The organism is Streptosporangiales bacterium, assembly GCA_009379825.1.
Lineage (GTDB): Bacteria > Actinomycetota > Actinomycetes > Streptosporangiales > WHST01 > WHST01.
On the sequence record WHTA01000045.1, the window covers coordinates 1 to 46,637 of the forward strand.

Consider the following 46,637-nt stretch of genomic DNA (forward strand, 5'->3'; position numbering starts at 1 on the left):
CGCATCGGCTCGCCGGGCATCTTCGGGTAGTCGGGGGGATAGGGGAGGTCGCCGAGATCCTCGTCGCGTTCGTCCCTGGCGGACCACTCGAGCAGGGTGTCGAGGTCGTACGCGTGCTCGTCCAGGTCCGCGTGCAGGTGGCCGACGTCGGCGAACCGCTGCGGCATGGTGGCGATGTCGAAGTCGTCGGGAGCGACGTCGCCGAGCTCCTCCCAGCGCAGCGGCGCCGAGACGCGGACCTGCGGGTTCGGCCGCACGGAGTACGCGGACGCGATCGTGCGGTCGCGGGCCATCTGGTTGTAGTCGATGAAGATGCGCTCGCCGCGCTCTTCCTTCCACCAGTTGACGGTGACCTGGTCCGGCATCCGCCGGGCGAGCTCGCGGCCGAGCGCGATGAGCGCGCGGCGGGCCTCCACGAACGTCCACCGCGGCTGGATCGGCACGTAGACGTGCAGGCCGCGGCCGCCGGACGTCTTCGGCCAGCCGGCCATGCCGAGCTCGGCGAGCAGCCCGCGCAGCTCGCCGGCGACCCGTACGGCGTCGGCGAAGTCGGTGCCGGGCTGCGGGTCGAGGTCGATGCGGAGCTGGTCCGGGTGGTCGACGTTCGGCTTGCGCACGGGCCAGGGGTGGAAGGTCAGCGTGCCGAGGTTGGCGGCCCAGGCGACCACGGCCAGCTCGGTAGGGCAGACCTCGTCGGCGGTGCGGCCGCTGGGGAAGCTGATCGTCGCCGTCTCGACGTACGGTGGCGCGCCCTTCGGCACCCGCTTCTGGTAGAACGCGTCGCCGCGGTTGTCCTGCCGGGTGGACAGCTTCGCGCCGGGGAAGACGCCGGACGGCCAGCGTTCCAACGTGGTCGGCCGGTCACGTAGTGCGGCGAGAATGCCGTCGCCGACCGCGAGGAAGTAGTCGACCACGTCGCTCTTGGTGAATCCGCGGTCCGGAAAGTACACCTTGTCGGGGTTCGAGATCCGGACCTGTTGCTCGCCGACCGCGACTTCCATTGCCTGCGCCATGCAGCCAACGGTAGCGGCCTGACCTGTCATTTCGGCCGATTCGCCGCACCTGGTATGAGCGTGCACACCACTGACACGGAGAGGGTAGGGTTGCGCCTGCGTGGGATCGCGTTGTGCGCCTGCACGCGCGCTACGGGGCGGAAGGCAACGGAGGTCATGGTCGAGGAACAGGCGGAAGTGCCTGAGAACGAGGATGCCTCGACGGAGGTCGATCCTGCCGAGGAGGCGTGGCGCGACGCCATCGAGGGGCACTGCGACCGCTACCTCGGGCCGTGCCCGAACGTCGTGGCGGAGACCTCGTCCGACCTGGTCCGCATCGACCTCGACCCGTACCTCCCGGCACACAACAGGGACCGCACCACCCTCCTCACCGTCGGCGTGAGCACGAAGGCGACGGCCGCGCCGGACGCGATGGCGCAGTACCGCCACATCGAGCTGTTCACCTACTTGCCGTCCAACTGGTCCTACGGCACCGACGAGGCGCACTGGTGGCCGTGCCGGATGCTGAAGGACGTCGGCCGGCTCGTGCACCGGCTGGAGACCTGGTACGCGCCCGGCCAGCTGCTCGGTGGTGACCCGGACGAGACGCTGACCGACGAGTCGCTGCTGACCGGTGTGGTGCTGCTGCCGCCGGTGTACGAGGACCCGGCGTTCGACCAGCTGGAGATCGAAGGCAGGAGCTGCCGGTTCCTCTGGGCGTTCCCGCTGACCACACCGGAGATCGAGTTCGCGCAGGACCGCGGCGTCTCCCGGCTGCTCGAGCTGATGGCCGAGCGCGACGTACAGCTGCCGCTGGACAGCCGCCGGGCCTGCATGATCACCGGCAAGAAGTACGGCGACTCGGACCCGTCGCCCAGCGCCGTGCCGGAGAGCAGCGCCCTGCACTCGTCGCACCCGTCCGTGCCACCCACCTCGGTGAGCCCGCAGCCACCGCCGGCGCCCGCGCAGCCGGCGCAGCACCAGTCGGGTCCGCCGCAGCACCAGCCCGGTCCGCCGCAGCACCAGTCGGGTCCGCGGCCGCAGCAGCCGCCGCCCGCGCAGCGCCCGTCCGCGCCGCCGCCTTCCGGGCCGTACGGCGGCCCGCCGCAACAGCCCCAGCAGCGCCCGCCGCAGTACGGGCCGCCGGGCTACGGTCCGCCACCGCAGCAGCGCCCGCCAGGACCCCAGTACGGCCCGCCACCGGGCTACGGTCCGCCACCGCAGCAGCGCCCGCCAGGACCCCAGTACGGCCCGCCACCCGGTTACGGTCCGCCGCCGCAGCAGCGCCCGCCGCAGTACGGGCCGCCGCCGGGCGCGCCCTACGGCGGTCCGCCGCCGCAGCAGCGCCCGCCGATGCCGCAGCAGCCGCCCGGCCCGCAGCAGGGTCCGCCTGGGCAGTCGCCCGAGCTGTGGAACAAGATCATGGCCGGCGTCGAGCAGCGGCTGAACCGGCTGCTGCAGACCGACGGCTTCCTGGTGGTGGAGGAGGCCAGCAGCGGCTACTACGTCATGCTGGCGAGCAACCGGCAGCGCGGCACGCTCGTGTGCGAGGCGGTCAGCAACCAGTTCCTGCCTTCCGGGCGCAGGCTGGCACCGGACCAGGAGCAGCGGATGCGCGGTCTTGGCTGGTCGCCGCCAGGGCAGGGCGAGGCGAGCGGCACCTGGAACTACGCCCGTACGCTGCACGTGCCGATCAAGGTGCCTGGCGTGGCGCGGGTGGCCGTGGCGACGTTGCGCGACATCTACCGGTGCGACCCCCGGAAGCTCAGCTACACCGGCAACCCGACCTCGGTCGCGGACATCAACGAGCCGCTCGACCCGAGCTAGCCGATGTACGTCCCCGCCGCGTTCCGCCCGGACGACGACGCGGTGCGTGCGCTGCTCGGCCACCTGGCCCGCAACAACGAGCACTGGCAGCAGGAGGTGCTCGGCGAGGCGCTGGTGATCGTGCGCGGGCCGGACGCGTACGTCACGCCGTCGTGGTACGCGAGCAAGCGGGAGCACGGCCGGGTGGTGCCGACGTGGAACTACGTCACCGCCCACGCTACGGCGAGCTCGTCGTGCACGACGACCCGGACTGGTGCGACGGCCTCGTACGGAGGCTGACCGAGCACCACGAGACGCAGCGGCCGCAGCCGTGGTCCGTGGACGACGCCCCGCCGAAGTTCGTGCACGGGCAGCTGCGCGCCATCGCCGGGGTGGGGGTGCGGATCAGCCGGATCGAGGCCAAGTTCAAGCTCAGCCAGAACCGGCCGGATGCGGATTTCGACGGCGTGGTCGCCGGGCTCGCCGACACCGGCGACGAGGCGACCGCGGAGGCGATGCGCGACCTCGGCCGTGGCTGAGCGCGGCTACTGCCGCAGCACCTCGGCCAGGTCGAAGTTCACCGGTTCCTCCAGCTGCGCGTAGGTGCACGACTGCGGGTCGCGGTCAGGGCGCCAGCGCACGAACTGCGCCGTGTGGCGGAACCTGATGCCTTCCATGTGGTCGTAGCGCACCTCGACGACGCGTTCCGGCCGCAGCGGCGTGAACGACAGGTCCTTGCCGCCGCTCCACCTGCTGCCCTCGGCGTTGCGCGGGGTGCGGCTGCCCTCCTCCTGCCGCTCCCATGCCCACGGGTGGTCGTCGAAGGTGGTGACAAGCGGCTGCAGCTCGGTGAACAGCTCCTTGCGGCGCGCCAGCGGGAACGCGCCGATGACGCCGACGCTGGCCAGCTCGCCCTCGTCGTTGTACAGGCCCGAGCAGCAGCGAGCCGATCGCGTCCGGGCCGCTCTTGTGCACCCGGTAGCCGGCCACCACGCAGTCGGCGGTGCGCTCGTGCTTGATCTTGAACATGGTGCGCTTGTCCGGCTGGTACGTGCCGCCGAGCGGCTTGGCGATCACGCCGTCCAGGCCGGCGCCCTCGAACTGCTCGAACCACTGCGCTGCAACGTCGAAGTCGGTCGTGGCCTTGGTCAGGTGCACGGGCGCGCCCGCCGGGGCGAGCGCCTCCACCAGGTCGGCCCGGCGCCGTTCGAACGGCTGGTCCAGGTAGCTGGTGTCGCCGAGCGCGAGCAGGTCGTACGCGACGAAGCTGGCGGGGGTCTGCTCCGCGAGCATCCGTACCCGGCTGTCCGCGGGGTGGATGCGCTGCTGTAGCGCGTCGAAGTCCAGCCGCACGCCTTCGGCGTCGGGCAGCACCAGCTCGCCGTCGACCACACAGCGCTCCGGCAGGTTCGCCTTGACGGCCTCGACGACCTCGGGGAAGTAGCGGGTCATCGGCCGTTCGTTCCTGCTGCCGACCTCCACCTCGTCACCGTCGCGGAAGATGATGGCGCGGAACCCGTCCCACTTCGGCTCGTAGCAGTAGTCCCCGCGGGGGATCTCCTTCACCGACTTCGCCAGCATCGGCTTGATCGGTGGCATGACCGGCAGTTTCATGCCTCATCTTCCCTGACCACTATGCCCTCGTGTAGTGCAGGTAGAGATAGTCGTCGTGCTCGAGCACGTGGGCGAGGTCGAGCGAGCGCGGCGGCTGCACCGCAGGGCCGCTCGTCACCCGGGTCTCGCCGCCCGCGACGAGCAGCGGCGCGACGGTGAGGCAGAGGTCGTCGATCCGGTCGGCGGCGGCGAACGTGCCGAGCAGCGCCGGGCCGCCCTCGCACAGCAGCCGGGAGAGGCCGCGGGCGGCGAGCGCGTCGATCAGCGCGTGTACGTCGACCTGCTGCTTGCCGGCGACGACGATGTCCGCGACCTGCTCGACCTGCTTGCGCCTGGCGTGGTCCGCGGCGGCGTGCGTGACGACGACCGTCGGCAGCTCCGCCTCGGTGAACGCGGACGCCGAGACGTCGAGGTCCAGCGACCCGGAGACGATGACCAGCCGCGGCACCGGGGTGAGGCCGGCGGCCAGCCGCCGCTGCCTGCGCTCCTGCTTCGGCCGCAGCGGACCGTACTTCTCCGCCCGCGCCGTGCCCGCGCCCACGATCACCGCGTCGGCAAGCCCGCGCAGGTGGCCGATCAGCTTCCTGTCGGTCGCGCTGCCGAGCGCCCTGGAGCCGCCGTCGAGCACTGCGGCGCCGTCCACGCTGGCGATCATGTTGGCGCGCAGCCACGGGCTCGCGGCCGGGTACGCGTAGACCGCGTCGAGGTCCGGCTCGTCCTGGCGCCCGAGCGGTGTGGCCGGGGCGGCGGGGTACAGCATGCGCATGGTGGTCACTCGGCTTTGCAGATCGCGACGGTTTCGCCCGGCAGTTCGAGACGTCCGTCGCGAAAGGCGTAGTCGTCGGTGGAGGCCAGGAGCACCTGCCCTGGCCTGGTGGGCAACGGGAGCAGCCGGGGCTGCAGGGCCAGGTTAGCGGCCACCACGACGCCGGCGCGCTCGACGACCAGCCAGCGCTCGTCGGCGGCGTACGTCACGTGGCTGTCGCCGAGCGGGCCGCTGGCCAGTGCGGGGAACTCGTTGCGGAGCGCGATCAGGCGCCGGTGCCAGTCGAGCAGGTCGCGGTGCGGCTCGCGCTCTCGTTCGGCCCAGTCGAGCACCGAGCGGCGGAACGTCGCGGGGGCCTGCGGGTCGGGCACTTCGTCGGCGCGCCAACCGAAGCTGGCGAACTCGGCGCGCCGGCCTGTACGAACGTTGTCGGCGAGCCGTTCGTCGCGGTGGTCGCTGAAGAACAGCCACGGCGTGGCGGCGCCCCATTCCTCGCCCATGAACAGCATGGGGGTGAACGGAGAGGTGAGGACGAGCGCCGCGGCGACCTGCAGCAGGCCGGGGGAGAGCAGGTGCGAGCTGCGCTCACCGCCGGCCCGGTTGCCCACCTGGTCGTGCGTCTGCAGGTAGCCGAGCAGCTGCCAGCCGGCGACGCCCACCGGCGGCCGCCCGTGCCGCCGGCCGCGCACCCGCGAGTGCTGCCCGGTGTAGACGTAGCCCTGCTCTATAGCGGTGGCCAGGTCGGGCAGGCCGCTGAAGTCGGCGTAGTACCCGTCGGTCTCCCCGGTGAGCGTCACGTGCAGCGCGTGGTGGAAGTCGTCGTTCCACTGCGCGTGGATCCCGTAACCGCCGCCGGCCGTGGGGGTGACGATGCGCGGGTCGCCGAGGTCGGACTCCGCGACGAGGAACGTGGTGCGGCCGGCGGCGACGCCGAACTCCCGCACCGCGGCGGCGAGCTCCTCGAGCAGGTGCGTCGCCGACGAGTCGCGGAACGCGTGCACGGCGTCGATGCGCAACCCGTCGACGTGGAAGTCGCGCAACCACATCAGCGCGTTCTCGACGATGTACTCGCGCACGTCGTCGCTGCCCGGGTCGTCCAGGTTCACCGCGGGTCCCCAGGGCGTGCGGTAGCTGTCGGTGAGGTACGGCCCGAAGGTAGCGAGGTACGCCCCGTCCGGCCCGAGGTGGTTGTAGACGACGTCGAGCGCCACCGCCAGGCCGCGGGCGTGGCAGGCGTCCACGAACGCCTTGAGGCCGTCCGGCCCGCCGTACGGCTCGTGCACGGCGAACGGGGCCGCGACGTCGTAGCCCCAGCCGTGCCTACCGGGGAACGCGTGCACGGGCAGCAGCTCCACGACGTCGATGCCGAGGTCGACGAGATGGTCCAGCTTTTCCGCGGCGCCGGCGAACGTGCCCGCCGGGGTGAACGTGCCGACGTGCAGCTCGTAGACGACCCGACCGGGCAGGGCGATGCCGCGCCAGCCGGTGTCGTGCCAGCGGTAGTCGGCATGCCGGTAGTGCCGGCCGGGCACGTGTACACCGTCGGGCAGCCACACGCCGCGCGGGTCGGGCACCGGATCGCCGCCGTCGACGGCGAACCCGTAGCGGGCGCCGGCGGGTAGGTCGGGCACGTCGACCGTCCACCAGCCGGGACGGTCCGCCGGCACCATCGGGTGCCGGCCGTCGTCGAGGACGGTGTCGACGGCGGACGCGGCCGGCGCCCATACCCGGAGCTCGGTCACGCGGAGACCTCCCGCGTGAGCACGGCCACGGGGAGGTCGGTGAGCAGCTGCTCGACGCGCACGGTGCCCGCGTGCGTGGTGCCGCTGAACAGGCTAGTCCAGCTGCCGGACGGCAGCGCCACGGTGGTGTCGCGGAAGCCGCCGGCCCCGGCCAGCGTGACCGGCAGCCGGGGTACGACGGCGACGACACCGCCACGGCTGAACGCCAGCACGTGCCGCGCGGCCACCCCCTGCGCGGGCAGCGGCTGGTACCTGGTGAAGAGGTCCTGCCGGTCGCGGCGCAGCCGCAGCAGCCGGCTTGTCAGGTGCACCTTGAGCCGTTGTGGGTCGTCGGTGCGAACCGAGGGTGGCCGCTGCCCGCGGTCGGCGTCGGCGAGCACCGCGCCGAGCGCGCCGTAGTCGACGGGACGCCTGTTGTCCGGGTCGACAAGGGCCAGGTGTATCCCCTCCGCGCCCTGGTAGACGTCCGGCACGCCGGGCATGGTCAGCTGCACCGCCTTCTGCGCCAGCAGGTTGCTGATCCAGCCGAGGCGCAGCTCGCCGGCGAACGCATCGATGCGCGCGTCGGCGGCGAGGGCGCGAGCGTAGTGCTCGACGGCCGCCTCATAGCCGGGGTCGGGAGCGGTCCACGAGGTGGCGAGCTTCGCCTCCCGGCACGCCTTGCGCAGGTACGCCGTCAGCCGCTCCTCGTCGATCGGCGCGGCGCCGAGCCGGGTCTGCCAGGCCAGGTACCTGGTGGGCAGGTCCACGGCGGCGTCGACCGCCTGCAGCTCGTCGACCAGCGCCGCCCGCGCGGCCGGCACCTCGGTGAGCGTCGCCAGCCGGGCGCGGACGTCCTCGCCGCGCTTCGTGTCGTGCGTGGACAGCGTGGTCATGCCCGCGGCGGCCATCCGGCCGGCGTGCTCGTGGAACTCCGCGACGGGGTCGTCGCTGCGGCGCCCGGGGTCGCCACCGACCTCGCAGCTCGACACCAGCGCGTGCCAGCGGTAACCGGCGGTGTCCTCCACCCCCTTCGCGGTGAGTGCGCTGCTGAGCTGTTGGAACCGGACGACGAGCTCGGTGGTCGCCGGGTCGAGCAGCGAGGCGGTGAACTCGCCTATCGCAGCAGCGGCAGCCGGCCGCTGCTCGGCCGCGGCGCGCCGTGCCCGCTCGAGCACCTCGCAGTCGCGGGCGTCGGGCTTACGTCCCGGCTCCAGGTACGTGCGGTACACGGGCATCGCGACCAGCAGCTCGTCGAGAGCCTCGCCGAGCAGGGTGCGGTCGACCGCAGGCAGCTGCCCGGACGCCAGGGCGAGCAACCGGTCGCGCTCGGCGGTGAACAACTGCGCGAGCACCGTTCGCTTGGCTTCCCGCTCCACGTCCGGGTACGTACGGTCCTCGCCGGTGAAGCGCCGGTACACGGCGGCCAGCTCGGCCAGGCCCGCCGGGTCCTGCCAGACGGTGTCGAGCACCCGGAGCGCGTCGTAGCCGGTCGTGCCGGCGCACGGCCACTCCGCGGGCAGCGTCTCGCCGGGGGCGAGGATCTTCTCCACCACCAGCCAGGTGTCGCCGGCCGCCTCCGCCAGCCGGTCGACGTACCCGGCCGGGTCGGCGAGCCCGTCCACGTGGTCGACGCGCAGGCCCTGGATGTCGCCGCGGTGCACGAGCTCGAGCACCAGCCGGTGCGTCTGCTGGAAGACGTCGGCGTCCTCCACCCGCAGGGCGATCAGGTCGTCGATGTCGAAGAACCGCCGGTAGTTCAGCGGCTGCGCCGGGTTCGACCAGTGGGTGAGCACGTAGTGCTGTGCGTGCACGACCTCGGGCCAGCCGAGGTGCTCGGTGCCGGGCGCTACCGGGAACTCGTGCTCGTGGTACCTGAGGCGGTCGCCGTCGCGGCTCAGCTGCTGCGTACCGATGGCCTCGTCCAGACCGCAGCCGAGCACCGCGAGCACGAGCTTGCCACCGCCGGCGTCCCAGTCGATGTCGAACCAGTGCGCGGTCGCCGCGTCCCTGCCGTCGCGCAGCACCGACCACAGCGCGGCGTTGCGCGACTGCGGGACGGGGACGGCCATGTGGTTCGGCACGATGTCGACGACGCAGCCGAGCCCGTGCTCGCGCAGCGCGCTCTGCAGCACCTGCCAGCCCTCGTACCCACCCCGCTCGGCGGAGAGCAGGCCGTGGTCGACCACGTCGTACCCGTGGTTGGAGCCCGGCGTGCACTCCAGGATCGGCGAGAGGTACACGTGCGAGACGCCGAGACCGGCCAGGTAAGGCACGACCGCTGCTGCGTCCCGGAACCCGAACGTCGGGGTGAGCTGCAACCGGTACGTGGCTGTCGGCGCCATCGGCTGACCTTCCAACCCCATCGGCGACGGGCGTGCGCATCCAGCCTAGGCCCTGTCCATGGACAGGGTGCTCAACACCAACCCGCAGGCGGTGAGGCCGGTCGCCACCAGGTAGAGGGAGCGTGGTCCGGTGCTCGAGTCGGTGACCACCCCGCCGAGCCACCCGGCGGTGGCCGCCGCGACCTGGTAGCCGGAGGCGTTGACCGCCATCGCCAGCGTCGGCGCCGCGGCGGCCGCCGCCATGACCCTGGCCTGCATGCCGGGGACGACCGCGAAGCCCAGCGCACCGATCACCACCACGGCGACGGTGGCCGGCCCCGGTGCGACGGCAGCGACCCACGCGGCAAGCAGCACCAGCGCGAGAAGACCCAACAGTGCCGGCTGGGCGACGCGGGGGCTGTAGTCGAACAGCGAACCGCCGACCAGGTTGCCGACGGTCGCCCCGACGCCGTACGCGAGTAGCAGTGCGGGCAACCGGCCGGCCGGGTGGCCGGCGACGTCCGTCATCAGTGGTGCGAGGAAGGAGAACACCATCAGCACTCCCACGTTGCCGACCGCCGTGACCGCCAACGCCAGGAGCACGGGCGGCCGGCGCAGCACCCGCAGCTCGACGAGCGCGGAGGGCCGTCGTTCGTCCGGCTCCGGGGCGTCGATCAGCACGGCGACCAGCACGAGGCCGAGCAGACACGCCACGCCGATCGCGACGAAGGTGGCCCGCCAGCCCCAGCTGCCCCGATGGCGGTGCCGATCGGCGCGCCGACGATCATCGCGAGGTTCATGCCGAAGGCCAGCCTGGCCACCGCGGTCGCGGCGCGTTCGGGTGGCGCAGCGCGCACCGCGACGACTATCGCCTGGGCGAAGAAGGTCGACGTCACGAGGGCGGTGACCACCCGCGCCGCCAACAGCCACGCGAAGCCGGGTGCGACGGCCGAGCCGGCGTTGCCCACCACCGCGACGCCGAGCAGCACGAGCAGCAGCCACTTGCGGTGTGCGCGGGCGGTGAGTGCGGTGAGCACCGGCCCGCCGACGATCATGCCGGCCGCGTACGCGGTGACGAGCAGTCCTGCGGCACCGACCCGTGACGTCGAGGTCGGCGGCGACCTCGGGCAGGATGCCGCTCACCACGAACTCGCGGTGGTGATGGCGAAGACACAGAACATCAGGGTCGCCAGCCGGGTCACGCCGGTACGCTAAAGCCTGACGTCGGTGTGAGGGTCAACTCGAGAGGCGGACCGGTGCTGGTCGGTGAGCTCGCCGTGCGTACGGGGGCGAGCGTGCGGGCGCTGCGGTACTACGAGGGGAAGGGCCTGCTGCGCCCGGGGCGCACGCCAAGCGGTTACCGGGTGTTCGCCGAGTCGGACGTGCGCGCCGTCGAGCACGTCCGCACACTGCTCGCGGCCGGGCTCGGCACCGAGCTGATCGCCGAGATCCTGTCGTGCATGAGCGGCGAGTCGCTCCTGCTTGCGGACTGCCGCGAACGCCTGGCCGCCGAACGCCGCCGGATGACCGCGGACATCGACCGGATCAGCACCGCCCGCGACCTGCTCGACGGCCTGCTCACGCGCGGCTAGGTGCGGCGCAGCACCACGAGCGAGCGGGCCTCCACGTCCACCTGTTGTCCGGCCTTGCTGGTGGGACGGTACGTCGCGTCCGGGTTGGCGGTGTCGAACTCCACCTCCCACGACTCGCCGAACGTGGCGTCCGGCAGGGTGAAGGTGATGTCCTGGTCGTAGGCGTTGAAGAGCAGCAGGAACGAGTCGTCGGTCACCTGCTGGCCGTACGGGTCGGGCTCGACGAGCGCGTCACCGTTGAGGAACACGCTCAGCGTCTGGCTGAACCCGTTGCTCCAGTCGGTGTCGGTCATCTTCGTGCCCTCGACGGTGAACCAGCCGATGTCGTGCAGCCCGTTCGCGCCGCCGTGCAGCGGGCGTCCCTGGAAGAACCGGCGCCTGCGGAACACCGGGTGCGCATGCCGGAACGCGACGAGCCGCGAGGCGAAGTCGAGCAGCTCACGGTCCGCGTCGCCGATGGCCCAGCTCACCCAGGAGATCTCGTTGTCCTGGGCGTAGCCGTTGTTGTTGCCGTGCTGGGTGCGGCCGATCTCGTCGCCGTGCAGCAGCATCGGGGTGCCCTGCGAGAGCAGCAGCGTGGCGAGGAAGTTGCGCTTCTGCTTCGCGCGCAGCGCGACTACGCCGGGGTCGTCGGTGGGACCCTCGACACCGCAGTTCCACGACCGGTTGTCGTCGGTGCCGTCCTTGTTGTCCTCACCGTTTTCCTCGTTGTGCTTCTCGTTGTACGACACCAGGTCTTCGAGGGTGAAGCCGTCGTGACAGGTGACGAAGTTGATGGACGCGAACGGGCTGCGCCCGCTGGACTCGTAGAGGTCGCTCGAGCCGCAGATGCGGGACGCGAACTCCGGCACGTTGGGCGTCTGGCCGCGCCAGAAGTCGCGCACGGTGTCGCGGTAGCGGCCGTTCCACTCCGTCCAGCCGGGCGGGAAGTTGCCCACCTGGTAGCCGCCCTCGCCGACGTCCCACGGCTCCGCGATGAGCTTCACCTGCGACACCACGGGGTCCTGCTGCACGAGGTCGAAGAACGCCGAGAGCTTGTCCACGTCGTGCAGCTCGCGGGCGAGCGCGGACGCCAGGTCGAAGCGGAACCCGTCGACGTGCATCTCGGTGACCCAGTAGCGCAGCGAGTCCATGATGAGCTGCAGCGTGTTCGGGCTACGGACGTTGAGGCTGTTGCCGGTGCCCGTGTAGTCCATGTAGTAGCGCGGGTCGTCGTCGAGCAGCCGGTAGTACGCGGCGTTGTCGAGGCCGCGGAAGCACAGGCTCGGCCCGTCGTGGTTGCCCTCGCCGGTGTGGTTGTACACCACGTCGAGGATGACCTCGATGCCCGCGGCGTGCAGCGACCGCACCATCTGCTTGAACTCCTGCACCTGCTCGCCGGCCTGGCCGGAGAACGCGTACCGGTTGTGCGGTGCGAGGTAGCCGATGGTGTCGTAGCCCCAGTAGTTCGCCCGGCCGCGCTTCTGCTGTTCCTCCGTGACGACGAACTGGTGTACGGGCATCAGCTCGACGGCCGTCACCCCGAGCTGGGTGAGGTGCTCGACCACCGCGGGGTGCGCGAGGCCCGCGTACGTGCCACGCAGCTCCTCAGGCACCTCGGGGTGCAGGACGGTGAGGCCCTTGACATGTGCCTCGTAGATCACCGACTGGTAGTACGGCGTCTTCGGGTGCCTGTCGTCGCCCCAGTCGAAGAACGGGTTGACCACCACGGAGCGCATGGTGAACGGCGCGCTGTCGTCATCGTTCGTCCGGTCCGGGTCGTCCAGCCGGTGCGCGAACACGGCCGGGTCCCACTCCACGCCGCCCTGGATCGCCTTCGCGTACGGGTCGAGCAGCAGCTTCGCCGGGTTGCAGCGCTGACCCTGCGCCGGGTCCCACGGCCCGTGCACCCGGTAGCCGTAGCGCTGACCAGGGCCGATGCCGGGCAGGTAGCCGTGCCAGGTGTAGCCGTCCACCTCGGTGAGCTCGTACTTGGTCTCGGTGCCCTCGGCGTCGAAGAGGCACAGCTCGACGCGGTCCGCGACCTCGGAGAAGATCGCGAAGTTGGTGCCAGAACCCGTGTACGTTGCGCCACGAGGATAGGGCTGACCTGGCCAAACGGTCATCAGACGGTCTCCAGAGCGAGCATGGTGAAGGGATGGACTAGGCGGTCGGCCGTGGAGCGCCGTCGGCAGTGGTCATGGGACGAGGCTAGCCGAACGCTACCCGAGGCCAGCCGGTCAGTCGGCCCAGACGCGCGAGAGGATCCTCTCGTCGTCCGGTGTGCCGGGAACCGTACCGAACGTGTGCCCGCCGGTGCCGCCGAGCCGGGTAGCGCAGAACACGTCCGCGACCGCCGGGGCGCCGTGCCGTACGAGCAGGGCACCGGTCAGCACGAGCGCCGTCCGCTCGCCCAGCCGGCGCGCCCGCCGCTCCAGGTCGGTGAGGTCAGCGAGCTCGGTGAGCAGGTCGGTGACCGCGCGGTCGAGGTGCTGGTCGGCGCCCCTGGACTCGGCGAGCTCGGCCAGCACGGCGTCGACATTCTGCGGCTCCCGCAGCGCGCGCAGCAGGTCGAGCGCGTTGACGCTGCCTGAACCCTCCCAGATGGAGTTCAGCGGGGCCTCCCGGTACAGCCTGGCCATGCCCCAGTCCTCCACGTAGCCGTTGCCGCCGAAGCACTCCAGGGCCTCGGCGATCATGCCGGGCGCCCGCTTGCACACCCAGAACTTGGCCACCGGCAGGGCGATGCGCAACAGCGCCTGCTCGTCGGCGTCGGCCGCGGCCGCGAGCCGCATCAGCAACGCCGTCGCCGCCTCGGACTCGACGGCGAGGTCGGTGAGCACGTTGCGCATCAACGGCTTGTCGATCAGCGTCGAGCCGAACGCCGTGCGCCCGTGCGCGTAGTGGGTCGCCCGCACGGCCGCCTGCCTGACGATCGCCGCCGAGCCCGCGACGCAGTCGAGCCTGGTGGCGGCGACCATCGCCATGATGGTGCGCAGGCCGCGTCCCTCCTCGCCGAGCCGGTACGCGACGGCGGCGTCGAACTCGACCTCGCTGGACGCGTTCGACCGGTTGCCGAGCTTGTCCTTCAACCGGCGGATGTGGAACGCGTTGCGGCTGCCGTCGTCGAGCACCCGGGGGAGCACGAAGCAGGTCAGCCCGCCGGCCGCCTGCGCCAGTACGAGGAAGACGTCGCTCATCGGCGCGGAGCAGAACCACTTGTGCCCGGTGAGCGTGTAGACACCCGCGGTGTCGGTGGCCGTCGCCGCCGTGCTGTTCGACCGTACGTCCGAGCCGCCGTGTGTCTCCGTCATGCCCATGCCGGCGAGCGCACCCGCCTTGCCCGCGGCGGGGACGAGGCCGGGCTCGTACCTGCGGGAGGTGAGCAGCGGCTCCCAGGCCGCGGCCAGCTCCTTGTCCGTACGCAGCGCCGGTACGGCGGCGTGCGTCATGGAGACGGGGCAGAGGTGCCCCTGTTCGACCTGCGACCACAGGTAGAAACCCGCCGTACGCGCGACGTGCGCGCCCGGCCCCGGCGCGGACCACGGCGAGCCGGTGAGCCCCCAGCCGACGGCGCGCCCAAGCAGCTCGTGCCAGGCGGGGTGGAAGTCGACCTCGTCGACCCGCTGCCCGGCGCGGTCGTGGGTACGCAGCGCCGGCGGGTACCGGTTGGCGAGATCGCCGAGGTCGTGTGCCTCTGCGCTGCCGGCCGCCGCGCCGATCTCGTGCAGCAGCTCGTCGGCCCACTTGCCGCCGTGCCGGGTCACGCCCGCCTGCAGCGTCGGGTCGGCGGCGAAGGCGTCGTGGTCGGGCAGCGGCGCGGGGACGTTGTCCGGTGAGATTTCCGGCCTATCACGGTGTGGCATGCCGGTAAGTCTGTCACCGGACGCCGTACCTTGGCCCTCTGTGTAAGCATGTACGCAGCGTGGTTGGCACCTGTGGATGGAGGCTCGTGGATGGCCACCACGGCAGACCCGCGGAGGACGATGCGCGCACTCGTCGGCAGAGCACGAGTGCGGATGCGGGATGCCCGTTGGTTCGTAGCCATCCGCACCATGGCCACGATCGTCCGACGGACGGTCGTCGCGCTGTTCAGGTACCGGGTCACCGGCCTGGCCGCGGAGGCCGCGTTCTGGGCGCTGCTGTCCCTGCCGCCGCTCGTGCTGGGGTTCATCGGCACGCTCGGCCACTTCCGCACCTGGCTGGGTCCGCAGACGTTGCAGGAGATCCGGGAGTGGCTGCTCGACAACGCCGCGATCGTGCTGACCGAACGCACCGTGGACGTGGTGGTCGCGCCGATCGTCGACGACGTCTTCCGCGGCGGATCCGTGGACATCATCTCGCTGGGTTTCCTGATCTCGCTGTGGTCCGGCTCGCGGGCACTGAACGTCTACGTGGACGCCATCACCATCGCGTACGGGCTCGCGGGGCACCGCGGCATAGTGAGGACCCGCGCGCTGTCGTTCTCGCTCTACCTGGTCGGGCTCGCCATCGGGCTGGTCGTACTGCCGTTGCTCGTCGCGGGACCGACCGTGGTCAAGCATGCGATCCCGCAGACCGCGCAGTGGGTGAACGTCTTCTACTGGCCCGTCGTCGTGCTCCTCAGCGTGGTGTTCCTGACGTCGTTGTACTCGGTCAGCGTGCCCGTGCGCACCCCCTGGTGGCGTGACCTGCCGGGGTCGGGGGTGGCCATGCTCATCTGGGTGACGGGTAGCTTCGTGCTCCGCGAGTACCTAGGCGCGTCGTTCGCCGGCTCGACCATCTACGGCTCGCTCGCCGCACCGGTGGCCGTACTCGCGTTCCTCTACCTCACCGCGCTGGCGATCCTGATCGGTGCAACGTTGAACGCGGAGATCGACAAGCACTGGCCGACGGCCGCGACGGCGGCCGCGCGTGGCGACCGGCCGCCCGGCCGGCCGGCGGTGGACTCGAACGGGAAATTGCTGTGACAACGCCTGACGGCCGGGCTAATGTCAGCTCTGCCAGGTCGGGATACGCGCAGAGGGGGTGAGGAGCAATGCCGGTCACCGCACTCCAGGCCAGTGTCCGTCGTCTCCTCGGGGTTCGCCGCGCGTCGCACATCCGCACGTCGCGCTGACCGGTCCCTGCCGAAACTCTAGGGATCTCCGCATGTCCTCTCCTGCTCTCGTGTCCCTCGGCTGGGACGCCACACGCGCTCGCGCGTTCGCCGCCTTCACCGACCAGACCCTGGTACCCGCTCGGGTCGCCCGGGTCGATCGAGGCGGCTGCGACACCCTGACCGCAGCCGGTCCGCTGCGTTGCTCGTACGGCGCGAACGTCCTGGCGGAACCACCCTGCACCGGCGACTGGGTGGCGGCACGATGCTGGCCGGACGACCGGGTGACGGTCGAGGCGATCCTGGAGCGCCGCACGCTGCTCAGCCGGCTGACGGTGACGCCCGGCCAGTCGAAGAGCCAGCCGCTGGCGTCGAACGTGGACGTGGTGTTCGTCGCGGGTGCCGTGCCCGACCCCGACCTCGGCCGGATCGAGCGGCTGCTCGCCGTCGTCTGGGAGAGCGGCGCCCGTGCCGTGGTGCTCCTGACCAAGGCCGACCTGGCCGGTTCCGCGATCGACGTGCTGCTCGACGACGTGCGGGAGATCGCGGGCGACGCACCCGTACACGGGGTGAGCGCGCCGACCGGGCTCGGCCTCGCCGAGCTGCGCGCCGAGCTGCCGGACGGCCACACGGCCGCGCTGCTCGGGGCGTCCGGCGTCGGCAAGTCCACCATCGCCAACGCGCTGGTGGGAGCCGAGCTGCTCCCGACGGCCGTGTTGCGCGCGGACGGCAAGGGACGGCACACCACGGTCACCAGGGAGCTGGTGCCGCTGCCCGGCGGCGGCGTGCTGATCGACACCCCGGGACTGCGCAGCATCGGGGTCAACGTCGCCGCAAGCACCGTCGACCGGGTCTTCGCCGACATCGAGGAGCTCGCCGCCGGCTGCAGGTACCGCGACTGCGCACACGACGCCGAGCCCGGATGTGCCGTGTGGGAGGCGATCGAGCGTGGCGAGCTGAGGGAACGGCGGCTGCTGAGCTGGCGCAAGCTGATGCGCGAGGCGCGGTACGAGCGCGAGCGGTCGCAGGCGCGGGCCCGCGCGGAGCTGCGCCGCCGGCAGAAGCGCAAGAAGCAGGACGACCAGCAGACCCGGTTACGTGCCCGCCCGTGAGCGTACGCGCGCCGTTGTGGGCGGGTCGGGCACGGGCCACACTAGGCACGTGCGCTTCCGTGACCGCGCGGACGCGGGTTGCCAGCTCGGGGCCGCGCTCGAGCGATATCGAACCAGGCGGCCGCTCGTGGCCGGGCTGGCGCGCGGTGGCGTCGTGGTCGCCGCCGAGGTGGCGCGTGCGCTCGACGCTCCGCTGCATCTCACCGTGGTGCGCAAGCTCGGGCACCCGGCGCACCCCGAGCTCGGCCTCGGCGCCCTGGCCGAGGACGGCGTCCCCGTCTGGAACGAGCCGCTGCTCGGGCACTTCGCCATCGACGAGCAGAAGCGCTACGCGGTGCTGGCCCGCGAGCGGGACGAGATGCGGCGCCGGCGCGCGAAGTACCGGCCAGGGCTGCTGCCTGCGGACCTGACCGGCCGGACGGTCGTGCTGGTCGACGACGGCCTGGCCACCGGTGGCTCCGCCCGCGCAGCAATCGGCTTCGTGCGGCGCAGGGGAGCGGAGTGGGTTGCGCTAGCTGTGCCCGTCGGGGCGCCCGATGTGGTAGCGATGCTCCGCGACGCCGCCGATGAGGTGTTTGCGCTGGTCACGCCCGCAGACCTGGCCGCCGTGGGGCAGTGGTACGAGCATTTCGACCAATGCACCGACCGCAGTGTGCTCGATGTGTTACAAGATCACTACTGACGGAATTTATCGCCCCGAGTTCGCAACCTCGTCATTGAAACGGGCGTCGTACCCCCAATAACGTCAACCTCACCTTCATCGGGGGAGACAAACGTGCGAGACCTGAAGCTACTCATGTCCGCGAGTGCGCGGTGGAGCGAGTCGGCGGCATGTAGCACCGTATCCGCTGACCTGTTCTTCGACTCGGAAGGCGAGACGCGTGAGGAACGCGAAGTTCGGGAGCGTGCTGCCAAGGCGGTATGTGCGCAATGTCCGGCCTTGAACGTGTGCCTCGACTTCGCCGTCGACCGACCCGGCCTGCACGGTCTATGGGGCGGTATGAACGGTCGTGAGCGTGCGGCGGAACGCCGTCGCCGCACGCGCTCCGTCGCTGCATAGCGGCGGAAAAGCAGCACCAGGGGTGCGCCGGTGCATGGATTCGGCCATGCACCGGTGCGCCTACCTGTGCATCGGGTGCCATTGTGCAACGCTCTGACCCGGGATTCACCGGAACTCAGGATGCGCAGTGGCCGAGATCGTCTGTCCGCATTGTCATGCGACCGTCCCTCGCGAGGCGGCCTTCTGTCCAGGTTGCCGTAGTCTGATCGGTGGCGGCAGCAGCAAGGAACAGCTGCTGGTGCCGGCCGGGCAGGCCGCCGACACTGCGGCAAAGGACGTCGTCGAAGAGGCGGTGCGCGCCTCGATCGCGGCGCCGAAGCCGGCCGCCGGGCAGCAGTCTCGCGCCGGCACCACCGATCCGGTCGACCCCTATCCCACCGACGAGCAGCCGCGGCGTGCCTCGCCCCGCCGGCAGTCGCCGCGTCCCCGGACCGAACAGGCAGCGTCGGACGACGGCGCGGGCACCACGGCGTTGGCCCGCGTGGTGGCGTTCGTCGTCGCCGTGCCTGGCGCCGTGCAGGCGGCGGCGGTGAAGCTCGGCGCGTTGCCTGTCACCGTCCTGGTGGTGGTATTCGCCCTGCTCGGCTCCGGTGGGTTGCTCTACTCCGTGGGGGCGTTCGAGGGGCCGTCCGCGGCCGAGCCCGAGCGGGTCGGCAAGCCACAGCTGCTGGCGCCGGTGTCGCACGAGGTGACGTGCGCGGCGAAGGCCAGCGTGACCGCCGCGGGCAAGCGGGTGACGTTCGGTGCGAAGCACCTCGTCGACGGCAACCCGAAGACGGCCTGGCGGTGCGCGGGTGACGGCGGCAAGCAGCGGGTGACGCTGTCGTTCGGCAAGCCGGTGCGGGTGAGCAAGCTGGCGCTCGTGCCCGGGTGGGCCACCAAGGACCCCACCAGTCACGCCGACAGGTTCGAGGAGAACGGCGCCCCGACCGCCGTCACGTGGCGGTTCGACGAGTCCGCGCAGCGACAGCGCATCGGCACCCCGGAGCCGCGATGGGCGACGTTGCGGCTGGACCAGACCGTACGTACCACCTCGGTGACCCTGGTGATCGACGCCATCCGCAAGGGCGAGCGACGGGCCATGGTCGCCGTCAGCGAGATCCGGGTTCACGGCTACCGCTAGCCGGCCGACGGTCAGCGCTCGTGCTCGCGTCCCCGTGCGTCCGTGTCCGCTCGCGACCGGGCACGATGCCGGCCGGTACGTTCCAGCGCCTGGCGCCCGGAGGTTGCTGGGGCGCATACTGGCCGGGCAGCGCGGCGGAGTGCCGGCTCCCCGCCGTCCGTGCGCGGTCGAGGTGCTCCTGCTCGTCCGGCCGTCCGAGGCCCGCATGGATAGCGATCCGTGAGTAGAGCTCGTCGCCGAGCGCCCGGTCGAGGGCGTCGAGGTGGCGGCGGGGAGCGGAGGCGCGGTCGTGCTCGCCGGTCGCGGCGTACTGCAGCAGGGCGCGCATGGGTTCGTAGTCGGCGCGTGCACCGGCCCAGCTCGCGACGCCGACGGCCTCTTGGCCGAGATCGTGCCGGATCCTGGCCCAGTCCAGGTGGTGGCCACCCGCCTTCGCGAGCTGCGAGACGTACAGCCGCGCCGCCCGGCCGTTCTCCTCCCGGAGCGGGTGGCAGTTGTTGATCTCCGCCCAGTAGTAGCCGGCCCGGTCCGCCCACTGTCGCGGGTCGGTCAGCGCACGCAGCTCGCCGTCGCGGCCGAGCTGCTCGGTCAGCACGCGGAAGTGGGTCTCGATGCAGGTGTGGCGCAGGAACGGCCGTTCCCTGTCGGTTGGCTTGGCGATGTCCACGATGCGCAGGTCCCCGGCCGACGGGTACACGTCGCCGAACCGCTCGCGGTGGCAGTGCTTCAGGTAGCTCAGGTCGAAGCGCTCGGGCGGTTCTCGCTGGGCCAGGTCGGCGAACGCCACACCGCTGACCCCTCGTTCGTACGCGTTGAGCGCCTCCGGGTTGCGGAGGCCGAGCTTGTTGCGCAGTACGGGCGTACGCGGCTCGAAGTAGGTGAACCAGACCGGTCTCCGGTCGGGAATCTCACCGGCTGTCGTCGTCCGAGGATGTGTCGCGGACCAGTTCATCTGTAAGCGCCTTGTGCTCCTCACGGGTGATCTCGCCGCGTAGGTAACGGAGCATGAGCGCGCGCTCCTCGGGCGTGAGTTCTTCGCCCTCGAACGCAAGGTCCGCCTCGACCTGGGCAAGCCGGTCTTCCGGCGTGCCCGCTGTGGGTCGGTCACAGTGTCACCTCCGGTCGGCCCCGTCATCCTAGGTGTCCGCGCCACGCCGTGGGGCCGTTCGCGAGGGGCCAGGCAACGGGAGCCGAGCCGCACTAGTATTGGAAGCTACCGGATGCCGCCCTGGGGACTGGGCACAGACGGTCACATTCGGTATAGTTGGGGACAAGGCCCACCTCTTCTCTCTCGGGGCGAGAAGAGGTGGCCTTCTTACGTCCAGGCGTCGTCGACTGTGACGCCGAGACGCTCCGCCCAGCTGGCCAGCTCCGTGCGTACGTCCGCGGCGATCTCCAGCGGCCGGTCGTCGGGCACGCCTGCCGGGTCGACCTTGCCGGCACCGGGAACGCGTCCGCCGGCGCCGGTGACCGAGTCGGCGAGCGCACGCAGCCGCTCGCCGGGGTCGCCTGTGGGGGAGACCAGCTGCGGGTCGAGGGCCAGCACCAGGTGCGCCACCCCCTGCGGTTCGGCCGCGCGGCTGGGGGCGAACATGTCTACGACGTCGCCGGAGAGGCCGCCGACCAGCCCGCCGCTGAGCGCCTCGACGGCGAAGGCGAGCGCGAACCCCTTGGCGCCGCCGAGCGGCGCGAGCATGCCGTGCAGTGCAGCGGTGGCGTCGGTGGTCGGGTTGCCGTCGGCGTCGACCGCCCAGCCCTCGGGCAGCTGCTCGCCGCCGCGGGCATGCGCGGCGATCTTGCCGCGCGCGACCGCGCTCGTGGCCAGGTCGATGATGGCGTGCGTGCCGTCGACGGGGAAGCCGAACGCGAGCGGGCTGGTCGAGAGCACCGGGCTGCTGCCCTGCCACGGCGGCATCACAGCAGGGCCGTTGGAGAAGACCACGCCGACGCGTCCCGCGCGGATCATCGGCAGCGTGTAGACGCCGAGCGCACCGCAGTGACCCGAGTTGCCGACGCTGGCCGCCGCGATGCCGTACTGCCCGGCGCGTTCGGTGGCGAGCTCCGCCGCCTCCCAGAGCTGGGCGTGCCCGAGCCCGCCGGCGCCGTCGAGGGCGAGCAGCGGGCCGGTGTCGCGCACGGCGTGCAGCTCGGCGCCGGCGGCGTAGCCGCCCTCGAGCAGCCGAGCGAGGTAGTACGGCAGCCGCATCAGGCCGTGTGAGCCGACGCCCCAGACGTCCGCGGTCACGATCGCCTCTGCGCACCGGTTGGCTTCGGTCTCCGGCATCTTCGCGGCGCGGAGCAACGCGGTGGTGAGGGCCTTCGCAGAGCCGACGGTCGTCACGAGGAGACCTTTCGCGTGAGCATCGTAGCGAGGACGGTGGCCGTGACACCTGAACGCAGCGCAGGTGAGCGAGGAGCGGAGCGCGTAAGGTCGACGGGTTGCACTGTCATGCGGTCCTGTCCCTCAGGTTGCGGTGTTCGCCCACCGGGTTCGGTGCCTCACCGTCGCCGAACAGCGCGCGGAGGTTGTCGGCGAGCGTGGTCACGATCTTCTCCTGGCTCTCCGCCGTGATCCCCGCGACGTGCGGTGTCAGCACCACGTTGTCCAGCTGGTGCAGGCGGTGCTGCTCGCCGGGTGGTTCCGTGCTCCGTACGTCGAGACCGGCGCCGAGCAGCCGGTTCCCGGCGAGCGCGTCGGCGAGCGCGTCCTCGTCGACCACCTCACCGCGTCCGACGTTGACGAGGATCGCATCCGGCTTCATGCTGCCGAGCAGCACTGCGTCGACGAGGTTCTTGGTCTGCTCGGTGGCCGGCACGTGCACGCTGAGCACGTCCGCCGCCTGCACGACCTCGTCGAGCGGGGCCATCCGGACACCGTCGACCTCGGTCGCGGTGACGTAGGGGTCGTACGCGACGACCTGCATGCCTAACCCGCGGGCGAGCGGCACCACGGCACGTGCGGTGGCGCCGAAGCCGAGCAGGCCCCAGACCCGGCCGTGGAACTCCCGGCCGGCGCGTCTGTCCCACTGGCCGCTGCGTACACCGCGGTCGAGCGGCAGCGTCTGCCGTGCCACGGCGAGGGCGAGCCCCAGGGTGTGCTCCGCGACGCTGATCGCGTTGACCCCGACAGGTGCCACCACGACGACGCCGAGCTCGTCGGCGGCGGTCAGGTCGATGTTGTCCAGGCCGACCCCGGCGCGCGCGATCACCCGCAGCGACGGGCAGGCGGTGAGCAGTGCCCGGTCGACCGTCGTGCGGTTGCGTACGACGAGCGCGCTGGAACCGTCGAGCGACTCGGTCAGCCGCTGCGGGTCCAGCCACCCGTCCTCGATGACGTGCAACGAGAGGTCGTGGGCCAGCTCTTCGAAAGCTGCCCCCCAGACCTTCTCGACGATGCTGACAGTGGCCGGTTCAAGCACTCGGGTAGAGCTTCGTGAAGACGTACTCGCGGTGCCCGAGCGACTCGGCGGACGTGAGCCGACCGTTGATCACCCGGTCGCAGATCTCCATCAGCTGGTCGCCCGCCTCGGTGAGGTCGCACTCCCTGCGCAGCAGGCCGGAGCAGTCGACGTCGATGTGCTCGGTCATCGTCTCCGCCGTGTTCGGGTTGGCGGTGATCTTGACGACCGGCTCGATCGGGTTACCGATGACGTTGCCCTGGCCGGTGGGGAAGAGGTGCAGTACGGCGCCCGCAGCGGCCATCAGCGTCACGCACTCCGCCGCGGCCGACGAAGTGTCCATGAAGTTGAGACCCTTACGCGTCGGTGCCACCGCTGGTTCGAGGGCGTCGACGACCGGCTTCGTGCCCGTCTTGGCGATGTTGCCCATCGCCTTCTCCTCGATGGTCGACAGGCCACCGGTGATGTTGCCCTGGGTGGGCTGTGAGCCGAGCAGGTTCGCGCCAGCACGCTCGACCATTTCGATGTACCGGTCGTAGATGTGCTGGAACTTGCCGCGCACCTCGTCGTCGACACAGCGCTCGGCGATGAAGTGCTCGCCGCCGGTGAGCTCCGTGGTCTCGCCGAACAGGACGGTGCCGCCGGCGTCCACCCAGCGGTTAACAGCCTCCGACGTCGTGGGGCAGGACCCCAGGCCGGTCGTCGGGTCAGACTCGCCGCACTTGATGGAGAGCATCAGCTCGTGCCGCTCGACCGGCTCCCTGTGCAGCTCGGCGGCGTCCTGCATGAACTGCTGTGCCGCGCGCGACCCTTGCTTGATCACTTCCAGGTCGCCGCGGCCCTCGATGGAGATCGCGAACACCGGCTTGCCGGTCTTCGCGATGCCCTCGGCGACCTTGTTGGTCCAGTTGGGCTCGATGCCGATGACCACGGCGGCGGCCACGTTCGGGTTGCACCCGGTGCCGATGAGCGTGCGGAAGGTGAGCTCGAGGTCCTCGCCGAACTGCAGCCGCCCGTACGCGTGGGGGAGTGCGAGGGCACCCGGTACGTTGTTCGCGATGTGCTCGGCGGCCGCGTTCGACAGGTCGTCGACCGGGAGGACGACGACGTGGTTACGGATGCCGACGGAGCCGTCGGGTCGGCGGTAGCCGGTCAGGCCACGCTGGTCTGCCATCTGGCGCTCCTCACGTTGTGGACGTGTACGTGCTGGCCGACGCCGACCGCCTTGGTGGCGAGGGCTACGCGCACGCCGTATTCGATGACGTCGGCACCGTCGGCGATGTCGACGAGAGCGAGCTTGTGGCCCAGCGAAACGGGTTCGAGCAACTCGACGTCGACCTGTCCGCCGCCGGCCAGGTAGCCGCCCCGGACGAGGCCGGGCGTGAGATTGCGAACGGCGACGCCGACACTGTCGCCCTCGCGGTGGATGAGAAAGTCTGGCGCTGTATCGGGCATCTGCACCTCCGAGGTCTGACCTCTTGCCAAGCTCTGACACTAGACGTCACCCCCGGGTCCGTCAACGGGAAGTGCGTCACACCGGCCCCGAGGCCGTCCCGCCAGGCTACGGCGCTGCGCAGCGAACCACCTGCGCCGGGGCTACGTTCGTGCGCAGGGCCGTCGGGCCAGCCGTGCGAGGGCTGCTAGGCCACCGCGCTCGGGCCGTCGGGGTTGGTGCGTTCCGCGGCTATTCGGTCCAGGGCGGCGCGGTGGGCGCTGCGGATGTGTACGCGGGCCGCCCGGCGGGCGCCGGCGGCGTCGCGGTCGCGGAGGGCGTCGATGATGCGGAGGTGCTGGACCTTCGACTTCTCCCGGCGGCCCGGGATGAGGAGTGTCGTCTGCATGCCGGACATGAGCATCTCGTGCAGGACGTGGCTGGTCTGGTGCAGGAACCGGTTCTCCGCGATGTCCGCGATGAGCAGGTGGAAGCCGGCGTCCAGGCGGGCGAGTCGTTCGAAGTCCTCCGGGTCGTCGTCGAAGGCTGCGTCGAGCTCGTCGAGCACCTCGGTGAGCTGGCCGATGTGCTCGGGGGCGATGTGCTCGGCCGCCCAGCCGGCCGCGGGGACCTCGAGCACCTCCCGCATGGCGAACAGCTCGTTGATGCTGATCTCCGCGCTGCCGAGGGCGGACCGCAGGGCCTGGGCAGACTTCGGCTCGGCGACGAAGACGCCCTGGCCGTGCTTGACCACGAGCCTGCCCTGGGCCTGCAGTACGCGCACCGCCTCCCGCAGCGACGGCCGGCTGGCGCCGAGCAGCTGCGCCATCTCGCGCTCGGACGGCAGCCGGTCGCCCGGTCGCAGCTGCTCGTTGGAGAGAAGCTCCTCGACCTGGGACACGATGCGCTGCGAGATGTTCCCCGACTGGTTCACCGGTTGCCACATGTGGCGCTACTCCTCTCCCGGTTTCCCGTTGCCCGCAGGCAGATGGAGTCCGGGCTACCGGTGCGGCGACTACGAGTAGAACGTGCTGGTCAGCCTAGCACTGGTCCGACCCCTGGTGAGTTGTCCAGCCGAAGCAGCGTCGGGACGGCCCTTCGGTCACTCTCCCTCGGCGACGAGTGGCGTGAGCCCCTCCTGGATCTCCGTGGCGGCCTGCTCCGGCGTCGACTTGCCGAGGATGACACTGTCGATCTGGTCACCGATCAGCCGCCTGGCCTTGTCCTGGTCGCGAGCGGGCGGGCCGACCTCGCCGGTACCGGTCTCGACGATCTCCTTGACCGACTCGACCCACTCCTTCTCGGCCGGCTTCTGGTGGAGGTCGAGGAAGCTCTTGTCCTCCCAGAGGTCGGTACGCGGCGGCGCGACGCCGTCCTTGGCCAGGGTCAGCATCATCTCAGGGGACGTCGCCCACTCGATGAACTTCCACGCGTTGCCCTTCTTCTGTGAGAACTTCGACATGCCGAGGTTCCAGGAGAGCAGGGTCGGGTGGCTGCCACCGGGGCCGGCGGGGATCGGCATCACGCCGAGCTTGTCACCGACCTTCGACTCCGACCCGACGACGCTGTCGAGCTCGTTGCTCGAGTCGATCATGAACGCGGCCTTGCCGGACGCCATCAGGCCGGCGTTCTGCACGGGGCCGTTGTTGACCACACCCTTGGGGCCGGCGTCTGAGGCGAGCGCGACGTACTTCTCGACCGCTTCGACCGCCTTAGGGTCGTCGAACGACGGCTTGCCGCCTTCGGTCCACTCCAGTCCCAGGTTGTGCAGGACGTTGCCGAACGTGTACGCGACGGTGGGGGAGAGCCCACGGGTCGCGGTCACGTACTTCCCGCCGGACTTGTCGTGGACCGTCTTGCCGGCCGCGATGAGCTCGTCGATCGACGTCGGCACCTCGACGTCGTACTTCTTCAACAGGTCCTTGCGGTAGAAGACCACCGGGCCCTCCACGTTGACGGGGATGCCGACGAGCTGCCCGTCCAGCCGGGAGGCGTCGAGCATGCTCTTCGTGAAGCCGTCGGCTTCGTAGTCGTCGGAGGACTTCTTGAGGTCGTCGTCGAGGTCCTCGAACAGGTTGGCGGCACGCCACTTGAACCCCTCGTTGGACGGCAGCACGTTGAACACGTCGAGGTCTGAGCTCTGCGAGGACAGGCTGACGAAGGTCTTGTCCCTGGCCTGCTCCTGCGCGTACTGCTGCAGGTTGACCTTGAGACCGGTCTCCTTCTCGAACTCGGGGACGTGCTCGCTGAGCGCTCTCGCCCAGGGTGTGTTGACGAGCACGACGTTGAGCTCCTTGGCGTCCTCCGCGGAACCGCCGGAACCGCAGGCCGTCGCCAGGAGTGCGCAGGTAGCGACGGCTGCGCCGACCGTACGCAGCGCGCGTACACGGTGGGACATGGGACTCACCCTCTGTCTTCGGTCAGTGGTTGATGCGTCGATGTGGCGTGTGCGTCGTCGAAGACGAGGCACACCTTCCCCGTGGTCTGGTCCGCCGCGAGGCGGTACGCGTGGTCGGCGGCGTCGAGCGGGAGCCGGTGCTCCACGACGATCTCGGGATGCAGGCCGTGCCTCGCGAGGACGTCCGCGCAGCGCGCCATGTTGGGTACCGAGGTGACCCAGGAGCCGGCGAGCGTGACCTCCTTGTGCAGCAGCTCCGCGGAGACGTCGAAGGTGACGTCGCCGCCTTCCCCGATGAACGCGCAGCGTCCCCAGGTTCGCAGCGAGCGCAGCGCGAGCCGGCGGCCGGCCGGCGACCCGGAGGCGTCCACGGCGACGTCGCAGCACTCCTGCGGTGTCTGCGCCGGCTCGACGACCTCGTCGAAGAGACCGACCTGCTCCGCCCAGGCCCGTCGCGACTCGTGCAGCTCGGCGCCGAGCACCCGGCGGGCGCCCATGGCGCGGGCGACCATGGCCGCGGCGAGGCCGACCGGCCCGAGGCCGACGACGAGCACCTCGTCGCGGCCGTCCACCCGTACCCGGTGCAGGCCCTCGAACGCCGTGCCGAACCCGCACCCGATCAGGCTGGCGTCGACGCCGGTGAACTCCGGCGGCGCCGGGATACAGGTCACGGCATCCGCGAGGACGAACGGCGCATGGCCGCCGTCGCGCTGGTTCCCGTACGCCCGGCGGTACGGCGACTCGCAGTGGATCATGTACCCGCTGCGGCAGACGGTGCACTGGCCACAGCCGGCGACGTGGTAGACGATGACCAGCTGGCCCTCGTCGAGCGCGCGCACACCGGACCCGACGGCTTCGACGATGCCTGCGAACTCGTGCCCGCCGATGCAGCCGGTGTACGTGCGGTCGCCGCGGTCGAGGTGGTACCGGTACGCGGTGCGCAGGTCGCTGCCGCAGATGGCGGACGCCGCCGTTCGCAGCAGCACCTGGCCGGCGTCTGGTGTCGGCACGTCGTGCCACCGAAGCGCGACCGTGGAGTCACCGGGGAACGTGGCGGCGAGCATCCGGCTGCCGTCGTCGTCAAGGAACGTGGTTGCCATCGGTCACTTCACCGCCCCACCGGCGAGCCCTCGTACGAGGAACCGCTGCGCGAACAGGGTCAAGAGCGTCGTCGGCGCCGCGATGATGACGGCGGCGGCCATCAGTCCGCCCCAGTCGTACTGGCCGATGCCGATGAAGTTGAAGGCGATGACCGTCATCGGCAACGTGTTCACGTTCGCCAGCGCGAGCGCGAAGAGGAAGTAGTTCCAGGAGAAGATGAACGAGATCACGCCCGCCACGGCGAGGCCGGGCTTCACCATCGGCAGCGCGATGACCCAGAAGGTCCTGCGCAGGTTACAGCCGTCGATCTCGGCGGCCTCCTGGATGGAGGTCGGGATGCCTTCGAAGAACGGCAGCAGCAGCCAGACGCACAGCGGCAGGGTGATGATGAGGTGCACGAGGATGAGCAGGATGTAGTTCAGCGGCACCGACTCGAGCGCGCCGAACTTGATCGCCACCACCCGCAGCGGGATGAGGAACAGCACCCCGGGCGCCATCCGGGCGACCAGGGTCACGAGCGAGAGCAGGCGCAGGCCGAGACGTGCGATGCAGTACGCGGCGCACGCGCCGGCGGCGAGGCCGATCAGTGTGGCACCGCCGGAGATCACGATGCTGTTCACCAGGTAGCGACCGAAGTCCATGTTCTGGAACAGCTTGACGTAGTTGTCGAACGTGGCAGCGGCCGTGAAGTCCGGCGGCGAGCTGGCGATCTGCCCGGAGCGGTGCAGGCTGCCCCAGAACATGAACGCGACCGGCCCGAGAAAGACCACCAGGATCACCACGTACGCGACGTACGTGCCGAGCATGCCGAGGGTGCGGCTACGACTCGAGTTCACTGCGCCTCCTCAGCCAGGTGAAGAGTCCGGCGAGCAGCAGCACGAGAGCGAACAGGGCCAGCTGCGCCGCGCTGCCCGGCGCGAGGCGGAGCTCCGCGAACGCATTGCGGTACGCGTAGATGTTCATCGTCGTCGAGGCATTGAGCGGGCCGCCCTGGGTCATGATGTAGCCGGTGTCGAAGTACCGCACCAGGTCGACCGTGCGCAGCAGCGCGACGACCGTCAGCACCGGGCGCAGCAGCGGCAGGCCGATGTGCCAGCCGGTCTGCCACCAGCGCGCGCCGTCGACCCTGGCGGCCTCGAACGGCTCGCTCGGCAGGTTCCTGATGCCCGCGTTGACGATCAGGGCGACCAGTGGCGTCCACTGCCAGATCTCGATGAGGATCAGCGACCAGACCACCTTGTCCGGATCGCCGAGCCAGTCCTGCCGCGGGATGCCGACTACCTCGAGCAGGTAGTTCAGGATGCCGAGCGACGGGTCGTAGAGCAGCAGCCAGACCAGTCCGACGACGACCGACGCCGTCAGCGACGGCACCAGGGTGAGCGTCTGCAGGATTCGGCCACCAGGGACGTGCCGGCTGAGCACGTAGCCGATGAGGGTGCCGAGGATGAGCTGAGGGATGAGCGAGCCGACGTAGATGAGCATCGTCACCCACACCGACGACCAGAAGACGGGGTCGGTGAAGACCGTGCGGAAGGTTTCCACGGTGAGCTGGTCGAACGCGATGTCGGTGGCGTCCGGGGGAGACAGCGCGAGGCCGGTGGCGTAGAGGATCGGGAAGACCACGAGCGCCAGCGAGATGATGACCGCGGGCAGGAGCAAGGCCCAGGACTCGCGCAGCCGGCGCCGTTCTGGCGTGTTCGCGGCCGGTCCGCGCGTCGTTGCTGCGGCCATCTGGGCGAGCCCCTCAACCCCGTGCTCACGAGTATGGTCAGACCTCTGTTGTCAAGGCACAATGCACGAAACTGCCTGTCGATGTCAACGGTCTGAGTTCGATTACCGCCGACCAGCGATAGGGTCACGGGAGAGCAGATGCGAATCTAGCGGGACGGTGGGACCGTGACGGAGTCACCGAAGGCGGAGTCGCCAAAAGAACTGACGGCCGCGCTGGCCGACACCGGCTACCTGGCCGACGAGGGGCTGGCGACGGCGGCGTGGCTGGCGTACCGGTTGCGGCGGCCGTTGTTCCTCGAAGGCGACGCGGGCGTGGGCAAGACCTCGCTTGCGGAGGCGGTCGCCACCGTGCTCGGTGCGCACCTCACCAGGCTGCAGTGCTACGAGGGACTCGACGCCAGCCAGGCGCTGTACGACTGGGACTTCCCGCGCCAGCTGCTGCACGTCAGGGCGATCGAGGCCGCGGCCAGCGTCAGCGGCGAGCAGGTCGACGCTGACGAACTCGAGGCGAGCCTGTACGACCGGAAGTTCCTCATCGCGCGCCCGTTGCTGCAGGCCATCGAACGTGCCCCGAGCGTGCTGCTGGTCGACGAGGTGGACCGTGCGGACGACGAGTTCGAGGCGTTCCTGCTCGAGGTGCTTTCCGAGTCGGCCATCTCGGTGCCGGAGCTCGGCCGGATCGAGGCTGCGCACCCGCCGGTGGTGGTGCTGACCTCGAACCGCACCCGGGAGGTGCACGACGCGCTGAAGCGCAGGTGCCTGTACCACTGGGTGGAACACCCGAGCTACGAGCGCGAGGTCGCCATCCTCCGCGCCCGGCTGCCGGACGTCACCGAGCGGCTCGCGGAGCAGGTCGCGCAGGCCACCAGGCGGCTGCGGGAGCTCGAGCTGGTCAAGCCGCCCGGTGTCGCGGAGGCGATCGACTGGGCCGGTGCACTGCACGCGCTCGGCGCCAGGGAGCTGCACCCCGACCTCGCGGCCGTGACGCTCGGCGCGGTGTTGAAGTACCGCGAGGACGGCGACCGGGTGAAGGAGTACTCGCTCGGCGCCCTCATCGGCGTGCCGGAATGACCGTGCACCCCGTCGACTTCCCGCGCTTCGTTCTCGCTGCCATGCGAACGCGGGAGGTCTCCTCGTGACCGAGAGCGGCCTGCGCGACGCCACCGAGGTGCTCCTCGGCTTCGCCCGGCTGCTGCGCCACGCGGGTGTGGACGCGTCGCCGGAACGCGTGCAGACGTTCCTCGAGGCCACCGACGAGGTCGACGTCACGGTGCCGCAGGAGGTCTACTGGGCCGGCCGGTTGACGCTCTGCGGTGAGCCGGACGACCTGCCCACGTACGACCGGGCGTTCGCCGCGTACTTCGGTGAGGACCCGCCTGAGCACGCCGGCCGCACCCGGCCGAGTACCCCGCGCACCACGTACCTGCTGCAGGCCGACGGCGAGCAGGCCGAGGGTGAGGAGACCGGCAGCGAGCAGGTCACCACGGCGAGCAGCACCGAGGTGCTCAGGCACCGCGACGTGACCCAGCTGTCCGCCGCGGAGCGGGCCGAGCTGCGCCGGCTGCTCACACTGGTCTGGCCGATCGCGCCCACCCGCGTCTCGCGGCGGCTGCGGCGCGCGCACCGCGGGCAGGTGGACGTGGCGCGGACGGTGCGCCGGATGCTGCGCACCGGCGGCGAGGTGGCCGTGCTCGCGCACCGCACGCAGGGGCGCAAGCCGCGGCGGCTGGTGCTGCTCGTCGACGTGTCCGGTTCGATGCGGCCGTACGCGGATGCGCTGCTGCGGTTCGCGCACGCTGCGGTGCGGCGGCGGCCGGCGAGCACCGAGGTGTTCACCGTCGGCACCAGGCTGACCAGGGTGAGCCACGAGCTGCAGCTGCGCGACCCGGACCAGGCGCTCGCCGCCAGCGCCGAGGCGATCCCCGACTGGAGTGGCGGCACCAGGCTCGGCGAGGCGCTGAAGGCGTTCCTCGACCGGTGGGGGCAGCGCGGCACCGCGCGGCAGGCCATCGTCGTAGTGTTCAGCGACGGCTGGGAGCGCGGCGACGCCACGTTGCTCGGCGAGCAGATGGGCCGGCTGTCCAGGCTCGCGCGTCGGGTGATCTGGGTGAACCCGCACAAGGGCCGCGTCGGGTTCGCACCGTTGACGGCGGGCATGGTGGCGGCGCTGCCGCACGTGGACGAGTTCGTCGCAGGGCACAGCCTCGCTGCGCTCGAGGAGCTGGTCGAGGCGATCCGGCAGCGCTGACGCGGTCGCCGAATTTCGATGACCATCTGAAATCTCCACCCTTGCATTTGCGGCCGTACGGGTCTTGACTCGGTGGTGATCAATGTGACCCACCGCACAGGAGGGGTTATGACCCGCATCAGCGTCACTGTCGACGGGGTTCGGTACGACGACGACGTCGAACCTCGAACGCTCTTGGTCCATCACCTACGCGAGCAGCTGGGCAAGGTCGGCACCGTGGTCGGCTGCGACACCAGCAACTGCGGCGCCTGTACCGTGCTGCTCGACGGCAAGGGTGTGAAGAGCTGTTCCGTGCTGGCCGTCCAAGCAGACGGCCGTGTGGTCACAACCGTCGAGGGCCTGGCGCCGACCGGCACCGACGGCGAGCTGCACCCGATGCAGCGGGCGTTCCACGAGAAGCACGCGCTCCAGTGCGGGTTCTGTACGCCAGGGATGATGATGGCCGCGTGCGACCTGCTCGCCGAGAACCCGGATCCCAGCGAGACGGAGATCAGGGAGGGTCTGGAAGGCAACCTCTGCCGGTGCACCGGATACCAGAACATCGTCAAAGCGGTGGAGTCGGCGGCCGCCGAGCTGCGCGGCCAGCGTGCCGGCTCGACGGAGGAGGTGCCGTCATGACAGCGGTGTCAGAGCGTCCGTCCGGTGAGGTCGGTGCCGCGAGGCTACGTAAGGAAGACGCGCGGCTGGTCACCGGCCAGACCCAGTGGACGGACAACATCGCGCTGCCGGGCATGCTGCACATGGCGATCCTGCGCAGCCCGATGGCACGTGCGCGCATCACCCGCGTCGACACGACCGCGGCCAGCCAGCAGCCCGGTGTGGTGGCCGCGCTCTCCGGCCAGGACCTCGCCGGCGAGCAGGGCAGCCTGCCGTGCGCGTGGCCGGTCACCCCGGACATGGTGCACCCGGACCACCCGGCACTCGCGGTCGACGAGGTGCGGTTCGCCGGCGAGGCGGTCGCCGTCGTCGTCGCACGCGACCGGGCGAGCGCCGTGGACGCGCTCGAAGCGATCGAGATCGACTACGACCCGCTGCCGGCCGTGATGGACATGGACGCCGCACTGGCCGACGGCAGCGACCTCGTGCACGGGAGCGCGGGGACGAACAAGTCGTTCACCTGGGTGCTCGACTCCGGTGAGGCGGGCACCGGCGGCGCGGTGGACAAGGCGCTCGCAGACGCCGAGGTCACCGTCAGCAGGCGCTACATCCAGCAGCGGCTGATCCCCGCGTTCATGGAGCCCCGCAGCGTCGTGGTGGACCCGACGGGCGGGCAGTTCACCATGTGGTCGGCGACCCAGATCCCGCACATCCTGCGGTTGATGCTCTCGCTGGTCACCGGCACGCCGGAACACAAGCTGCGGGTCGTCGCCCCGGACGTCGGCGGTGGGTTCGGCGGCAAGCTCCAGGTGACGCCAGAGGAGGTCATCGCCCTGCTCGCCGCGCGCCGGGTAGGCAAGCCGCTGAAGTACACGGAGACCAGGAGCGAGAGCCTGTCCGCCGCACACCACGGCAGGGACCAGATCCAGCAGCTCGACCTCTCCGCCCGCCGCGACGGCACGATCACCGGCTTCAAGGTGAACCTGATCGCGAACATGGGTGCGTACCTCGGCCTGGTGACGCCCGGCGTACCGATCCTCGGCGCGTTCATGTTCAACGCGATCTACAAGATCCCCGCGTACCGGTTCGAGTGCACCGGCGTGTTCACGAACACCGCGTGGACGGACGCGTACCGCGGCGCCGGCCGGCCGGAGGCGACGTTCGCCGTCGAGCGGATGATGGACGAGCTCGCCGCCGAGCTCGGCATGGACCCGATGGAGGTACGCAGGAAGAACTGGATCTCGCACGAGGAGTTCCCGTTCACCACGGTTGCCGGTCTCACCTACGACTCAGGCAACTACGAGGCGGCCACCGACAAGGCCATGCAGCTGTTCGGCTACGACGACCTGCGCAGGGAGCAGGACCAGCGCAGGGAGAACAACGACCCGGTGCAGCTCGGCATCGGCATCTCCACGTACACGGAGATGTGCGGCCTCGCGCCGTCGCGGGTACTCGGCAGCCTGTCGTACGGCGCCGGCGGCTGGGAGCACGCGAGCATCCGGATGCTGCCGTCCGGCAAGGTGGAAGTGGTCACCGGCTCGTCGCCGCACGGGCAGGGCCACGACACCGCGTGGAGCCAGATCGTCTCCGACCAGCTCGGGGTGCCGTTCGACGACGTCGAGGTGCTGCACGGCGACACCCGTACCGCGGTCAAGGGCATGGACACCTACGGCTCCAGGTCGCTGACCGTCGGCGGGGTCGCGGTGGTCAATGCCTGCGGGAAGGTCGTCGAGAAGGCCAAGAAGGTCGCCGCACACATGCTCGAGTGCAGCGTGGACGACGTCGAGTTCGGCGAGGGCTCGTTCCGGGTGAAGGGGAGCCCAGGCACCGAGAAGACCATCCAGGAGATCGCGCTCGCGACGTTCGCCGCGCACGACCTGCCGGACGGCATGGAGGCGAGCCTGGACTCCGACGCCACGTACGACCCGGAGAACTTCTCCTACCCGCACGGCACGCACCTGTGCGCGACCGAGGTGGACACCGAGACCGGTGAGGTGAAGATCAGGTCGTACGTCTGCGTGGACGACGTGGGCAAGGTCGTGAACCCGTTGATCGTGGACGGCCAGGTGCACGGCGGGCTCGCCCAGGGCATCGCGCAGGCCCTGTTCGAGGAGGCCATCTACGACGCGGACGGCAACCTGCAGACCGGCACGTTCGTCGACTACACGCCGCCGAGCGCGGCCGACCTGCCGTCGTTCGTGACCGAGCGGACGGAGACGCCGGCGACCACGAACCCGCTGGGCGTGAAGGGGGTCGGCGAGGCCGGCACCATCGCGTCCACGCCCGCGGTGGTGAACGCGGTCGTCGACGCGCTGCGGCCGATGGGCATCAACGACGTGCGGATGCCGTGCTCGCCGGAACGGGTGTGGCGCGCGATCCAGGACGCGAAGGGTGGTGCGGCATGATTCCCGCGACGTTCGACTACGTGCGCCCGTCCTCGGTGGACGAGGCCGTGTCGGCTCTGCGCGACGCCGGGGAGGACGCGAAGGTCCTCGGCGGCGGGCAGAGCCTGGTGCCGGTGCTGCGGTTCCGGCTGGCGGCGCCCACCGCGTTGATCGACCTCAACGGGGTCGAGGAGCTGCGCGGCGTGCGCGACGACGGCGACGCTCTCGTCATCGGCGCGATGACCACGCACCACGACATGGTCGCCGACGGGCTCGTCCAGGAGCACGCGCCGCTGCTTGCGGCCGCGGCGGAGACCGTGGGGGACCGGCAGGTGCGCAACCTCGGCACCCTCGGCGGCTCGCTGGCGCACGCGGACCCTGCCGGTGACCTGCCGGCGGTCGCCCTCGCGCTGGACGCCGAGATGACCGTCGCCGGCCCCAGCGGCCGGCGTACGGTGCCGGCGAGCGAGTTCTTCGTCGACTACCTCACCACGGTGCTCGAGCCGGACGAAGTGCTCACGGCCGTGCGGGTACCGAAGCTGCCCGGCTGGGGCGTGCGGTACGAGAAGTTCCACCGCACGGCGCAGGCATGGGCCATCGTGGGGGTCGCGGCCGCGGTGCGGCGCAGCAACGGGTCGGTCGCCGAGGCCAAGGTGGCGCTGACGAACATGGGCTCGGTGCCGGTGCGGTGCACGGCCGTCGAGGAGGCACTCGCAGGTTCATCGGCCGTCGGTCTCGGCGACGCCGCCGACCTGGCCAGCGAGGGGACCAGCCCGAGTGCCGACCTGAACGCGTCGGTGGAGTACCGACAGCACCTGGCTCGGGTGCTCACGAGGAGGGCGGTGCAGGCCGCGGCAGGGATGTGATGGCCTTCACCTGCCGCCACGGTTTGACCTGGTAGGTTCGCGGGGTATCCGTGGCGCTAGACATCGGGATCGGTGCCCGACGCCTACCGTCGGGCACCAGATCTTCTGGAGGGTGGAAGTCGATGGAGCTCGAACACGAGTTCGCGGTGCCCGTTTCCGTGGCCGAGGCGTGGCAGGTCCTGCTCGATGTCGAGCGGATCGGACCGTGCATGCCGGGTGCCACCGTGCTCGACGTCCGCGGTGACGAGTTCACCGGCACCGTGAAGGTCAAGGTCGGCCCGATCTCCATGACGTACGCGGGCGAGGCGCGCTTCGCGGAGAAGGACGAGGCCGCGCGCCGGGTCGTGATCGAGGCGGCGGGCAAGGAGAACCGCGGTTCCGGCACGGCGAAGGCGTCCGTCACGGCGACGCTCGAACCGGCCGACGGCGGCTCGAGCACCGCGGTGAAGGTGCTCACCGACCTCACCGTCACCGGGCGGCCGGCGCAGTTCGGCCGCGGCATGCTGCAGGACGTCGGCGGCAAGCTGATCGGCCAGTTCGCCGACAACCTCGCGGCGGAGCTGCAGGAGGACGACAAGGCCGGCGCCGCTGCGCCGGCGGCCACCTCCGGGGAGTCCGAGCCCTCGCCGGCGAGCACCCCGCAGGCGATGTACGACGAGGCCGGCCAGCGGCCGTCCGCCGAGGCGCTCGACCTGCTCGAGGTGACCGGCCTGTCCGGCGCCATGTCGCGGTACCGGGTGCCGCTGCTCGCCGGCGGTGCCGCCGTCGGCGCGGCGCTGGTGTGGTTCCTCGTCCGGCGCAAGCGCAGCCGGTAGCCGGGCCGCGGCCGGGCTCGATCACGGCGGCGACACTGAAGCGACCGTGACCAAGCCCGCACCATCAGGAGGGCTGACGTCTCGTTGTCGATCTTCGGGAAGTCGTCGTCGGCGATGTCGGGCGATGCGCACGACTCCCGAGGTGGGTGGTCAGTCCAGCGTTACGATCAGCAGCGCGACGACCATGAGGATCGCCAGCAGGATGGCGAGGCCGACGCTGACGAAGCCGGTGGCGATGGCGGCTCTCGCCCGCTTCCGCGCGCTGATGCCGAGGCCGGCGGCCGTCGCGCCGATGGCGAAGCTGAGGAACGCGCCTGCCGAGGTGATCATCCCGCCGCGCAGCACGAGACCGACCAGGGCGGCCAGCACACCGCCGATGCCGAGCAGCAGCCCGGTCAACGCGAGACCCTGCCGGAGTCGACGGCACCCGGGCCCGGCGGCATCGGCGGTGGCCCGTACGCCGCCGGCGGCTGTTGCTGCGGTGGTGGCGGCGGAGTGTACTGCCCCTGCGGATAGCCGGGGCCGCTGTGCTGGGGTGGGAACCCGCTGGACAACCTGTGTCTCCCGTCGTGACGCGTGCCAGGGTGCCTGCCCGGGCAGGTCTCCCGGACGGCGTCCGACCTCAGCGTCTCACCACTCGGCGTAGCGGCCGTCCGCGGTGCGCCAGTTCGGGTCCGGCAGCTGCCACGCCCCGCCGCGGTCCCGCACGACCTGCTCGTCGACGTCGATGCCGAGCCCAGGCCCGCTCGGCGGGCGCAGCTGCCCGCCCTGCGGGGTGAGCGGCGCCGGGTCGACGAGGTAGTCGTGCATCTCCGCCGGCGGCAGGCCGGCATAACCGCGGTTGTAGTGCAGGCCGAGGCTCTGCTCCTGGATGACCACGTTGCCGGCGCAGAGGTCCACCTGCAGCGACGCGGCGAGCGACACCGGCCCGTTCGGGCAGTGCGGCGCGACGGCCACGTCGTACGCCTCCGCGAGCCGGCAGATCTTCTCCAGCTCGAACAGCCCGGTGAACGAGACGTCCGGCTGCACCACGTCGACCACCCGGTGCTCGAGCAGGCGGGCGAACTCGGCGCGCGACGTGAGCCGCTCGCCGGTGGCGATCGGCGTGCGACGCGCCACCCGCGCGACCTCGGCGAGCGTGTCCTCGTGCCCGGGCGCGAGCGGCTCCTCCACCCACATCAGGTCGAACTGGTCGAGCTCGGCCAGCAACGCCCTGGCCATCGCGCGGTGGGCGCGGCCGTGGAAGTCCACCGCCACCCGCAGCGTCGAGCCGAACGCATCGCGCAGCGCGGCGACCCGTGCCACCACCGCGTCGACCTTGGCGTGGTCGTCGAGGTAGTCGAGCTCGGCGGTGGCGTTCATCTTCACCGCGCCGAACCCCTGCTCGACACGCGCCTTCGCCTGGTCGACGACGTCGTCCGGCCGGTCGCCGCCGATCCACGCGTACAGCGGCACCGTGTCGCGTACCAGGCCGCCGAGGAACTCGTGTACGGGCAGCCCGCAGGCGCGGCCCTTGACGTCCCACAGCGCCTGCTCGATCGCCGCGCTCGCGGTTGCGAGCACCGGGCCGTCGCGGAAGAAGCCGTCGCGCCGCATCCGCTGCCACAGGTCCTCGACCCTGGCGGCGGGCTCGCCGACCAGGTTGGCGGCGAGGTCCGCGACGGCTCCGACGACGGCGTTCGCGCGTTTCGGCACGATCGCCTCACCCCAGCCGTCGACGCCGTCGTCGGTGGCGACCCGTACGAGGATCCAGCGCGGCGGCACCCGGAACGACTCGATCGCGGCGATACGCATGCCGGAGAGGTCCATCGCGGTCAGGAGACGCCGGCGGCGGTCAGTTCCCGGACGAGCTCCTCGCGCAGCACGGCGGGCAGCGGTGCGGCGGGTGCCGCGAGGTACGGCTGGATCACGTCGAGGTGGGCGAGTGCCGCCTTCCACGCCGCCGGCAGGTTACCGACCCGGCAGATATGGATGACCCGCCTGAGGTCGCGTTCGAGCTGGCTGGCCTTCTCGATGTCGCCGTCCTGCACGGCGCGGTAGATGCCGGCGGGCAGCTGCGGCACCAGGTTCGCACTGGCGGCGATGGTGCCGACGCCGCCGGCGAGCAGGCAGGCGATGAAGAACGTGTCCGAGCCGGTGATGACGGAGAAGTCGCTGTTCTCGGTCCTGCCGGCGAGCTCCTGGAAGTACTCGATGTCGCGACTGGAGTCCTTTATGCCGACGATGTTCGGGTGCTCGGCGAGCTCGGCCACGACGGTCGGCGCGAACTTGACCTTGGTGAACACCGGGATGTTGTAGAGCACGAGCGGCAGGGCCGCGCGGTCGGCCAGGTCGAGGTACAGCCGGCGGGCCTCCTCGTCGGAGAGCGGGTAGTAGTACGGCGGCGCGACGAGGGCACCGGACGCGCCCTGGTCGGCCTGCTGCGCGAGCTCCTCGGCACCTTCGGCGATCGAGGTGAGCGGCAGGCCGGGGATCACCGGCGTCGTCTCGGGCACGAGCTTCCGTACCAGACGGGTCATCTCCAGCCGCTGTGCACGCGACAGCCTGGCACCTTCGCCGGTCGAGCCGGTGGGACTGATCCCCGTGACACCACCGTCGAGCACCCGGCGCAGCAGCCGGTCGAGGGCCGCCTCGTCGATGTTCGCGTTCTCGTCCAGCGGGGTCAGGAGGGCGACGGTAGCGCCGTCTAGTGTGCAGCTCATCGGTAGGCGATCCCTGTGTCGACGTCGAAGACATGGAAGCGGCCGGCGGGAACGGTGAACGTCACCGTCGCCTCCGGTTCGACCTTATCCTCACGTGGCAACCTGGCGGTGACGAGCTGACCGGCGACGTCGACCACCACGTGCTGCTCCGAGCCGAGCGGCTCCACGATGCTGACCCTGCCGGTGACCGTCGAGCCGTCCGGCTGGTCGCGGTCGAGCCGCAGGTGCTCCGGCCTGATCCCGGCGACGAACGAGCTCGTGTCCGCGGGCAGCGCTGCGGCCTGCTCGTCGGTCAGCGCAAGCGACACCTGGTCGCTGCGGAGAGCGGACGCCTGCGGGTCGCGTTCGACCTCGAGGAACCCCATCGCGGGAGTGCCGATGAAGCCAGCGACGAAGCGGTTGACAGGCCGGTCGTACAACTCGTCCGGGGTGCCGACCTGCTGGATCTCGCCGTGGTTCATCACGGCGATCCGGTCGCCCATCGTCATGGCCTCGATCTGGTCGTGGGTGACGTAGACGGCGGTCGCGGTGACGGCGCGGTGCACGCTGAGGATCTCCGCGCGCATCTGCACTCGCAGGTGCGCGTCCAGGTTGGACAACGGCTCGTCGAGCAGGAAGACGGCCGGGTCGCGGACGATCGCACGGCCCAGCGCGACGCGTTGCCGCTGACCACCGGAGAGCTGTTTCGGCTTGCGGTCGAGCAGCGCGTCGATGCCGAGCAGCTTCGCCGTCGCCCGCACCTTCTCCTCGATGGCCTCCCGGGTGAGCTTGCGCCTGCGCAGGCCGAACGCCATGTTGCCGTAGACGGACATGTGCGGGTAGAGCCCGTAGTTCTGGAACACCATGGCGATGTCGCGGTCGCCGACGTCCAGGTCGTCGACCTGCGACTCGCCGAACCAGGTCTCGCCTGCGGTGGCCTCCTCCAGACCGGCGATGATGCGCAGCAGCGTGGTCTTGCCTGAGCCGGACGGCCCGACGAGCACGAGGAACTCGTGGTCGTCGATCTCCAGGTCACACCGCGCCAACGCGGTGACCTCACCGAATCGCTTCTCTACTCCGCGCAGCGAGATGGGCGCCATCGTCAGTCCTTGCCGTGAGGTGCCGGTTGCCTGTCGGCCAGCAGTGGGTCGGGTTGCCGGCTCAGCCGGCGGCCGCCGTCGACCTCCCAGAGGGCGCCGGTGACGTACGCGGCGTCGTCGGAGGCGAGGTACGCGACGACGCCCGCGACCTCGTCCGGGGTGCCGAGCCGGCCGACGAGGTTCGGTGCCGGCGCCGACGCGGCGGCCGAGGTGGCGGCCGTGTGGGCGAACTCCTCGGTGAGGCCGGGGGAGCCGATCATGCCGGGCACGACCGCGTTCACCCTGATACCGGTGTGCGCGAGCTCGACGGCCAGCGCCCGGGTGAGCGCGGCGATCCCGCCCTTGCTCGCGACGTACGCGATGTGGGCGGGCAGCGGCAGCTCCGCCTGCAGGCTCGCGAGGTTGACGATCACCCCTGCGCCCCTGCGCCCCATGTCGAGCGCGGCGTCCTTGCTGAGGAACGCGGTCGCCGTGAGGTTGGTGTCGATGACCGTCGCCCAGTCGTCCTCGTCCAGCGCGGCGAGCTCCAGCCGGGCACCGAGCGCCGCGGCGTTGTTCACCAGGACGTCCACGCGACCGAGCGCCGCCGCGACGTCCGGTACGAGACCGGCACGTGCAGCTCGGTCGGCCAGGTCGACCGTACGTACCTGCGCCTCGGTGCCGTACGCGGCCAGCTCGGCGGCGACGGTCGCTGCACTATCGGCGTCCCTGTCCACGACGACGACGGTCGCCCCGTCCGCGGCCAGCTGGTGCGCGATGGCACGGCCGATGCCGGCGGCGGCGCCGGTGACCACGGCGACCCGGTCGTGGAACCTCGGTGTGGGCGTGCTCATGTGCCTGCCAGTGCTCCTGCCGTCATGCCCCGCACCATGGACCGCTGTACGGCGAAGAACGCGATGATCAGCGGGATGCTGGTGATGCAGGCCGCCGCCATCATGCCGCCCCAGTCGGTCTTGAACTGCCCGGTGAAGCTCTGCAGCAAGCCCGGCGGCAGGGTGAGCTTGGTGTTCGTGCTCATCAGCGTCAGCGGGTAGAGCAGGTTGTTCCAGGCGTTCATGAAGACGAAGACCATCGTGCTGACCAGTCCGGGAATCGTCATGGGCACGACGACGCGGACGAGGATGCCGAACCGCGAGTAACCGTCGACCTTTGCAGCCTCCTCGATCTCCGTCGGGATCGCGTCGATGAAGCCCTTCATCATCCAGGCGGCGAAGGGGAGCGTGAACGAGGTGTAGCCGAGGATCAGGCCGAGGAACGTGTTGAGCAGGTGCAGCTTCAGCAGCAGCAGGTAGAGCGGGCCGATCAGCACCACGAGCGGCAGCATCTGCGTCGCGAGGACGAGCACGCTCACCGCGCCGCGCAGCCGGTACCGACCGCGGGAGAAGCTGTAGCCGGCCAGCGTGGCGATCGCGACCGACGCGACGGCCGCGATGAGCGACGTGACGATGCTGTTGACCAGGAAGTTGCTGAACGGCAGGGTGCCGCCGAACAGCTTCTCGTAGTTGGCGAGCCCGAACTCGTGCGGCCACAGCGTGGGGTTCTGCGCGGTGGCTTCCTGCGGGCTCTTGAACGACGTGGAGAGCATCCAGTAGACGGGCGCCAGCGTGATCACCAGGGCGATGGCGATGATGACGCCTGCGGGTGTCCGCCGTAGCAACCTGTTCGCAGTCTTCATGCGCGGTCCCCTCGCAAGGTGCGGACGAACAGGCCGGCGAGGAACAACAGCAGGACGAGCCAGATCACGCCGATCGCGGAGGCGTAGCCGAGGTCGTAGGTGGTGAACGCGAGCCGGTAGACGTAGATGAGCAGGGTGGTGGTGCTGTACGCAGGTCCGCCCTCGGTCATCGACCAGATCAACGGGAAGTTGTTGAAGTTCTGGATGGTCATGATGAGCGCGCCGACCAGAGCGGCCCCACGCAGGTAGGACAGCTTGATCTGCACGATCATCGACCACACGCTGGCCCGGTCGATGCGGGCCGCCTCGATGACCTCGGTCGGCACCGAGCCGAGTGCGGCGGTGAAGATCAGCAGGAAGAACGGTGCCTGCGACCAGATGTTCGCCGCGGTGACCGAGGCGAGCGCCCACTCGGGCGCCGTCAGCCACGGTACGGCGTCGGCGACGCCGACCCTGGCGAGCAGCGCGTTCAGGATGCCGCTGTCCTGGTCGAAGACGTAGCGGAACAGGAACGACACCACGATCACGGGGATCGCCCACGGCGTGAGCAACACACCGCGCAACCAGCGCCAGGCACCGCCGAGGTTCTCCGTGGCCAACGCCATGACGAGCCCGAGCATTCCGCCGCCGACGACCGAGCCGCCGGTGAAGATGACGGTGTTCTTCAGCGACTCCCAGAAGACCGGGTCGGTGGCCAGCTTGCTGTAGTTCTCGATGCCGTTGAACTCGGCGCCGGCCTCACCGGCGAGCAGGTTGTAGTCGAAGAACGAGACCCGGATCGCCTCGATGATCGGGTAGGCGATGACCACCGCGAGGATGACGATGGTCGGTATCGCCATCCAGTCCAGCCAGCGGCGCAGGCGGCGCCCGACTCCCGCTGGCCGGCGACGTACCGCGGTGCTCGCCGTCATCGAAGCGCGGACTCCACTTGCTTCTGCATCGACCCGGTGATGTCAGCGATCGGCTTGTCGGTCGTCATGGCGCTCTGCACGCCGGCCATCACCGGCGAGTACGCCTTGCCGTAACCGGGACCCCAGGCGGGCCTGCTCACCGTCGGGACGAGGTCGTCGCGGAACGCGTCGAATACGGGCGTGTCGGAGAGCTTCGCGGCGGCGCCACCGGGCTCCGCCACGGCCGGCACCGAGGAGCCCGTGGTCATGATGTACTTCATGCCCTCCTGCGAGGTGGACAGGTACTCCACGAACTTCCAGGCGGCTTCCTTGTTCTCGCTCGACTTCAGGACGGCGAGCTGGTGGTCGGTCGGCGCGGAGTACGCCTCACCCGCCGGGCCCTCAGGCAGCGTCGTCACACCCCAGGTCTTGTAGAACTCCTCGCTGCTCATCTTGGCGGTCTGCTCGACGACCGTCTGCAGGTAAGGGCCGTCCCACATGAAGGCGAGCTTGTTCTCGGCGGCGATCGGGCGGAAGTCGCCGATCTTCTTGTTGAGCTGCGTGTACTTGTTCTGCCCGACCGTGCGCATGAACTCGAGGTACTGCTCCATCCCGTCCGAGGACGCGGTGGCCTTCTTGTCGGTGAACGGCTCGCCGCCGAAGGTCTTCATGAACGACCAGCACGAGTCGAGGCCGAAGGACCGGTTCGTCGCGTCCATACCGATGGGGGTCACGCCAGGCAGCTTCTGCTTGACCGTCTTCATCGCGTCGAGCAGGTCGTCCATGGTGGCCGGCGGCTTGTTCGGGTCGAGGCCGGCCTGCTTCATGAGCTTCTTGTTGTACCAGAACCCGAACGGGGTGACCGTCCACGGCGCGGCGACCTGTTCGCCGCCGATCTGGCCCAGCTTCAACTCGGCCGGGATGATGGACTTGCGGTACTCGTCGCTCATGTGCTCGTCGAGCGGTTCGAGCAGGTTCGCCTCGGAGAGGCTGAAGAGGTCGTTGCCCGCGATCTGGGTGACGTCCGGTGCGTTCCCCGAGCGTGCTTCGAGCAGCACTTTGTGAGCTATGTCGGTGAAGGAGATCGCTTCCATCTTCACCTTGACGTCCGGGTTGTCCTTCTCGAACTTCTCCACCAGATCCTTGATGCCTGCCTGGGTCGCGTCCTCCGCGTAGGCCCAGTTGGCGAACGTGATGGTGGTCTTGCCGCCGGACTCGCCCGAACCGCCGCACGCGGCGGTCGACAGGACGAGCACGAGTCCGAGTGCGGCAGTGAGAGTGCGGAATCGCCGATGGCTGGTCGTTGGCATGTGGCGCTCCCCGACACGGGCTGTAGCACGAGTAAGTGGTCAGTGACCTGACCTCTGCCCAAGGATCATGCCTGCGGTGTCTAGGGGTGTCAACAGCGAACATGACGAAGCGCCCGCCGGCTTGTTTTCGGCAGGCGCTTCGAGGGGAAGCTGGGTCAGCTGGCTTGCTTGGCCACCTCGTCGTGGACCTGTTGCATGTCGAGGTCGCGCGTCTTCTGGATGAGCTCCTCCAGGCTCTGCTCCGGCAGCGCTCCCGGCCTCGCGTACACGATGACTCCGTCGCGGATGATCATCAGGGTCGGGATGGAGCGGATGTCGTGCGCCTGGGCGAGCGCGATCTCGGCATCGGTGTCGACCTTGCCGAACGTGATGTCCGGGTGTCGTTCTGACGCCCGCTCGAACACCGGCCCGAAGGCGCGGCACGGACCGCACCAGGCGGCCCAGAAGTCGACGAGCACGATCTCGTTGTCGTCGACGACATCGCTGAAGTTGGCTTCGGTCAGCTCGGTCGTTGCCACCTCAAGTCCTTCTCTCGGTTCTCGTAGTCCCCGTTGCTCTATCTGGAACGTCGCCTCGGAGCGCGAAATTCCACCGACAGCGGGGAGGGGAGAGGCTTGGGACGAAGGTCCTCGGGCAGAAGAAACCTCCCGCCGAGTCCCGGGGGGTTGACTCGGCGGGAGGCCACGAGCCGGCGCGGTACCGCAGCCTGCGCTCGCCATGAAGAACGACCGAGTACGGCAGAGGTAACGCAGCCCCACGACTTTCTCTCCCCAACCAGACGCCCGGTCGACGAGAGGCGCCCTGCCGGGCGTAGGGCGGTATGCGGCACCGGAGCCGTGTCGTGTCGTCGCAGGTCAACGGCAGGGCGGCCGGTGACGGGCAAGACCCGTGCGCTGCATCGGGCCGGCCGCCAGGCCACGCCCGACCCGGCACAAGGGGGACGTAGTACCGAGTGTGGCGCTCGTCACCCCCGGTGTACCCAGGCCCAGCCCAGCCGCCCACCCGCCGGGGTCTTGGTGCGGCCGCCGAGCGAAGCGAAGGCACCCAAAGCTTCGGTGCCACGATGCGCTGTCCCCGCGCAGCCGGTGGCGAGCGAAGCGAAGCCAAGGACTCCAGGTACGTGCCGAGCGAAGCGAAGGCACCCCCAGGGGAAGTCGGTTCCACCAGGTCCAGGGAACGTGGGGGTCCGGGGGCTCGGCCCCCGGGAAGATACTCCGGCTCACCGCGAAATCGAGCAACGCGAGATGAGTAGGGGAGGCCAGCGCGTGGGCGATGCTGGGATCGAACCAGCGACCTCCTCGGTGTGAACGAGGCGCTCTTCCACTGAGCCAATCGCCCGCTGAGTGCTAACTGTAGCCAGGGGGTGCGGAGGTGGTCATACCGGGTGCCAGAGGTTGGGGAGCAGGGACGCGACCCAGGGCAGCTTGTCCGCGATGTCCGCGTTCCAGGGCAGGGTGAGCCCGAAGAGGGTGACGTAGCCAGTGCAGACGGCGATGACGGCGACACCTGCGAGGACGGTGAGGATCTGGTTGCGGCGGCGCACCTTCGGGTGCATCGCCTTGTCCTTGGCCGCCTTCGCGGCGCGCTGGGCGCGGCGCAGGACGTGGCGGGCCCAGACGAACTCGCTGGCGAGGATCGCGAAGCCGAGGACGATGCCGAGCCAGCCGGGGCCCGGCGTGAGGAGCATGACCAGCCCGGTGAGGACGACGGCGACTCCGACGGTGAAGACGGTGACGCGCCAGGTCGTGTTGAGCACCTTGTTGCGGCGGATGCGCGCGCGGAGCCGTTCGGCGGCTGCGCCAATGCGGCGGCGCAGCGGTCGATCGGCCACGTCGTCGTCGGCGGCGTCGTCGACCTGGGCGTCCTCGATGGACGGTTCCGTGCGTTGGCTGCCCATGTCCGTTGGAACGACCGGTGAGTCGTCAGGGTTTCGTTCGCGCATGCGCTGCTGGGCCGAGGTCAAGGGTCGGCCTGCTCAGCGGCGTGTGCCTGGAACACTTCCATAGCCTTCTGGGTCACCGGTCCTGGTGCCGCCACGAGCACGTTGCCGTCCACGGCCCGGATCGGTTGGACGTCCCTGGTGGTGCCGCTGAGGAACGCCTCGTCCGCGTCCGTGAGCGAGCTGAGCGGCACGTCCTTCTCGGTGGCGCCGACCCACTCGACGACCAGGGCGCGGGTGACGCCGGCCAGCGGGCCGGCGGCGAGCGGGGGAGTGATCAGCTCGCCGTCGATGACCACGAAGACGTTGCTGCCCGTGCCTTCGCAGAGGTTGCCGGCGAGGTTGCCGAAGATGGCCTCGGCGCCGCCGCGTTCCTTGGCGTACGCGAGGGCCAGCACGTTCTCCGCGTACGACGTGCTCTTGACGCCGGCGAGTGCGCCGCGCTCGTTGCGTGGCCACGGCACGGTGACCACGTCGACGGTGGGCGTCGGGAGCGGCTGCGGGGCGAGTGCGACGAGCAGCGTCGGGCCGTCGTCGCCGCGCTCCGAGCCCAGCGGTGCGACTCCGCCGGTGTAGGTCACCCGGAGCCGGCCGAGCTCGGCCACCGGGTTGGCTTCGACGACGGCTTCGCAGGCCCGGCGGGTCAGGTCGAGGTCGGGTTCTGGCAGCCCGATGGCGGCGGCCGACCTGGCCAGCCGCTGCAGGTGCCTGGTCAGCGCGAACGAACCGCTGCCGGTCACTTTGACCGTCTCGAAGACCCCGTCACCCACGGTCAGCCCGTGGTCGAAGGCGGACAGCTGCGCGTCCGCGGCGTCGACGAGCCCTGTGTTGACCCAGACCTGCACGAGACCTCCCCTTTGAACGGCCGGTACGGGACAGCCTAAACGGTCGGCCGGCCGCGGTGAG

The 46,637-nt window shown here is 70.5% G+C and carries 40 protein-coding genes, 1 tRNA gene and 3 pseudogenes; 14 read left to right on the top strand and 30 right to left on the bottom strand.

Features of this window, described 5'->3' with window-relative positions; all coding sequences use genetic code 11:
- Nucleotides 1–1,013: ATP-dependent DNA ligase (locus GEV07_19695; GenBank protein ID MQA04843.1), on the bottom strand; the 1,013-nt coding region annotated here is incomplete at its 3' end.
- 54 nt (nucleotides 1,014–1,067) lie between these two features.
- On the opposite strand from GEV07_19695, the gene GEV07_19700 reads away from it, so the two are divergent.
- Together GEV07_19700 and GEV07_19705 are read left to right on the top strand one after the other, a co-directional pair.
- Nucleotides 1,068–2,819 carry a hypothetical protein gene (locus tag GEV07_19700; GenBank protein ID MQA04844.1) on the top strand — a complete coding sequence of 584 codons (1,752 nt, stop codon included), beginning with the start codon at nucleotides 1,068–1,070 and terminating at the stop codon, nucleotides 2,817–2,819.
- Between the two features lie 3 nt (nucleotides 2,820–2,822).
- Nucleotides 2,823–3,337: pseudogene (locus GEV07_19705) on the top strand (FMN-binding negative transcriptional regulator).
- Between the two features lie 6 nt (nucleotides 3,338–3,343).
- Here the strand turns inward: GEV07_19705 and GEV07_19710 are convergent.
- The 5 genes and pseudogenes from GEV07_19710 to GEV07_19730 all read right to left on the bottom strand — a co-directional run bounded on the left by GEV07_19710 (nucleotide 3,344) and on the right by GEV07_19730 (nucleotide 10,425).
- A pseudogene (locus tag GEV07_19710) lies at nucleotides 3,344–4,412 on the bottom strand (ATP-dependent DNA ligase).
- A 19-nt stretch (nucleotides 4,413–4,431) separates the two neighbouring features.
- Nucleotides 4,432–5,172 carry a pyrimidine reductase family protein gene (locus tag GEV07_19715; protein MQA04845.1) on the bottom strand — a complete coding sequence of 247 codons (741 nt, stop codon included), beginning with the start codon at nucleotides 5,170–5,172 and terminating at the stop codon, nucleotides 4,432–4,434.
- Nucleotides 5,173–5,183: 11 nt separating this feature from the next.
- A complete protein-coding gene (gene treZ, locus GEV07_19720; GenBank protein MQA04846.1) occupies nucleotides 5,184–6,920 on the bottom strand; it encodes a malto-oligosyltrehalose trehalohydrolase in 1,737 nt (578 codons plus the stop codon).
- Entirely contained in the window at nucleotides 6,917–9,265 is a 2,349-nt protein-coding gene (gene treY / locus GEV07_19725; GenBank protein MQA04847.1) for a malto-oligosyltrehalose synthase, read from the bottom strand. The genes treZ and treY overlap by 4 nt, the downstream gene beginning before the upstream one ends.
- 24 nt (nucleotides 9,266–9,289) lie before the next feature.
- Nucleotides 9,290–10,425: pseudogene (locus tag GEV07_19730) on the bottom strand (MFS transporter).
- A gap of 54 nt (nucleotides 10,426–10,479) precedes the next feature.
- On the opposite strand from GEV07_19730, the gene GEV07_19735 reads away from it, so the two are divergent.
- The gene (locus tag GEV07_19735; protein ID MQA04848.1) at nucleotides 10,480–10,815 is read left to right on the top strand and encodes a MerR family transcriptional regulator; all 336 of its coding nucleotides are present in this window, start codon (nucleotides 10,480–10,482) and stop codon (nucleotides 10,813–10,815) included.
- Here GEV07_19735 and glgX read toward each other — a convergent pair.
- Nucleotides 10,812–12,920 (bottom strand): glycogen debranching protein GlgX, encoded by a 2,109-nt coding sequence (gene glgX, locus GEV07_19740; protein ID MQA04849.1) that lies wholly within the window; start codon nucleotides 12,918–12,920, stop codon nucleotides 10,812–10,814. The two genes, GEV07_19735 and glgX, sit on opposite strands and share 4 nt — an antisense overlap.
- A 114-nt stretch (nucleotides 12,921–13,034) precedes the next feature.
- Nucleotides 13,035–14,660: a DNA alkylation response protein gene (locus GEV07_19745; GenBank protein MQA04850.1), complete on the bottom strand. Its 1,626-nt coding sequence runs from the start codon at nucleotides 14,658–14,660 to the stop codon at nucleotides 13,035–13,037.
- A gap of 48 nt (nucleotides 14,661–14,708) precedes the next feature.
- Between GEV07_19745 and GEV07_19750 the strand changes: the two genes are divergently transcribed.
- The 5 genes from GEV07_19750 to GEV07_19770 all read left to right on the top strand — a co-directional run bounded on the left by GEV07_19750 (nucleotide 14,709) and on the right by GEV07_19770 (nucleotide 19,166).
- A complete protein-coding gene (locus GEV07_19750) occupies nucleotides 14,709–15,743 on the top strand; it encodes a YihY/virulence factor BrkB family protein (GenBank protein MQA04851.1) in 1,035 nt (344 codons plus the stop codon).
- A gap of 181 nt (nucleotides 15,744–15,924) precedes the next feature.
- Complete coding sequence (gene rsgA / locus GEV07_19755; GenBank protein ID MQA04852.1) at nucleotides 15,925–16,983, top strand: ribosome small subunit-dependent GTPase A; 1,059 nt, start codon at nucleotides 15,925–15,927, stop codon at nucleotides 16,981–16,983.
- 49 nt (nucleotides 16,984–17,032) lie between these two features.
- The gene (locus GEV07_19760; GenBank protein ID MQA04853.1) at nucleotides 17,033–17,665 is read left to right on the top strand and encodes a phosphoribosyltransferase; all 633 of its coding nucleotides are present in this window, start codon (nucleotides 17,033–17,035) and stop codon (nucleotides 17,663–17,665) included.
- 114 nt (nucleotides 17,666–17,779) lie between these two features.
- Entirely contained in the window at nucleotides 17,780–18,043 is a 264-nt protein-coding gene (locus GEV07_19765; GenBank protein MQA04854.1) for a WhiB family transcriptional regulator, read from the top strand.
- Between the two features lie 238 nt (nucleotides 18,044–18,281).
- The gene (locus GEV07_19770) at nucleotides 18,282–19,166 is read left to right on the top strand and encodes a hypothetical protein (GenBank protein ID MQA04855.1); all 885 of its coding nucleotides are present in this window, start codon (nucleotides 18,282–18,284) and stop codon (nucleotides 19,164–19,166) included.
- Here GEV07_19770 and GEV07_19775 read toward each other — a convergent pair.
- The 10 genes from GEV07_19775 to GEV07_19820 all read right to left on the bottom strand — a co-directional run bounded on the left by GEV07_19775 (nucleotide 19,135) and on the right by GEV07_19820 (nucleotide 29,226).
- Nucleotides 19,135–20,118 (bottom strand): hypothetical protein, encoded by a 984-nt coding sequence (locus GEV07_19775; GenBank protein MQA04856.1) that lies wholly within the window; start codon nucleotides 20,116–20,118, stop codon nucleotides 19,135–19,137. The two genes, GEV07_19770 and GEV07_19775, sit on opposite strands and share 32 nt — an antisense overlap.
- Nucleotides 20,119–20,481: 363 nt before the next feature.
- Nucleotides 20,482–21,450, bottom strand: a complete 969-nt coding sequence (locus GEV07_19780) for an Ldh family oxidoreductase (protein ID MQA04857.1) — start codon at nucleotides 21,448–21,450, stop codon at nucleotides 20,482–20,484.
- Nucleotides 21,451–21,613: 163 nt separating this feature from the next.
- On the bottom strand, nucleotides 21,614–22,585 hold the full coding sequence (locus tag GEV07_19785) for a phosphoglycerate dehydrogenase (protein MQA04858.1): 972 nt from the start codon (nucleotides 22,583–22,585) through the stop codon (nucleotides 21,614–21,616).
- Nucleotides 22,578–23,738, bottom strand: a complete 1,161-nt coding sequence (locus GEV07_19790; protein ID MQA04859.1) for a D-galactarate dehydratase — start codon at nucleotides 23,736–23,738, stop codon at nucleotides 22,578–22,580. The genes GEV07_19785 and GEV07_19790 overlap by 8 nt, the downstream gene beginning before the upstream one ends.
- Complete coding sequence (locus GEV07_19795; protein ID MQA04860.1) at nucleotides 23,717–24,019, bottom strand: hypothetical protein; 303 nt, start codon at nucleotides 24,017–24,019, stop codon at nucleotides 23,717–23,719. The genes GEV07_19790 and GEV07_19795 overlap by 22 nt, the downstream gene beginning before the upstream one ends.
- A gap of 185 nt (nucleotides 24,020–24,204) precedes the next feature.
- Nucleotides 24,205–24,942 (bottom strand): FCD domain-containing protein, encoded by a 738-nt coding sequence (locus GEV07_19800; protein ID MQA04861.1) that lies wholly within the window; start codon nucleotides 24,940–24,942, stop codon nucleotides 24,205–24,207.
- Nucleotides 24,943–25,098: 156 nt separating this feature from the next.
- Complete coding sequence (locus tag GEV07_19805) at nucleotides 25,099–26,394, bottom strand: extracellular solute-binding protein (protein ID MQA04862.1); 1,296 nt, start codon at nucleotides 26,392–26,394, stop codon at nucleotides 25,099–25,101.
- A gap of 5 nt (nucleotides 26,395–26,399) precedes the next feature.
- On the bottom strand, nucleotides 26,400–27,494 hold the full coding sequence (locus tag GEV07_19810) for an alcohol dehydrogenase catalytic domain-containing protein (protein MQA04863.1): 1,095 nt from the start codon (nucleotides 27,492–27,494) through the stop codon (nucleotides 26,400–26,402).
- 3 nt (nucleotides 27,495–27,497) lie between these two features.
- Nucleotides 27,498–28,331 carry an ABC transporter permease subunit gene (locus GEV07_19815; GenBank protein ID MQA04864.1) on the bottom strand — a complete coding sequence of 278 codons (834 nt, stop codon included), beginning with the start codon at nucleotides 28,329–28,331 and terminating at the stop codon, nucleotides 27,498–27,500.
- Entirely contained in the window at nucleotides 28,315–29,226 is a 912-nt protein-coding gene (locus tag GEV07_19820) for an ABC transporter permease subunit (protein MQA04865.1), read from the bottom strand. Before GEV07_19820 ends, GEV07_19815 begins: the two co-directional genes overlap by 17 nt.
- A gap of 165 nt (nucleotides 29,227–29,391) precedes the next feature.
- Here GEV07_19820 and GEV07_19825 point away from each other — a divergent pair, with 165 nt between their 5' ends.
- The 6 genes from GEV07_19825 to GEV07_19850 all read left to right on the top strand — a co-directional run bounded on the left by GEV07_19825 (nucleotide 29,392) and on the right by GEV07_19850 (nucleotide 36,136).
- Nucleotides 29,392–30,297 carry an AAA domain-containing protein gene (locus GEV07_19825; GenBank protein MQA04866.1) on the top strand — a complete coding sequence of 302 codons (906 nt, stop codon included), beginning with the start codon at nucleotides 29,392–29,394 and terminating at the stop codon, nucleotides 30,295–30,297.
- A 79-nt stretch (nucleotides 30,298–30,376) separates the two neighbouring features.
- Nucleotides 30,377–31,474 carry a VWA domain-containing protein gene (locus GEV07_19830; protein MQA04867.1) on the top strand — a complete coding sequence of 366 codons (1,098 nt, stop codon included), beginning with the start codon at nucleotides 30,377–30,379 and terminating at the stop codon, nucleotides 31,472–31,474.
- 108 nt (nucleotides 31,475–31,582) lie between these two features.
- Nucleotides 31,583–32,092 carry a 2Fe-2S iron-sulfur cluster binding domain-containing protein gene (locus GEV07_19835; GenBank protein MQA04868.1) on the top strand — a complete coding sequence of 170 codons (510 nt, stop codon included), beginning with the start codon at nucleotides 31,583–31,585 and terminating at the stop codon, nucleotides 32,090–32,092.
- Entirely contained in the window at nucleotides 32,089–34,476 is a 2,388-nt protein-coding gene (locus GEV07_19840) for a molybdopterin-dependent oxidoreductase (GenBank protein ID MQA04869.1), read from the top strand. Before GEV07_19835 ends, GEV07_19840 begins: the two co-directional genes overlap by 4 nt.
- The gene (locus GEV07_19845; protein MQA04870.1) at nucleotides 34,473–35,321 is read left to right on the top strand and encodes a xanthine dehydrogenase family protein subunit M; all 849 of its coding nucleotides are present in this window, start codon (nucleotides 34,473–34,475) and stop codon (nucleotides 35,319–35,321) included. The genes GEV07_19840 and GEV07_19845 overlap by 4 nt, the downstream gene beginning before the upstream one ends.
- Nucleotides 35,322–35,443: 122 nt before the next feature.
- Nucleotides 35,444–36,136 carry a hypothetical protein gene (locus GEV07_19850; protein MQA04871.1) on the top strand — a complete coding sequence of 231 codons (693 nt, stop codon included), beginning with the start codon at nucleotides 35,444–35,446 and terminating at the stop codon, nucleotides 36,134–36,136.
- A gap of 150 nt (nucleotides 36,137–36,286) precedes the next feature.
- On the opposite strand, the gene GEV07_19855 is transcribed toward GEV07_19850, so the two are convergent.
- The 12 genes from GEV07_19855 to GEV07_19910 all read right to left on the bottom strand — a co-directional run bounded on the left by GEV07_19855 (nucleotide 36,287) and on the right by GEV07_19910 (nucleotide 46,576).
- Nucleotides 36,287–36,535 (bottom strand): hypothetical protein, encoded by a 249-nt coding sequence (locus GEV07_19855; protein MQA04872.1) that lies wholly within the window; start codon nucleotides 36,533–36,535, stop codon nucleotides 36,287–36,289.
- Nucleotides 36,536–36,766: 231 nt separating this feature from the next.
- A complete protein-coding gene (gene dgoD / locus GEV07_19860; GenBank protein ID MQA04873.1) occupies nucleotides 36,767–37,930 on the bottom strand; it encodes a galactonate dehydratase in 1,164 nt (387 codons plus the stop codon).
- A 20-nt stretch (nucleotides 37,931–37,950) separates the two neighbouring features.
- On the bottom strand, nucleotides 37,951–38,838 hold the full coding sequence (locus GEV07_19865; protein MQA04874.1) for a hypothetical protein: 888 nt from the start codon (nucleotides 38,836–38,838) through the stop codon (nucleotides 37,951–37,953).
- Entirely contained in the window at nucleotides 38,835–39,917 is a 1,083-nt protein-coding gene (gene ugpC, locus GEV07_19870; protein ID MQA04875.1) for a sn-glycerol-3-phosphate ABC transporter ATP-binding protein UgpC, read from the bottom strand. The genes GEV07_19865 and ugpC overlap by 4 nt, the downstream gene beginning before the upstream one ends.
- Nucleotides 39,918–39,919: 2 nt before the next feature.
- Nucleotides 39,920–40,750, bottom strand: coding sequence for an SDR family oxidoreductase (locus GEV07_19875; protein MQA04876.1), 831 nt, complete (start codon nucleotides 40,748–40,750; stop codon nucleotides 39,920–39,922).
- The gene (locus GEV07_19880; GenBank protein ID MQA04877.1) at nucleotides 40,747–41,592 is read right to left on the bottom strand and encodes an ABC transporter permease subunit; all 846 of its coding nucleotides are present in this window, start codon (nucleotides 41,590–41,592) and stop codon (nucleotides 40,747–40,749) included. The genes GEV07_19875 and GEV07_19880 overlap by 4 nt, the downstream gene beginning before the upstream one ends.
- Complete coding sequence (locus tag GEV07_19885) at nucleotides 41,589–42,503, bottom strand: ABC transporter permease subunit (GenBank protein MQA04878.1); 915 nt, start codon at nucleotides 42,501–42,503, stop codon at nucleotides 41,589–41,591. The genes GEV07_19880 and GEV07_19885 overlap by 4 nt, the downstream gene beginning before the upstream one ends.
- A complete protein-coding gene (locus GEV07_19890; GenBank protein ID MQA04879.1) occupies nucleotides 42,500–43,792 on the bottom strand; it encodes an extracellular solute-binding protein in 1,293 nt (430 codons plus the stop codon). The genes GEV07_19885 and GEV07_19890 overlap by 4 nt, the downstream gene beginning before the upstream one ends.
- 155 nt (nucleotides 43,793–43,947) lie before the next feature.
- Nucleotides 43,948–44,310: a thioredoxin gene (gene trxA / locus GEV07_19895; protein MQA04880.1), complete on the bottom strand. Its 363-nt coding sequence runs from the start codon at nucleotides 44,308–44,310 to the stop codon at nucleotides 43,948–43,950.
- Between the two features lie 748 nt (nucleotides 44,311–45,058).
- Nucleotides 45,059–45,130: transfer RNA gene (locus GEV07_19900), tRNA-Val, on the bottom strand.
- Between the two features lie 37 nt (nucleotides 45,131–45,167).
- Nucleotides 45,168–45,689: a TIGR02611 family protein gene (locus GEV07_19905; protein ID MQA04881.1), complete on the bottom strand. Its 522-nt coding sequence runs from the start codon at nucleotides 45,687–45,689 to the stop codon at nucleotides 45,168–45,170.
- 62 nt (nucleotides 45,690–45,751) lie between these two features.
- The gene (locus tag GEV07_19910) at nucleotides 45,752–46,576 is read right to left on the bottom strand and encodes a 4-amino-4-deoxychorismate lyase (protein MQA04882.1); all 825 of its coding nucleotides are present in this window, start codon (nucleotides 46,574–46,576) and stop codon (nucleotides 45,752–45,754) included.
- Nucleotides 46,577–46,637: the final 61 nt, after the last annotated feature.

What these genes read in the sequence shown, in the direction of transcription:
- GEV07_19905 (MQA04881.1), bottom strand. Translation starts at nt 45,689, where the DNA reads ATGGGCAGCCAACGCACGGAACCGTCCATCGAGGACGCCCAGGTCGAC.
- GEV07_19840 (MQA04869.1), top strand. Translation starts at nt 32,089, where the DNA reads ATGACAGCGGTGTCAGAGCGTCCGTCCGGTGAGGTCGGTGCCGCGAGG.
- GEV07_19745 (MQA04850.1), bottom strand. Translation starts at nt 14,660, where the DNA reads ATGCCACACCGTGATAGGCCGGAAATCTCACCGGACAACGTCCCCGCG.
- GEV07_19700 (MQA04844.1), top strand. Translation starts at nt 1,068, where the DNA reads ATGAGCGTGCACACCACTGACACGGAGAGGGTAGGGTTGCGCCTGCGT.
- glgX (MQA04849.1), bottom strand. Translation starts at nt 12,920, where the DNA reads ATGACCGTTTGGCCAGGTCAGCCCTATCCTCGTGGCGCAACGTACACG.
- GEV07_19750 (MQA04851.1), top strand. Translation starts at nt 14,709, where the DNA reads ATGTACGCAGCGTGGTTGGCACCTGTGGATGGAGGCTCGTGGATGGCC.
- GEV07_19850 (MQA04871.1), top strand. Translation starts at nt 35,444, where the DNA reads ATGGAGCTCGAACACGAGTTCGCGGTGCCCGTTTCCGTGGCCGAGGCG.
- GEV07_19835 (MQA04868.1), top strand. Translation starts at nt 31,583, where the DNA reads ATGACCCGCATCAGCGTCACTGTCGACGGGGTTCGGTACGACGACGAC.
- GEV07_19795 (MQA04860.1), bottom strand. Translation starts at nt 24,019, where the DNA reads ATGCCCGATACAGCGCCAGACTTTCTCATCCACCGCGAGGGCGACAGT.
- GEV07_19820 (MQA04865.1), bottom strand. Translation starts at nt 29,226, where the DNA reads ATGGCCGCAGCAACGACGCGCGGACCGGCCGCGAACACGCCAGAACGG.
- GEV07_19765 (MQA04854.1), top strand. Translation starts at nt 17,780, where the DNA reads ATGTCCGCGAGTGCGCGGTGGAGCGAGTCGGCGGCATGTAGCACCGTA.
- GEV07_19775 (MQA04856.1), bottom strand. Translation starts at nt 20,118, where the DNA reads ATGAACTGGTCCGCGACACATCCTCGGACGACGACAGCCGGTGAGATT.
- GEV07_19800 (MQA04861.1), bottom strand. Translation starts at nt 24,942, where the DNA reads ATGTGGCAACCGGTGAACCAGTCGGGGAACATCTCGCAGCGCATCGTG.
- GEV07_19880 (MQA04877.1), bottom strand. Translation starts at nt 41,592, where the DNA reads ATGAAGACTGCGAACAGGTTGCTACGGCGGACACCCGCAGGCGTCATC.
- GEV07_19780 (MQA04857.1), bottom strand. Translation starts at nt 21,450, where the DNA reads ATGCCGGAGACCGAAGCCAACCGGTGCGCAGAGGCGATCGTGACCGCG.
- GEV07_19805 (MQA04862.1), bottom strand. Translation starts at nt 26,394, where the DNA reads ATGTCCCACCGTGTACGCGCGCTGCGTACGGTCGGCGCAGCCGTCGCT.
- ugpC (MQA04875.1), bottom strand. Translation starts at nt 39,917, where the DNA reads ATGGCGCCCATCTCGCTGCGCGGAGTAGAGAAGCGATTCGGTGAGGTC.
- GEV07_19810 (MQA04863.1), bottom strand. Translation starts at nt 27,494, where the DNA reads ATGGCAACCACGTTCCTTGACGACGACGGCAGCCGGATGCTCGCCGCC.
- GEV07_19875 (MQA04876.1), bottom strand. Translation starts at nt 40,750, where the DNA reads ATGAGCACGCCCACACCGAGGTTCCACGACCGGGTCGCCGTGGTCACC.
- dgoD (MQA04873.1), bottom strand. Translation starts at nt 37,930, where the DNA reads ATGCGTATCGCCGCGATCGAGTCGTTCCGGGTGCCGCCGCGCTGGATC.
- GEV07_19845 (MQA04870.1), top strand. Translation starts at nt 34,473, where the DNA reads ATGATTCCCGCGACGTTCGACTACGTGCGCCCGTCCTCGGTGGACGAG.
- GEV07_19715 (MQA04845.1), bottom strand. Translation starts at nt 5,172, where the DNA reads ATGCTGTACCCCGCCGCCCCGGCCACACCGCTCGGGCGCCAGGACGAG.
- rsgA (MQA04852.1), top strand. Translation starts at nt 15,925, where the DNA reads ATGTCCTCTCCTGCTCTCGTGTCCCTCGGCTGGGACGCCACACGCGCT.
- GEV07_19865 (MQA04874.1), bottom strand. Translation starts at nt 38,838, where the DNA reads ATGAGCTGCACACTAGACGGCGCTACCGTCGCCCTCCTGACCCCGCTG.
- GEV07_19885 (MQA04878.1), bottom strand. Translation starts at nt 42,503, where the DNA reads ATGACGGCGAGCACCGCGGTACGTCGCCGGCCAGCGGGAGTCGGGCGC.
- GEV07_19790 (MQA04859.1), bottom strand. Translation starts at nt 23,738, where the DNA reads ATGGCAGACCAGCGTGGCCTGACCGGCTACCGCCGACCCGACGGCTCC.
- treY (MQA04847.1), bottom strand. Translation starts at nt 9,265, where the DNA reads ATGGGGTTGGAAGGTCAGCCGATGGCGCCGACAGCCACGTACCGGTTG.
- GEV07_19890 (MQA04879.1), bottom strand. Translation starts at nt 43,792, where the DNA reads ATGCCAACGACCAGCCATCGGCGATTCCGCACTCTCACTGCCGCACTC.